The 57,671-nt window shown below is 47.5% G+C and carries 58 protein-coding genes, 1 other RNA gene and 3 pseudogenes (2 of these 62 running past the window's edge); 42 read left to right on the forward strand and 20 right to left on the reverse strand.

Features of this window, described 5'->3' with window-relative positions; translation table 11 throughout:
- The 9 genes from mzrA to G4551_RS20700 all read left to right on the forward strand — a co-directional run.
- Positions 1-28, forward strand: the 3' end of a protein-coding gene (gene mzrA / locus G4551_RS20660; protein ID WP_162838710.1) for an EnvZ/OmpR regulon moderator MzrA. The gene continues 341 nt to the left of window position 1, outside the view; the window shows 28 of its 369 coding nt (coding positions 342-369); its start codon lies beyond the left edge, outside the window; it ends in the stop codon at positions 26-28.
- A 148-nt stretch (positions 29-176) separates the two neighbouring features.
- Positions 177-545: a DUF1090 domain-containing protein gene (locus tag G4551_RS20665; RefSeq protein WP_003024825.1), complete on the forward strand. Its 369-nt coding sequence runs from the start codon at positions 177-179 to the stop codon at positions 543-545.
- 33 nt (positions 546-578) lie between these two features.
- Positions 579-884 (forward strand): ElaB/YgaM/YqjD family protein, encoded by a 306-nt coding sequence (locus G4551_RS20670; RefSeq protein WP_003024832.1) that lies wholly within the window; start codon positions 579-581, stop codon positions 882-884.
- Between the two features lie 2 nt (positions 885-886).
- Positions 887-1,282, forward strand: coding sequence for a phage holin family protein (locus tag G4551_RS20675; protein ID WP_003024834.1), 396 nt, complete (start codon positions 887-889; stop codon positions 1,280-1,282).
- The gene (locus G4551_RS20680) at positions 1,282-1,581 is read left to right on the forward strand and encodes a YqjK-like family protein (RefSeq protein WP_003024845.1); all 300 of its coding nucleotides are present in this window, start codon (positions 1,282-1,284) and stop codon (positions 1,579-1,581) included. Before G4551_RS20675 ends, G4551_RS20680 begins: the two co-directional genes overlap by 1 nt.
- A 173-nt stretch (positions 1,582-1,754) precedes the next feature.
- A complete protein-coding gene (locus tag G4551_RS20685; protein ID WP_003024847.1) occupies positions 1,755-2,147 on the forward strand; it encodes a DoxX family protein in 393 nt (130 codons plus the stop codon).
- 72 nt (positions 2,148-2,219) lie between these two features.
- Positions 2,220-3,206, forward strand: coding sequence for a glutathione S-transferase family protein (locus G4551_RS20690; RefSeq protein WP_003841501.1), 987 nt, complete (start codon positions 2,220-2,222; stop codon positions 3,204-3,206).
- 863 nt (positions 3,207-4,069) lie between these two features.
- Positions 4,070-4,435 (forward strand): DUF805 domain-containing protein, encoded by a 366-nt coding sequence (locus tag G4551_RS20695; RefSeq protein WP_003841502.1) that lies wholly within the window; start codon positions 4,070-4,072, stop codon positions 4,433-4,435.
- Positions 4,436-4,653: 218 nt separating this feature from the next.
- Entirely contained in the window at positions 4,654-5,013 is a 360-nt protein-coding gene (locus G4551_RS20700) for a DUF805 domain-containing protein (protein WP_003841504.1), read from the forward strand.
- A 91-nt stretch (positions 5,014-5,104) separates the two neighbouring features.
- Here G4551_RS20700 and yhaJ read toward each other — a convergent pair whose 3' ends face one another.
- A complete protein-coding gene (gene yhaJ, locus G4551_RS20705) occupies positions 5,105-6,001 on the reverse strand; it encodes a DNA-binding transcriptional regulator YhaJ (protein WP_003024855.1) in 897 nt (298 codons plus the stop codon).
- A gap of 104 nt (positions 6,002-6,105) precedes the next feature.
- On the opposite strand from yhaJ, the gene G4551_RS20710 reads away from it, so the two are divergent.
- Entirely contained in the window at positions 6,106-6,807 is a 702-nt protein-coding gene (locus G4551_RS20710) for a pirin family protein (protein ID WP_003024860.1), read from the forward strand.
- Between the two features lie 26 nt (positions 6,808-6,833).
- On the forward strand, positions 6,834-6,983 hold the full coding sequence (locus G4551_RS20715; RefSeq protein WP_003841507.1) for a hypothetical protein: 150 nt from the start codon (positions 6,834-6,836) through the stop codon (positions 6,981-6,983).
- Positions 6,984-7,037: 54 nt separating this feature from the next.
- On the opposite strand, the gene G4551_RS20720 is transcribed toward G4551_RS20715, so the two are convergent.
- The 11 genes and pseudogenes from G4551_RS20720 to tdcA all read right to left on the reverse strand — a co-directional run bounded on the left by G4551_RS20720 (position 7,038) and on the right by tdcA (position 20,044).
- The gene (locus G4551_RS20720) at positions 7,038-8,348 is read right to left on the reverse strand and encodes an L-cysteine desulfidase family protein (protein ID WP_003841509.1); all 1,311 of its coding nucleotides are present in this window, start codon (positions 8,346-8,348) and stop codon (positions 7,038-7,040) included.
- Between the two features lie 24 nt (positions 8,349-8,372).
- Positions 8,373-9,704, reverse strand: coding sequence for an SLC5/6 family protein (locus tag G4551_RS20725; protein ID WP_003841510.1), 1,332 nt, complete (start codon positions 9,702-9,704; stop codon positions 8,373-8,375).
- A 283-nt stretch (positions 9,705-9,987) separates the two neighbouring features.
- Positions 9,988-11,352 (reverse strand): L-serine ammonia-lyase, encoded by a 1,365-nt coding sequence (tdcG, locus tag G4551_RS20730; protein ID WP_003841514.1) that lies wholly within the window; start codon positions 11,350-11,352, stop codon positions 9,988-9,990.
- An 87-nt stretch (positions 11,353-11,439) separates the two neighbouring features.
- Positions 11,440-11,835, reverse strand: coding sequence for an enamine/imine deaminase (locus tag G4551_RS20735; RefSeq protein ID WP_003024870.1), 396 nt, complete (start codon positions 11,833-11,835; stop codon positions 11,440-11,442).
- A gap of 13 nt (positions 11,836-11,848) precedes the next feature.
- Complete coding sequence (pflB, locus tag G4551_RS20740) at positions 11,849-14,143, reverse strand: formate C-acetyltransferase (protein WP_003024871.1); 2,295 nt, start codon at positions 14,141-14,143, stop codon at positions 11,849-11,851.
- Positions 14,144-14,171: 28 nt separating this feature from the next.
- Positions 14,172-15,380, reverse strand: a complete 1,209-nt coding sequence (gene tdcD / locus G4551_RS20745) for a propionate kinase (protein ID WP_003841518.1) — start codon at positions 15,378-15,380, stop codon at positions 14,172-14,174.
- Between the two features lie 31 nt (positions 15,381-15,411).
- A pseudogene (locus G4551_RS20750) lies at positions 15,412-16,140 on the reverse strand (SLC5/6 family protein); the annotation flags it as partial.
- Positions 16,141-16,149: 9 nt separating this feature from the next.
- Positions 16,150-17,318, reverse strand: a protein-coding gene (locus tag G4551_RS20755) for an IS3 family transposase (protein WP_085951607.1) whose coding sequence is annotated in 2 segments (ribosomal slippage) — positions 16,150-17,069 and positions 17,069-17,318 — 1,170 coding nt in all. Because the reading frame shifts where the segments join, the coding sequence is not laid out codon by codon here.
- A 71-nt stretch (positions 17,319-17,389) separates the two neighbouring features.
- Positions 17,390-17,995, reverse strand: a pseudogene (locus G4551_RS20760) (aromatic amino acid transport family protein); the annotation flags it as partial.
- A gap of 22 nt (positions 17,996-18,017) precedes the next feature.
- A complete protein-coding gene (gene tdcB / locus G4551_RS20765; protein ID WP_003024877.1) occupies positions 18,018-19,007 on the reverse strand; it encodes a bifunctional threonine ammonia-lyase/L-serine ammonia-lyase TdcB in 990 nt (329 codons plus the stop codon).
- A gap of 98 nt (positions 19,008-19,105) precedes the next feature.
- On the reverse strand, positions 19,106-20,044 hold the full coding sequence (gene tdcA, locus G4551_RS20770) for a transcriptional regulator TdcA (protein WP_003024882.1): 939 nt from the start codon (positions 20,042-20,044) through the stop codon (positions 19,106-19,108).
- A gap of 1,150 nt (positions 20,045-21,194) precedes the next feature.
- Between tdcA and G4551_RS20775 the strand changes: the two genes are divergently transcribed.
- The 21 genes and pseudogenes from G4551_RS20775 (at position 21,195) to G4551_RS20875 (ending at position 39,498) form a co-directional block, all read left to right on the forward strand.
- Positions 21,195-21,704: a redoxin family protein gene (locus G4551_RS20775; RefSeq protein WP_003842075.1), complete on the forward strand. Its 510-nt coding sequence runs from the start codon at positions 21,195-21,197 to the stop codon at positions 21,702-21,704.
- 396 nt (positions 21,705-22,100) lie between these two features.
- Positions 22,101-23,012 carry a helix-turn-helix domain-containing protein gene (locus G4551_RS20780; RefSeq protein ID WP_003842073.1) on the forward strand — a complete coding sequence of 304 codons (912 nt, stop codon included), beginning with the start codon at positions 22,101-22,103 and terminating at the stop codon, positions 23,010-23,012.
- A 488-nt stretch (positions 23,013-23,500) separates the two neighbouring features.
- Positions 23,501-24,043, forward strand: a complete 543-nt coding sequence (locus tag G4551_RS20785) for a fimbrial protein (protein WP_003842072.1) — start codon at positions 23,501-23,503, stop codon at positions 24,041-24,043.
- A 76-nt stretch (positions 24,044-24,119) separates the two neighbouring features.
- Positions 24,120-26,483 (forward strand): PefC/AfrB family outer membrane usher protein, encoded by a 2,364-nt coding sequence (gene pefC, locus G4551_RS20790; RefSeq protein ID WP_003842069.1) that lies wholly within the window; start codon positions 24,120-24,122, stop codon positions 26,481-26,483.
- Positions 26,467-27,159 carry a fimbrial chaperone gene (locus tag G4551_RS20795; RefSeq protein WP_003842067.1) on the forward strand — a complete coding sequence of 231 codons (693 nt, stop codon included), beginning with the start codon at positions 26,467-26,469 and terminating at the stop codon, positions 27,157-27,159. The genes pefC and G4551_RS20795 overlap by 17 nt, the downstream gene beginning before the upstream one ends.
- Entirely contained in the window at positions 27,160-28,230 is a 1,071-nt protein-coding gene (locus G4551_RS20800; RefSeq protein WP_134855968.1) for a hypothetical protein, read from the forward strand. It begins immediately after the preceding gene.
- A 14-nt stretch (positions 28,231-28,244) separates the two neighbouring features.
- Positions 28,245-28,778 (forward strand): fimbrial protein, encoded by a 534-nt coding sequence (locus G4551_RS20805; protein ID WP_003842065.1) that lies wholly within the window; start codon positions 28,245-28,247, stop codon positions 28,776-28,778.
- A gap of 9 nt (positions 28,779-28,787) precedes the next feature.
- Positions 28,788-29,267 (forward strand): type 1 fimbrial protein, encoded by a 480-nt coding sequence (locus tag G4551_RS20810; RefSeq protein WP_003842063.1) that lies wholly within the window; start codon positions 28,788-28,790, stop codon positions 29,265-29,267.
- Positions 29,268-29,281: 14 nt separating this feature from the next.
- Positions 29,282-29,803 carry a hypothetical protein gene (locus G4551_RS20815; protein ID WP_003842060.1) on the forward strand — a complete coding sequence of 174 codons (522 nt, stop codon included), beginning with the start codon at positions 29,282-29,284 and terminating at the stop codon, positions 29,801-29,803.
- 8 nt (positions 29,804-29,811) lie between these two features.
- The gene (locus G4551_RS20820; protein ID WP_003842059.1) at positions 29,812-30,306 is read left to right on the forward strand and encodes a spore coat protein U domain-containing protein; all 495 of its coding nucleotides are present in this window, start codon (positions 29,812-29,814) and stop codon (positions 30,304-30,306) included.
- 27 nt (positions 30,307-30,333) lie between these two features.
- Complete coding sequence (locus G4551_RS20825; protein ID WP_003842057.1) at positions 30,334-30,822, forward strand: fimbrial protein; 489 nt, start codon at positions 30,334-30,336, stop codon at positions 30,820-30,822.
- A 326-nt stretch (positions 30,823-31,148) separates the two neighbouring features.
- Positions 31,149-31,370: a hypothetical protein gene (locus tag G4551_RS23910; protein WP_231501078.1), complete on the forward strand. Its 222-nt coding sequence runs from the start codon at positions 31,149-31,151 to the stop codon at positions 31,368-31,370.
- Positions 31,371-31,396: 26 nt separating this feature from the next.
- Positions 31,397-31,717, forward strand: a complete 321-nt coding sequence (locus tag G4551_RS20835) for a hypothetical protein (RefSeq protein ID WP_003842056.1) — start codon at positions 31,397-31,399, stop codon at positions 31,715-31,717.
- A gap of 64 nt (positions 31,718-31,781) precedes the next feature.
- A complete protein-coding gene (locus G4551_RS20840) occupies positions 31,782-32,921 on the forward strand; it encodes a polysaccharide export protein (protein WP_042270726.1) in 1,140 nt (379 codons plus the stop codon).
- Entirely contained in the window at positions 32,909-33,355 is a 447-nt protein-coding gene (locus tag G4551_RS20845) for an arsenate reductase/protein-tyrosine-phosphatase family protein (RefSeq protein ID WP_032939221.1), read from the forward strand. Before G4551_RS20840 ends, G4551_RS20845 begins: the two co-directional genes overlap by 13 nt.
- A gap of 14 nt (positions 33,356-33,369) precedes the next feature.
- Positions 33,370-35,526, forward strand: a complete 2,157-nt coding sequence (locus G4551_RS20850; RefSeq protein WP_404990302.1) for a polysaccharide biosynthesis tyrosine autokinase — start codon at positions 33,370-33,372, stop codon at positions 35,524-35,526.
- A 33-nt stretch (positions 35,527-35,559) separates the two neighbouring features.
- Complete coding sequence (locus tag G4551_RS20855) at positions 35,560-36,240, forward strand: DsbA family protein (RefSeq protein WP_226988866.1); 681 nt, start codon at positions 35,560-35,562, stop codon at positions 36,238-36,240.
- Between the two features lie 477 nt (positions 36,241-36,717).
- Positions 36,718-37,557 carry a helix-turn-helix domain-containing protein gene (locus tag G4551_RS20860; RefSeq protein ID WP_003842047.1) on the forward strand — a complete coding sequence of 280 codons (840 nt, stop codon included), beginning with the start codon at positions 36,718-36,720 and terminating at the stop codon, positions 37,555-37,557.
- Positions 37,558-37,580: 23 nt separating this feature from the next.
- Positions 37,581-37,829, forward strand: coding sequence for a hypothetical protein (locus tag G4551_RS20865; protein ID WP_003842045.1), 249 nt, complete (start codon positions 37,581-37,583; stop codon positions 37,827-37,829).
- A gap of 304 nt (positions 37,830-38,133) precedes the next feature.
- Positions 38,134-38,256, forward strand: a pseudogene (locus tag G4551_RS20870) (IS3 family transposase); the annotation flags it as partial.
- A 73-nt stretch (positions 38,257-38,329) separates the two neighbouring features.
- Positions 38,330-39,498, forward strand: a protein-coding gene (locus tag G4551_RS20875) for an IS3 family transposase (protein ID WP_085951607.1) whose coding sequence is annotated in 2 segments (ribosomal slippage) — positions 38,330-38,579 and positions 38,579-39,498 — 1,170 coding nt in all. Because the reading frame shifts where the segments join, the coding sequence is not laid out codon by codon here.
- 3 nt (positions 39,499-39,501) lie between these two features.
- Here G4551_RS20875 and G4551_RS20880 read toward each other — a convergent pair.
- From G4551_RS20880 to garP, 6 genes are all read right to left on the reverse strand, one after another.
- Entirely contained in the window at positions 39,502-39,882 is a 381-nt protein-coding gene (locus G4551_RS20880) for a hypothetical protein (RefSeq protein ID WP_231501064.1), read from the reverse strand.
- 289 nt (positions 39,883-40,171) lie between these two features.
- Positions 40,172-40,548, reverse strand: an RNA gene (gene rnpB / locus G4551_RS20885) — RNase P RNA component class A.
- 32 nt (positions 40,549-40,580) lie between these two features.
- Positions 40,581-41,726: a glycerate 2-kinase gene (gene garK / locus G4551_RS20890; protein WP_003024885.1), complete on the reverse strand. Its 1,146-nt coding sequence runs from the start codon at positions 41,724-41,726 to the stop codon at positions 40,581-40,583.
- A gap of 65 nt (positions 41,727-41,791) precedes the next feature.
- Positions 41,792-42,682 (reverse strand): 2-hydroxy-3-oxopropionate reductase, encoded by an 891-nt coding sequence (gene garR / locus G4551_RS20895; protein WP_003840019.1) that lies wholly within the window; start codon positions 42,680-42,682, stop codon positions 41,792-41,794.
- A gap of 30 nt (positions 42,683-42,712) precedes the next feature.
- Entirely contained in the window at positions 42,713-43,483 is a 771-nt protein-coding gene (gene garL / locus G4551_RS20900; protein ID WP_003840018.1) for a 2-dehydro-3-deoxyglucarate aldolase, read from the reverse strand.
- Between the two features lie 15 nt (positions 43,484-43,498).
- On the reverse strand, positions 43,499-44,833 hold the full coding sequence (gene garP, locus G4551_RS20905; RefSeq protein ID WP_003024898.1) for a galactarate/glucarate/glycerate transporter GarP: 1,335 nt from the start codon (positions 44,831-44,833) through the stop codon (positions 43,499-43,501).
- A gap of 403 nt (positions 44,834-45,236) precedes the next feature.
- Between garP and garD the strand changes: the two genes are divergently transcribed.
- The 7 genes from garD to G4551_RS20940 all read left to right on the forward strand — a co-directional run bounded on the left by garD (position 45,237) and on the right by G4551_RS20940 (position 53,631).
- Entirely contained in the window at positions 45,237-46,808 is a 1,572-nt protein-coding gene (garD, locus tag G4551_RS20910) for a galactarate dehydratase (RefSeq protein WP_003840016.1), read from the forward strand.
- A gap of 355 nt (positions 46,809-47,163) precedes the next feature.
- Entirely contained in the window at positions 47,164-48,423 is a 1,260-nt protein-coding gene (locus tag G4551_RS20915) for an ABC transporter substrate-binding protein (protein WP_003840014.1), read from the forward strand.
- Between the two features lie 78 nt (positions 48,424-48,501).
- The gene (locus G4551_RS20920; protein WP_003840012.1) at positions 48,502-49,446 is read left to right on the forward strand and encodes a carbohydrate ABC transporter permease; all 945 of its coding nucleotides are present in this window, start codon (positions 48,502-48,504) and stop codon (positions 49,444-49,446) included.
- Between the two features lie 10 nt (positions 49,447-49,456).
- A complete protein-coding gene (locus tag G4551_RS20925; protein ID WP_003024907.1) occupies positions 49,457-50,281 on the forward strand; it encodes a carbohydrate ABC transporter permease in 825 nt (274 codons plus the stop codon).
- Positions 50,282-50,292: 11 nt separating this feature from the next.
- Positions 50,293-51,399, forward strand: a complete 1,107-nt coding sequence (locus G4551_RS20930; protein WP_003840008.1) for an ABC transporter ATP-binding protein — start codon at positions 50,293-50,295, stop codon at positions 51,397-51,399.
- 36 nt (positions 51,400-51,435) lie between these two features.
- Positions 51,436-52,692, forward strand: a complete 1,257-nt coding sequence (locus G4551_RS20935; RefSeq protein ID WP_003840006.1) for a Gfo/Idh/MocA family protein — start codon at positions 51,436-51,438, stop codon at positions 52,690-52,692.
- An 18-nt stretch (positions 52,693-52,710) separates the two neighbouring features.
- Positions 52,711-53,631 (forward strand): ROK family protein, encoded by a 921-nt coding sequence (locus G4551_RS20940; RefSeq protein ID WP_003840003.1) that lies wholly within the window; start codon positions 52,711-52,713, stop codon positions 53,629-53,631.
- Positions 53,632-53,668: 37 nt separating this feature from the next.
- Here G4551_RS20940 and agaR read toward each other — a convergent pair whose 3' ends face one another.
- Together agaR and G4551_RS20950 are read right to left on the reverse strand one after the other, a co-directional pair.
- On the reverse strand, positions 53,669-54,439 hold the full coding sequence (agaR, locus tag G4551_RS20945) for a transcriptional repressor AgaR (protein ID WP_003024920.1): 771 nt from the start codon (positions 54,437-54,439) through the stop codon (positions 53,669-53,671).
- Between the two features lie 324 nt (positions 54,440-54,763).
- Entirely contained in the window at positions 54,764-55,570 is an 807-nt protein-coding gene (locus G4551_RS20950) for a DeoR family transcriptional regulator (protein WP_003024922.1), read from the reverse strand.
- 267 nt (positions 55,571-55,837) lie between these two features.
- Between G4551_RS20950 and kbaZ the strand changes: the two genes are divergently transcribed.
- The 3 genes in view from kbaZ to agaW are tightly spaced (at most 19 nt apart) and all read left to right on the forward strand, a layout consistent with a single transcriptional unit that may run on beyond the window.
- The gene (gene kbaZ / locus G4551_RS20955) at positions 55,838-57,115 is read left to right on the forward strand and encodes a tagatose-bisphosphate aldolase subunit KbaZ (protein WP_003840001.1); all 1,278 of its coding nucleotides are present in this window, start codon (positions 55,838-55,840) and stop codon (positions 57,113-57,115) included.
- 19 nt (positions 57,116-57,134) lie between these two features.
- Positions 57,135-57,608 (forward strand): PTS N-acetylgalactosamine transporter subunit IIB, encoded by a 474-nt coding sequence (gene agaV, locus G4551_RS20960; RefSeq protein WP_003024925.1) that lies wholly within the window; start codon positions 57,135-57,137, stop codon positions 57,606-57,608.
- 10 nt (positions 57,609-57,618) lie between these two features.
- On the forward strand, positions 57,619-57,671 hold the 5' end (the start) of the coding sequence (agaW, locus tag G4551_RS20965) for a PTS N-acetylgalactosamine transporter subunit IIC (protein ID WP_003839998.1). Its footprint extends 727 nt past the window's final position; the window shows 53 of its 780 coding nt (coding positions 1-53); the start codon lies at positions 57,619-57,621; its stop codon lies off the right edge, out of view.

Raw genomic sequence — 57,671 nt, forward strand, 5'->3', positions numbered from 1 at the left:
ACGTGATACTCCACACCGCTTTGGTTAATTTCCAGGAATCTGAATTAGATCACTCACTTTGGTGATTTCACCGTTTAGCGCCTATGATTAATAAACTGGGCTTATGACCCAACGTTTTATTATTCTGGAGCATCGACCCTAAACGACGAGGTCGAATCACAATGGAAGGTTCAAGAATGAAATACCGCATCGCTTTGGCAATTAGCCTTTTCGCTCTAAGTGCCGGCAGCTACGCCAACACCCTCTGTCAGGAAAAAGAACAAGACATTCAGCGGGAGATTAGCTATGCCGAAAAACACAATAATCAGAGCCGCATCAATGGGCTGAACAAAGCGCTGAGCGAAGTCAGGGCAAACTGTACTGACAGCAAACTGCGCGCCAACCATCAGAAAAAAATCGCCGAGCAGAAAAATGAGATTGCCGAGCGTCAACGTGACTTAGCCGAAGCTAAGCAAAAAGGCGATGCGGATAAGGTAGCAAAGCGCGAACACAAGCTTGCTGAAGCTCAGAAAGAGCTAAAAGAACTCGAGACCCGCGATTACTAAGTACGGTAACTAGCCACTCAACTGGAGAAAACTATGTCGAAAGATAATGCTACGGAAAACCTGCGCGCTGAGCTGAAATCTCTTGCGGATACGCTTGAAGAAGTACTTAGCTCTTCTGGCGATAAGTCGAAGGAAGAGATGAGTAAAATTCGCAGCAAAGCCGAACATGCGCTGCGCGAGAGCCGCCATCGTCTGAGTGAAACCAGCGATGTGATTGCCAAACAGACCCGTGAGGCCGCGGCTAAAGCCGATAACTACGTGCGCGAAAACCCATGGACAGGCGTCGGCATTGGCGCTGCAGTCGGTGTGGTGCTTGGTGTACTGCTGTCGCGCCGTTAACAATGGCTGATTCTCAACACGCACAAGGTCCAGGCAAAGGCGTACTGGGTATTGGACAGCGGATCCTGACGATTCTCGTTGAGATCGTAGAGACGCGGCTGCGGCTGGCCGTCGTTGAGCTGGAAGAGGAAAAAGCCAACCTCATCCAGATCCTGCTGATGCTTGGGCTGACTATGCTGTTCGCGGCGTTTGGCCTGATGAGCCTGATGGTACTTATCATCTGGGCCATTGACCCTCAATACCGACTGAACGCCATGATTGCCACCACCGTAGTGCTGTTGCTGTTAGCGCTGATTGGCGGGATATGGACGCTGCGTAAAGCGCGTAAAACAACGCTGCTACGCCATACGCGCAATGAACTCGCGAACGACAGGCGGGCTCTGGAGGATGACGCATAATGAGCAGTAAAGTCGAACGTCAACAACGTAAGGCGCAACTGCTTGGACAGATCCAGCAGCAACGGCTGGATCTGTCTGCTACTCGCCGCGACTGGCTGGAAGCCACCGAGGTCTACGATCGTGGCTGGAAGACGCTGTTGAACCTGCGCGGCTGGGTGTTAGTCGGGAGCAGTATTATGGCAGTTCGCACCATCCGTAACCCAAATCTGCTGGTCCGCTGGGCCAAACGCGGCTTTAGCGTCTGGAGCATCTGGCGTCTGGTGAAATCGACCATCAGACAGCAGCAACTGCGCGGCTAATCCCTTCCCTATCCCCAACCTCAAAATTTTTGAAAAATACTGACAGTTTTCCTTGCTAACAATTCTCATTAGCCACGTTTATTATTCTCTTCATCGACAGCAACGACGCGCTCAGCAGCGTCGTTGCACAAAAAAACACAATAAGCCGCCTGAGTGGTTTCCTGGAGAGTATGATGAAGAAATTAGAAGATGTTGGTGTACTGGTAGCGCGCATTCTGATGCCAATCCTGTTTATTACCGCAGGTTGGGGAAAAATCACCGGATATGCAGGTACCCAACAGTACATGGAAGCCATGGGCGTCCCTGGATTTATGCTGCCGCTGGTAATTCTGCTTGAGTTTGGCGGCGGTCTGGCAATTCTGTTCGGTTTCCTGACCCGTACTACCGCGCTGTTCACCGCAGGCTTCACGCTGCTGACGGCATTCCTCTTCCACAGTAACTTTGCGGAAGGTGTGAACTCTCTGATGTTTATGAAAAACCTGACCATCGCAGGCGGCTTCCTGCTGCTGGCTATCACCGGTCCGGGCGCATTCAGTATTGACCGCGTACTGAATAAAAAGTGGTAAGCAAACTATACTGAACACATCAAAAAGCGAGGAGATATCTCCTCGCTTTTGCTATCTGAGGAGACGAAAATCATGGGACAACTGATTGACGGCATCTGGCATGACACCTGGTACGATACCAAATCAACCGGTGGGAAATTTCAACGTTCTGCATCGGCTTTCCGTAACTGGCTCACCGCAGATGGCACGCCTGGCCAGACCGGTGAAGGTGGCTTTGCTGCCGAAAAAGACCGTTATCATCTGTACGTTTCTCTGGCCTGTCCGTGGGCGCATCGCACACTGATTTTGCGTAAACTTAAAGGGCTGGAACCGTTTATTTCCGTTTCCGTTGTGCATCCGCTAATGCTGGAAAACGGCTGGACCTTTGACGACAACTTCCCAGCGGCAACCGGCGATACCCTGTATCAGCACGAATTTCTTTATCAGCTCTATTTACACGCCGATCCGCACTACAGCGGTCGGGTGACCGTTCCGGTACTGTGGGACAAAAAAAACCACACTATTGTCAGCAACGAATCTGCAGAAATCATCCGCATGTTTAACACTGCGTTTGATGCGCTGGGTGCGAAAGCCGGGGATTACTATCCACCTGCCCTGCATAGCAAAATCGACGAGCTGAACGGCTGGATTTATGACAACGTCAATAACGGCGTGTATAAAGCGGGATTTGCCACCAGCCAGGAAGCCTACGACGATGCCGTGGAAAAAGTCTTTCAATCTCTGGCACGACTGGAGCAGATCCTGGGTCAGCATCGCTTCCTGACCGGTGACCAGCTAACTGAGGCCGATATTCGCCTGTGGACCACGCTGGTGCGCTTTGATCCGGTTTATGTCACCCACTTCAAGTGCGACAAACACCGCATCAGTGATTACCTGAATCTGTACGGTTTTCTGCGCGATATCTACCAGATGCCGGGCATTGCGGAGACCGTCAACTTTGACCATATCCGTCATCACTACTTCCGTAGCCACAAAACAATCAACCCGACCGGTATTATTTCAATCGGCCCGTGGCAGGATCTCAGCGAACCTCATGGGCGTGACGAGCGTTTCGCCTGATTTACACTGGCCTCCGTTTGGGTAATGCTGTTCAGTTAACGCCTCAGTTTCGAAAGGCATCAACATGTGCTGGCGGAGGTAATGAATATGCTATTTCAGGGAAAGGGTTCCGTTCACCTCATGTTCATCGTTTCTCTGAAGCACCGATTCCTGTGAACGTGTAAAGGGCGTTCTCCGCCACGCCCTTTACAATCCCGGCTCCCGGCAGGAAAATTGTTGCTATGCAATACCCTCCGCTTATTCCTCCAGGCTACCGGGTCGGGCGCGAGGAAACGTCCCTGTAAAACGCGCCCTGAACCCGCATCCATGCGGGTTCTCCCGGCCTTACGGAAACACGTCGGCAATTTTCAGCCGGACCAGCCCACACCTGACCATCTGCGTTTTTTTGAATATATCTGAACAGCAAATCAGATTTAACTGGAAGTCAGAGCATTACAGCGATGACCCCGGTCCGGCTGAAAATCGATGAGGCGTTGACGGCTGACCGGGGCTGCCCGCAGGGATGCGGGCAGAGGGGACGGCCTGCATGGACGCAGGCTCGGCTCCGACCCGACAGGCAGACGGAATAAGACGAATACATCGCGCAGCGACGATTTTCCCGCCGGGAGCCTGGGTTGCAAGGGAGGCGGCGGTGAGCCTCCCTTGCCCGTTCACGGGTATAAAGATATCAGAGAAGCAACGCACATGAGGTGAACGGAACCCTGAGCAAGAATCACATGTTCACCATACATGCTTAACTGATCGGCATTGCCCGTTTGGAGGCCAAATAATTAACAACACAAACATTTACCAGCATTCCATTCGCAGCTATTCTTAATTTGATTGCTTTAAAAACAAGTAATTGAACGCAGAACGAGGCAAAAATGGATTGGTATTTAAACGTATTAAAGAATTACTTTGGTTTTGGTGGCCGCGCGCGTCGTAAAGAATACTGGATGTTTGTGCTGGTCAACATCATCTTCACGTTCGTGCTGGGCATTCTGGACAGAATGTTTGGCTGGGAGCGCGCCGGAGGAGAAGGCATATTAACGACGATTTACGGGGTTCTGGTCTTTATCCCGTGGTGGGCGGTACAGTTCCGGCGTTTACATGACACCGACCGTTCAGCCTGGTGGCTGCTGGTGCTATTGATCCCGATCGTCGGCTGGTTGGTCATCATCATTTTCAACTGTCAGGATGGCACGCCGGGTGAAAACCGATTTGGCGAAAACCCGAAGCAACTTTCGTAGATATTCAAAAAGGCAGAAAACTATTCTGCCTTTTTATTCATAACAAGAAAAATATTTATTAGACTGCTACCAACAATAATTAATTTATATATTTTATCCATAAATATAAACATAAAAAATACTACTAGTAAAATATCCTATTTTTAATAATAATCATGATCTTTACAGGTTCATGTGCTACATTTTTTTTGTTTTTTTAAGATGAATAGGGATATTTTATGCAGTGGTATTTACAGGTTTTAAAAAATTATGTGGAATTCTCTGGTCGCGCGCGTCGTAAAGAATACTGGATGTTTATTCTGATTAGCGTGATTATCAGCGCCATTCTGAACGTCATTCAATCCGTAATCGGTATGGAAATTCCGGCACTCTCACTGATCTATAGCCTGGCCGTACTTCTACCAAGCATTGCCGTTGGCGTTCGCCGTCTGCATGATACAGAGCGTTCTGGTCACTGGATGTGGCTCATGTTAATTCCAGTCATCGGCTCCATTATTCTGCTGGTATTTTTCTGCCAAAACGGGACTTCCGGCAGCAACCGCTACGGCAACGATCCGAAGCAAAACGAAATTAATTAATTTATTTCGCGGGGCAATTATTTTATTGCCCCGATTTGCACTGAAATCTGCCCCCGAAATAATTCGAACTGCAATCATTCACAGACGTAGATTATTTACCCGCAAACAGCTTGGGAATTTCTCGCAGACACCAGGATTTCGCCTCGCCCATGCTGTCACGACGCCAGGCCATAATAATATCTATCTCGCTTGTCGATTCCGGACTAACGACCCGCAGTCGACCAGCTGCAATATCCTCTTCCACCAGCGGGTACGGCATTGTCGCTACGCCCAATCCGGCCAGCAGCGCCTGACGTTTATCTTCTATCGTACTCACCGTCAGACGCGGCTGTTTATCCAGCAATTGAACCGTGAGTACCGGACGCTCACGGGCGGTATCCGCCACAGCGATCCCACGGTATTTCACGCGGGTGACTTCCGATAACGGTTCCGGCTCCTGGTGGATAGGATGATCCGGTGCCGCCACATACACGTTCATCAGCGAGTACAGCTTGCGCGAGTTGATTTCGGAAGATGAGCGAAAATGCATATCCGGCGCAATCACGATATCCGCCCGCCCCTGCTCAAGACGCTCCCACGCCCCGGCCAGAACTTCGGTAATGACGGAAAGCTGGGTATTGGCCTTCCCGGCCAGTCGGTCGATCAGCGGGAAAAACGCCGCCGTTGGCACCAGAGCTTCGGTAACGATAGTCAAATGCGTTTCCCATCCGCGAGCCAGCGCTTCGGCATCGGTAGTCAGCTTATCCGCAGCTTCCAGCAGTACGCGCCCACGCTCCAGCAGCATACGCCCGACGTTAGTGAATTTTGTGCGGTGGCCTGAACGGTCAAACAGCACTACGTCCAGCTCTTCCTCCAGCTTCTGCATGGTATAGCTAAGTGCGGAAGGCACGCGCCCCAGTTCGTCCGCTGCGGCGGCAAAGCTGCCGCGCCTGTCTATTGCGTCCATGACGCGTAACGCTTCAAGCGTTAAAGCCCTTTCTTTAGCCATCTCGTTCTCATTCAGGAAATTTGAACATACCAGGCAGAATATCTGGCTAACAATGCAGCGTCTAGCCATTTAACATAAAAGGAAGTAAAGAGAGGTCAAGAACTATGATTACTACCCGTACAGCCAAACAATGCGGGCAAGCAGACTACGGCTGGCTGCAGGCCCGTTATACCTTCTCCTTTGGACACTATTTTGATCCTAAACTGCTGGGTTATGCCTCGCTGCGTGTTCTGAACCAGGAAGTTCTGGCACCGGGGGCCTCTTTCCAGCCGCGGACCTATCCGAAGGTGGATATCGTCAATCTGATCCTTGAAGGGGAAGCAGAGTACCGAGACAGCGAAGGCAACCATATCAAGGCCAAAGCAGGCGAAGTTTTACTGCTCGCGACACAGCCCGGGATTAGCTATAGCGAACACAATATCAGCAAAGACAAACCGTTAACGCGGATGCAGCTCTGGCTGGACGCCTGCCCGCAGCGTGAAAACGCCTGCGTACAGAAAGCCACGCTGGGTACCGGTAAGCATCAGCTGCTGGCCTCGCCGGACGGTGAACAAGGCAGCCTGCATCTGCGCCAACAGGTATGGGTGCACCACGTTGAACTGCAGCAAGGTGAATCGCTGAGTTTTCAGTTACATGGGCCACGCGCTTATTTACAGTCGATTCACGGCAGATTCCATGCGGTGACGTCTGGCGCCGAAAAAGAAGCGCTCACCTGTGGCGATGGGGCATTTATTCGTGACGAAACTAACATAACGTTAGTCGCCGATACCCCGCTGCGCGCTTTGCTGATAGATTTGCCCGTATAGTCAGGGAAAACAATGGAGTACGACTATTGAGTAAGAAATCATCAAAAAAACGCCAGCCGCAGGTTGAGCTGAAAAAACAGGAAACAGTTGCCTTCGGCTATGAAGAAATGCTGACAGAGCTGGAAGCGATTGTGGCCGATGCCGAGCTACGGCTGGAAGACGAAGAAGCCGCCTGAAAAGGCGGCTTAGACTTATGCCGGGTGGCGGCAACGCCTTACCCGACCTGAAGATTAATGCGCCTTACTGGCCATGATCTCAATAATCTGCTTGTCGGTTTCCTGCATCGAACGACACGCCAGCGCACACAGGTTAGCGATAGATTGTTCCACGTTATGCGCCACAATCCCTTCGTTTCCGGTTACGGCAGTATCATCCAGTGCCATCAGTACCGCTTTCCACGCCGCAGATGCGCTGGTTGAGACTTTCATCGCGCAGCTGTTTGAAGCGCCATCGCAAATCATTCCGCTCACGTCGCCAATCATGCTGCTGATCGCCATCGCGATGGTGTTGTAGCGGCCATCCACGATCCATGCCATCCCCGCTGCTGCGCCCATCGCCGCCGTGGTTGCCGCGCATAGCGCAGACAAACGCGGAAGCTGATGATGGATGTAAATAGCGCTCAGGTGAGACAACATCAGCGCCCGCGCCAGTTTCTCCTCATCCGCGCCAAAGTGCTCGGCCACCACCATGACCGGAACAGTCGCGGTAATACCCTGATTGCCGGATCCGGAGTTGCTCATGGCCGGCAGCGTCGCCCCGCCCATTCGCGCATCCGATGCCGCACTGGTACGGATCAAAATAGAGGTGGAGAGATCGTTCGCCAGCAGGCCACGCGCGCACTGCTTCTCAAGCGTGGTTCCGATGTGCAAGCCCCAGTTACCACGCAGCCCTTCCTGAGACAGCGCACCGTTCAGCTTTGCCGCATCAAGAATAAAGCGGATCGACTCAAACGGTACCGCGTTCACGAACGCCAGAATCTCTTCCAGCGAGGTGTGAGATAATACCGCCAGCGGCGACTCCAGCTCCTCTTCCTGAGCATTCTGTTCTGTGGTGAACACTACACCCTTATTGGTCTCGATGTGGACTATGTTGGTATGACCGCCCACAATCGTCACGCACGCCCATCCTTCAGCGCTGTAAACCTTCGCGCGGGAAAAGAGGATATCCTCGCAAGGCTCCTGCAGCATCACCGCGACCTTGCCAGCGCTCAACATCGCTTTCGCATCAGCGATCGCTTGGGGCGACGCATCTTTCAGTACCTCTAAACCGGCACGGGCATTTCCCCCCAGCGCACCCAGCGCCGCCGCGACAGGTAACCCGACCATTCCGGTACCCGGCACGGTAACGCCCATGCCGTTTTTCATCAGGTTCGGTGAGACCCACGCATCAATACGTTCAACCGCGCCGTCCAGCTCAGAGGATGCGACCGCTGCCGCCAGCGCCAGAGAGATAGGTTCCGTACAACCCAGCGCAGGCTTAACCTCTTCCTGTACCGCGCGGATAAAACTATCCCATAATGGATTCAATGTAGTCTCAAACATAACAACAACCTTTGCTCAGATAACTCAGGAAAATGCCAGGAACGGAGAAACGCACAGCAGCAGGCCCGTGATAATAATCAGATACAGGGAAGCGCCTTTGTATTTGTGCAGTGAAGGAACTTTGTAGACCAGCCAGGCCGGGATCAGACAACCCACCATGCCGAAGATAGGACTACAAATAGAGGTGAAGCTCAGCACCGGCGCATTGAGCACAATTGCGCTCCAGGCCAGCAGGATGGCGAAAACCATAATGCCGCGCTGAACCAGGGTTTCGTTGATTTTCTCGGCTGGCATTTTGCGGCGCAGCACGTTCATTACGATCCCCTGAGTCGCTTCACGGAAACCTAAGTAGACGCCGAAGAAAGCGGTCATAACGGCAAAGATGTTCAGAACAACGCTGACGATTTTCACCCAACCAGCACCCGCACCGCTGATAAACTGCGCGGCAATCGCCAGAGCGGAAATATTCTGCTCATAAGCTTTAACCGCTTCGTCATGGCCCATCGCCAACGTGAAGGAAACGGCGTAGAAAAAGACGGTCACGAACAGAATGCCGAACGCGATATTCATCGCTCGCAGGGCTTTATGGCGCGCCACTTCAATGGATTTGTTGCGAGAACGATACGAGATAACCATCGGGCTTAATGTCTGAATAAACAGAATTGAGGTCAGCGTAAATGGCAACGTTATGATCGCGTTTTTGATCAGCAGCGCCATCGGCGGCAGTAAACCTACGTTATACAAATGCCACATCCCAACCATCGATACGCCAAGCGCTGCCACTACCAGCAGTTTGGTCAGCACCATGCCGGTGGAGATTTTAAACAGCAGTTTTTCCCCGCGTGACGAGATGGCCACCAGGATGCAAATCAGCACCAGGCCATAGAACGGGCTGTCGGACAGTAAACCTTCAGTAACGCCAAAAGTATGCAGGTAAGAGGCGCTATCGTTGGTGATGGCGGTGGAGTAGACGAACATCCAGATTACCAGCATCACAAAGTACAACGCACCTAACAGGATGCCCCAGTTTTTACCCAGGTAACCGCTGATCACGCTTGGGTAATCTTTACATTCCGGGGACTCAGCCAGCGTATTGATAAACAGACGCTGGAACAGATACATGGCTGGGTAGCCAATGATAGAGGACAGCAAGAACACCCACAGCCCCATTAACCCGACCTGGACAGGAAGAAAAACAATCCCCGCACCAATCGCCATACCGATACTCATAATGACCCAGCCAGTGTCCATGCTGTCGAATTTAATGGCTTCACGCCATTCACTTTCGGTCATCCCCGCCCGACGCGCCGGAGCAGATGCGTCGAGTATTACGCTGTTATTCGTTGCCGTTTCCATAAAAATCTCGCTCAAAATGTAGGGTAAGGTTTTATTATTTTTCCGTTCCGCATCAATGCGATACGCGGTACGAGTCGTGCAGGCGAGTTCGTTAGAATGGAGAAATCATACGCCGAGGGTCAGAGAAAAACTTCACATAAATACCCCCTCAATTCATAATGTTTAATAAAATTTTTCTATTTTATATTTACAAAATGGGATTAATTTCCCTTTTTGAAGCGGATCACAACAAAAAAAAGGGCGCACTCAAGTGCGCCCAAAGGAGAAATAAACACAAATTTAGTTAAGTGCAAATCACTTTGATAGCCAGACCACCACGTGACGTTTCACGGTATTTGTCGTTCATATCTTTGCCCGTTTCATACATGGTCTCGATCACTTTATCGAGCGAAACGCGTGGCTCAGATGTTCGACGTAGCGCCATACGCGCGGCGTTGACGGCTTTTACCGCGTTGATCGCATTGCGCTCAATACACGGTATTTGCACTTGTCCGGCGACCGGATCGCAGGTCAGCCCCAGGTTATGCTCCATGGCGATTTCCGCCGCAATACACACCTGAGACGGGCTACCGCCAAGCAACTCGGTCAGCCCGGCAGCAGCCATTGAACAAGCAACGCCAATCTCACCCTGACAGCCCACTTCGGCACCCGAAATCGAGGCATTCATCTTATACAGCGCGCCTATCGCCCCCGCGGCCAGTAAGTAGCGGGCAATGGAGTTTGCATTCACCGGGCGGCGGAACTTGTCGTAATAGGCCAGGACAGCAGGGATAATCCCACATGCTCCGTTGGTCGGTGCCGTCACAACCCGGCATCCGGCGGCGTTTTCTTCGCTCACGGCCAGCGCGAACATGTTGATCCAGTCGATCACGTTCATTGGGTCGCTGGACAGGTTATCGCTGGAAACCAGCAACCGACGTAATGCCACGGCGCGGCGCGGGACGTTCAGTGGACCCGGCAGAACGCCTTCGGTGTTCATGCCTCGCTCAATTCCAGCGCGCATAACGTCCCAAATGGCAGCAAAGCCAGCATCGATTTCTTCTTTGCTGCGCATCGCCAGTTCGTTTTGCATCATCAGGCCGGAAACAGACAGCCCGTTGCGCTCGCACAGTTTCAGCAGTTCGCTGGCGGAATGAAAATTGTAGGGTACGTGTGCTTCAACATCATGCGCCTGACCAAATTGCTCCTCTTCAACGATAAAACCACCGCCGACGGAGTAATAGGTTTTGCTTAATAGTGTCTCGGTGCCGTTCCACGCGGTGATACGCATGCCATTTTCATGGCGCGGCAGCGTTTCGGTATGAAAGAGAATATTTTCGTCTGGGGAAAAATCGACAACATGCGTGCCCTCTGCAACCGGTAAACGTCCGGTATGGGCCACTTCCTGAGTAAAACCAGCGATAGAATCTATATTAACATTTTGTGGACTGTTACCGGCCAGTCCCATCATGATGGCGACATCTGTCGCATGACCTTTTCCGGTCAAGGAAAGCGATCCATAAAGATCGACCACAATATGCGTAGCTTTGGGGAGTTCCCCGCTGCTGACCAACAGATCGATAAAGCTTTTACCTGCGTTCATTGGCCCCACGGTATGGGAGCTGGAAGGTCCAATGCCAATCTTGAAAATATCGAATGCGCTAATCATATCCACACCCTCGGATTGCCGTTCAGTGAAGACCAGGTTTCACACTCATTAAGGATCGGGGCGATTCTGAGATCGCCCCGCAAGGGATTACAGCGTGTCGCCACGTACGGCGATGGCTTCAATCTCCAGCTTCACATCCTTGGGTAAGCGGGCGACCTGCACGCAGCTGCGCGTAGGGTAGATTGCCTTATGCTCATCAAAGAACTGCTGGTACACCTGATTGATGGTGGCGAAGTCGTTCAGGTCGGAAACGAAAACGGTGGTCTTGACGATATCGCTCACTTTCAAACCTGCAGACTCGACAATCGCTTTCACGTTTTCCAGGCTTTGACGCGCCTGATCGGATACGTTTTCAGCCACTTCACCGGTCTGTGGACACACCGGGATTTGACCTGACGTCAACACCATGCTGCCCAGATCCACACCCTGTACGTAAGGCCCAATCGCCCCTGGTGCACATTCGGTTGCAATAACTTTTCTCATAGTCCCTCCGGCGTCAGAGCGCCTGGGTGAAAGTACGTGAAATAACATCCTGCTGCTGTTCACGGGTCAGCGCGTTGAAGCGCACCGCATAGCCAGACACGCGGATCGTCAGGTTCGGATAGTTTTCCGGGTGCTCAATGGCATCCATCAACATTTCACGGTTCATAACGTTAACGTTCAGATGCTGCCCACCTTCCACATGCGCTTCATGGTGGAAGTAACCGTCCAGCAGACCGACCAGGTTGGTTTTACGCACTCCATCCTCTTTGCCCAGCGCTGCCGGTACAATGGAGAAGGTGTACGAGATACCGTCTTTGGCATAGGTGAACGGCAGTTTGGCGACCGAGGTTAACGACGCCACCGCACCTTTACGATCGCGGCCGTGCATCGGGTTTGCCCCTGGCGCAAACGGCGTACCCGCGCGACGTCCGTCCGGCGTGTTACCAGTTTTCTGTCCGTACACCACGTTGGAGGTGATGGTCAGAATGGACTGCGTCGGCACCGCGTTACGGTAGGTTGGCAACACTTTAATTTTCTTCATAAAGCGCTCGACCAGATCGCAGGCAATACTGTCTACGCGCTCGTCGTTGTTGCCGTATTGCGGATAGTCTCCTTCGATTTCAAAATCAATCGCCAGACCGTTTTCATCGCGAATCGGTTTCACGCGAGCATATTTGATAGCCGACAGAGAATCCGCCGCCACGGACAGACCCGCCATACCACAGGCCATCGTGCGATAGACATCACGATCGTGCAGCGCCATCAGCGATGCTTCGTAGCTGTACTTGTCGTGCATGTAGTGGATGATGTTCAGCGCGCTGATGTACTGCACGGCCAGCCAGTCCATAAAGTGGTCCAGGCTCTCCATCACCGTGTCGTAGTCCAGCACGTCATCCATCAGCGGTGCCGTTTTCGGCCCGACCTGGATTTTCAGCTTCTCATCCACACCGCCGTTGATTGCGTACAGCAACGTTTTGGCGAGGTTGGCACGCGCCCCGAAGAACTGCATTTGTTTGCCGATAACCATCGGGCTGACGCAGCAGGCAATGGCATAGTCATCGCTGTCAAAGTCGGCACGCATCAAATCGTCGTTTTCGTACTGTAAAGACGAGGTAATGATCGACACCTGGGCGGCGTATTTTTTGAAGGCGATTGGTAGCTGTTCAGACCACAGCACCGTCAGGTTCGGCTCTGGTGCCGGGCCCATGGTGTGCAGCGTATGCAGATAGCGGAACGAGTTCTTCGTCACCAGCGTGCGGCCATCAAGCCCCATACCACCGATAACTTCGGTCGCCCAGATAGGGTCGCCTGAGAACAGGGTGTCGAATTCCGGCGTACGCAGGAAGCGCACCATACGGATCTTCATAATGAAGTGGTCGATCAGCTCCTGCGCCTGCTGCTCGTTTAAAATCCCCGCTTTGAAATCGCGCTCAATGTAGATGTCTAGGAACGATGCGGTACGGCCCAGCGACATCGCGCCGCCGTTCTGCGATTTCACCGCAGCCAGGTAAGCAAAGTACACCCACTGCACCGCTTCTTGCGCATTACGCGCCGGGCGGGAGATATCGCAGCCATACTTCGCAGCCATTTCCTGCATTTGCAGCAGAGCGCGACGGTGCTCAGACAGCTCTTCACGCAGACGAATCGTGGCTTCAAGATTCTGGCCCCACTCCAGGTTCGACTGGAGATCGGCAAACTGCAGTTCACGCTCGCGCACCAGGTAGCGGATACCGTACAGCGCCACGCGGCGATAGTCACCGATGATACGGCCACGGCCATAGCCATCCGGCAGACCGGTCAGTACGCCGGATTTACGGCAGCGCAGCATATCCGGAGAGTAGGCGTCGAATACGCCCTGGTTATGGGTTTTACGCAGTTCAGTAAACTGGTATTCAAAATCAGCATCCATCTCACGACCATAAGCATCAAAAGAGCTTTTGATCATGTTGATGCCGCCAAACGGATGCAGAGCGCGCTTGAGCGGCTTATCCGTTTGCAGACCAACGATTTTTTCCAGTTCTTGTTCAATATAACCCGCATCATGCGCGGTTATCGTGGTAGCAATATTGGTATCGAAATCAACCGGCGCGTGCGTCGAGTTTTCAATACGGATGCCCGCCATAACTTTTTCCCACAATGCAGTGGTCGCAGGCGTTGCTTCGGCGAGGAAAGATTCATCCCCTTCATAAGGCGTATAGTTGTGCTGAATAAAATCACGGACATTAATTTCTTCTTTCCAGTCCGTACCTTTAAAGCCATTCCAGGCTTCGGCATACAGCATATCGCTGGTATCGATATTTACCTTCATGAAAAATAATCTCTCTGCTGAAAATTAATTATGCAAATTCTACTGATGTATTAATTTTGCCTAACGCAATGGCATCACGCGCAATCATTTTCTCTTCGTTTGTGGGAATTACCGCACAAATAACACGCGCATCTTTATTAGAGATAATTCTTTCGCCATGGGAATTTGGCAGGCTATTCATTTCGCTGTCGATATTCACACCTAAAACGGCAAGGTGCTCAATAACCAGACGACGAATTAATACCGAGTTCTCACCTATGCCACCGGTGAAAATAATCCCATCAAGACGATGCAACGATGCGGCATGCCCGGCGATATGACGCGCGATACGATGCACAAACGTTTTAATCGCCAGCTGCGCACGCTCATGTCCCTCGTGCCAGGCTTTTTCTAACGTACGTAAGTCAGAGGACAAACCGGAAATACCCAGTAAACCGGACTCTTTATTCACTACGCGCTCAAGGTCGCTCAGCGTCTGGTTGGTTTCGCTGGCAATCCACGCCATCGCGCCGAAATCGACGTCGCCGCTGCGTGTCCCCATCATCAACCCTTCCAGCGGCGTCATGCCCATTGAGGTATCAACGCTCTGCCCGTTACGCACCGCACAGATTGACGCACCGTTCCCCAGGTGAGCCACAACCAGACCCGAGTCATCACTCTGCAGGTCAAGAAGGTTATGCGCTTGCTGAGAAACATAGCGATGCGACGTGCCGTGGAAGCCGTAACGACGAACGCCCAACTCTTCGAAATATTTCCACGGTAAACCGTACAGATAGGCCTCAGGAGCCATCGTCTGGTGGAAGCTGGTATCAAATACCGCGACCTGCTGTCGGCCAGGGAAAAGGTGCTGAGCAGATTCGATCCCACTCAGGTTCGCATAATTATGTAACGGAGCTAGCGGCGATACCCGGCGGATATTATCAATAACTTCGTCAGTAATAATTGCTGATTCGGTAAAGATATTTCCGCCGTGTGCAATGCGGTGGCCAATTAAGGCCACGCTGTCCATTAAATTACGTTTCTCTAGTTCAACGGCAATTGCTTTTAATGCGTCTTCGTAGCTGTGGTGAGCCAGCTTAGCTGGCTCTCCTCCATTAATTGCTATGAACGCATTTTCAGAGTTAATACCGTCCGCGATTCCCGCCATTAAAACTTCACAGTTAGCTGCATCCAGCACTGAGAATTTAATGGAAGACGAACCACAGTTAATAACCAGTACTACCGGAAACTCATTCATTTCACTACTCCGCTCATCCTGAGCTTAAGGATTAAAACAGTTTGTAGACAATGTTCAGGATGGTCAGCAGACCAATCACGGTAACAAACACGTTATCCAGACGGCCACGGTATTTCGCCAGTGATGGCGCTTTACGGATGGCATACATCGGCAGCAGGCAGAGCAGAGAGGCAATAATCGGCGCGCCCATTGCTTCAATAAGGTCCAGGATGTTCGGGTTGGCGTAAGCCACAACCCAGGTGGAACCCATGATGAAGATCATGCTGATGGTGTTCAGTTTGCCGGCGGAAACTTTGGTCTTATCGCCTTTGTAACCAAACTTCAGCACCAGACCGTTCAGACCTTCCAGCGTACCCAGGTAGTGGCCGAAGAACGATTTGAAGATAGCAACCAGGGCGATAATAGAAGCACCGTATTCCAGAACGGTCGCGAAGGTGGACTTCGTCCCGGACAGTGAAGCGAAGTGGTTCGCCAGATAAGACAGTACTGGAATGTTCTGCGCTTTCGCATCCGCCATGTTTGCCGGAGACAGCGTGAACAGGCAGCTAAAGGCGAAGAACATTACCACCGCAACCATCAGCATACTGGCGCGGGAGATGATTTTAGAACATTTCTGCTCGGTAAATTCGCGACCGAAATCTTTCTCATACTCTTCGCGTTTAGAGACCACGAAGGAAGAAACGATTGGCGAGAAGTTGAAAGAGAACACCATGATGGAAATACCCAGCCATACGGTAACCAGGATGCCGTCATGACCAGTCTGTAGTGGTCAACTAAAACTGGCCACGGCTTTAGAGTTTTTCCAGTATCGGTTTTCCGATTCGTTTGGGGGCAACCCACCGTTATAGTCATGCGGCCTTAGCGAGCTGTAATACCCGACGATATAGTCTGTGATCGCATGAGCAGCATCGCTAAAGTTTATATAACCTGTCACTGGCACCCACTCGTTTTTCAGACTACGGAAGAAGCGTTCCATCGGGCTGTTGTCCCAACAGTTTCCACGTCGGCTCATACTCTGCCTGATCTGGCAACGCCACAGTAACTGCCGGAACTGCCTGCTTGTATAGTGGCTACCCTGGTCACTGTGGAACATCACTCCGACTGGTTTACCGCGAGCTTCCCACGCCATTTCCAGCGCTCTGATGGTCAGCTTGCTATCCGGCGAGAATGACATTGCCCAGCCCACTGGTTTCCTTGCGAACAGATCGAGAACAACTGCAAGGTAAGCCCAACGCTTGCCTGTCCAGATGTACGTCACATCGCCGCACCACACCTGGTTAGGTTCTGTCACTGCGAACTGTCGCTCAAGGCGATTCGGGATAGCGATGTGTTCATGACCAACACGTTTATACCGGTGGGTAGGCTGCTGACAACTCACCAGCCCCAGTTCTTTCATGAGCCTGCCAGCAAGCCAGCGTCCCATTCTGAAGCCTCTCAGGGTTGCCATAATGGCGATACTTCTTGCGCCAGCAGAGCCATGGCTGATGTTATGCAGCTCCCGAACCTGGCTGCGTAACACAGCTCGCCAGCCGTCTGGCTTTTCGGCGCTTTTCTCCCAGTATTTGTAGCTACTGCGATGAACCCCGAACACGTGGCAGAGTGTGACCACAGGATACTGCGCTCTGAGTTTCCCGATTAACGAGAATTGTTCAGGGAGTCTGACATCAAGAGCGCGGTAGCCTTTTTTAATATGTCGTTTTCCATTTCAATGCGTTGTAGCTTTTTCTTCAGCTCACGTATTTCAATCTGTTCCGGGGTTATAGGGGAGGCTTTAGGTATTTTGCCCTGTCGTTCATCCCGCAACTGCTTTACCCATCGCGTCATGGTAGAAAGACCCACATCCATAGCACTGGCCGCAGCTGCAACGGTGTAGTTCTGATCAAGGACCAGTTGAGCGGATTCACGTTTAAACTCTGCGCTGAAATTTCTTTTTTTCATTGAGGCACCTGTAATGTTCTGAGGTGAGCATATCACCTCTGTTCAGGTGGCCAAATTCAGTAAACCACTACAGTCAGAGCGATATTGCTGATATCAACCTGATCGATAACCGCTGAGTTCCAGTAAGGAATCAGTGACAGAGAGATAAGCACCAGGCTGGCAATGAACGGCCATACCAGGTAGCTCATCACTTTAACCATCAGATCTTTACCAAACCAGATGACGAATGCCATCAGCAGCAACAGGAACAGCGCCACAAAGCCACGGTTCAATGCTGGCATTTGCAGTTGGTTTTCCCAGAAGGTCATAAAGGTGTTGGTAATGGTGACGCCATAAATCCACAGCAGCGGACAAATCGCAAAGAAGTAGAGGAACGTGATAACCACGCCGCCCGTTTTACCAAAGTGCTCTTCAACCGTTTCTGTGATGTTACCGGAAGGATTAGAACCGGAAAGACACAGGCGTGCCAGCGCACGGTGGCAATAGAAAGCGATTGGGTATGCTAACACCAGCATGATCAGAATGGGGATCAGTCCGCCAAAACCTGCGCGGATAGGGAAGAACAGCACCCCAGCGCCGATGGCTGTACCAAATAAACCCAGTGTCCAGGTGGTGTCCGATTTGCGCCAGGACGACTGTTTTGTCTGGCTGGATACAATGCTATCAGTAGTACTCATATCCTATCCTCAACGAAGTATATTAAGCGTCAACTAAACCAGTAATTTGAGATACACGAGAAAGGTCGATATTACCGCCAGAAATAATGCTGACTGTTTTTCTGTTCTGGATATAGCTATCTAATTTCCCGCTTAATAATGCTGCGCATGCCAGCGCACCGGCACCTTCAGTTACAACTTTATTTCGCTGAATTAATGCCACCATGCTGTTGCGAATTTCATCTTCGCTGACCAGGACAATGTCATCCACCAACTCACGAACGATTTCATACGTTAAAGTACCCGGGCGGGAGACGTCACAACCATCCGCCAGGGTGCCGGTCGTTCGGTGCGTGGTTATTTCTCCAGCGTGGAAAGAAGCCGCCATGCCGTGAACGTTTTCAGACTGCACACCAATAATTTTAATGGTCGGGTTAATAGATTTAATTGCCACCGCAATACCCGCAATCAGACCACCACCACCAATTGGCACAATCACGTTATCGACATCGTACAGATCTTCCAGAATTTCCAGACCAATAGTGCCCTGACCAGCAATAACTTTCGGGTCATCATATGGTGGAATAAAGATACGGCCTTCCGTTTCCACAATCTCGCTAACCTTAGCGATGGTGTCGTTGAAGTTGTCGCCATGCAGCACAACTTCCGCGGAATAATCGCAGGTTGCCGCTACTTTAGACTTCGGTGCGCCTTTCGGCATCACCACTTTGCCGTCGATACCGAGCATGGCGCAGGAGAGAGAAACCCCTTGCGCATGGTTACCTGCAGAGCAAGCCACCACGCCCTTCATTCTTTCTGCTTCTGTTAAGGAACTGAGCTTGTTAAAAGCGCCACGGATTTTAAATGAACCGGTACGCTGCATGTTTTCAAACTTGAGGAAAATTTCCCCTTTGCAACGTTCACTAAAATAGTTAGAGCGAGGCATTCCCGTTTTATAAATTTTCCCCGCCAGTCTTTTTTTCGCTTCGAGGATATCTTCAATTGCAACTGGGAGATCGTATGTAATGTGCATTAGAACCTCTTACTAGGGTATTAAAGTAAATAGATAGCCGTGACCATTGTCAGATATAGACAGATGGCGTTTATTTTTTGTTAAAACAATTTCAATCTTTAATCAATTTCAATTAATTGCCTTCGTCTCCGACAATTATATGATGAATACTCTTTGGCTAATTCCACCAAAATAGATGCTGCTTTTTTAATTCGATAATTTTTCGACCACACGGCGGCATAACGCGCGACGGGTAAGGTTTCTTGTACCGGGATAGTAATAAACTGGTTTGAGCCAAACGGTGTGGTCATATCGCAGGGAATTACTGTTAAGAAATCAGCATTGAGAACAAGATTATAAATGGTGACGACGGAGTCAGTATTAACAATGTTTTCACTGCTGATGCCATTATTCTGTAACGTGGTAAGAAGTTCGCTGTAGTACCCCATATTCGTTTGTGGCAACACCCACTGTTCGTTTTTCAACGCGCTCAGCGAGGTGATGCCGGTGCATGTTCGGGACTTGCTGGCAACCAGGATAAAGTCTGACTCAAAGAGCGGCTCCACATGCAGATCGTGCAGTTTCATCTCATCGCTCAGCGTACCGATGGCAAAATCCAGACGCCCGTCACGGATTGCCGGTAAGAACGAGGAGAGCTGAGCTTCATACATAGAAACCTGTGCTTTCGGGAATACCTCTTTAAATTTTTTAATCATGCCGGACATGATGGTGAAGGCAATCAGTGAAGGAAAACCAAACGACACATCAACGACCGCATTGCTCGTCATGCTGTTCATCTCATCAACCATGTTTTTCATTTCACGGGTAATTGATTCAGACCATGAGAGCATCACCTGACCTGCCTGAGTCAATGTCACACCAGTATTTTTACGCACAACTAACTCAATACCAAAATAAGCCTCAACATCGTTGATGATTTTACTGACAGCGGGTTGAGTTAAACCTAATTCTTTTGCAGCTGAGCCGATAGAACCGCTTCTAATGACTTCCTGAAAGACCACTAAGTGCTGTGTTTTAGGGAGTGTAATAGTATTCATATCGACCTGCGTTAATTACTTTGTTGACGGCAGGAAGTGTACCAAATTAAGCAAACAAGGATATGTGCTACCCCTCACAAATCCCCTTGACTTACATTTTGTAAGACTATTATAAAAAATGAAACCACTTATAAATCATATGGATATGAAATACATATCTCACTTTACCCTGACTTTAATCAAAAAAAGATGGGGGGATAACGATTTTTTATGGCTATAACATCGCCATTTTATCTGTTATTTCTAAAAACTAGGAAAGGCTATATTTCAATCAATTACAGCGCAATTATCGGGCAGAATGACACTTAAATTTAATGAGTAATTTATCAAATATAATTATATTTCACCGTTTGTGGTGATTAAATAACGCCATGCATCACATTTTTTCGCCATATTTGTTTGTAAAGAAACATTGCGTTTATTAAAATTCAATCTAGACAATACAAATAATCATCATATGCAACATTACATTAACACTAATTTTGTACACTTTATTAGCGCGTAATTTTGTGATGGCGATCGATTGCGTTCGATTATTCTCGATAAAAACGTATCGCGCAGCGTTTTGTGCTAGTCATCACAAAACCAGAAATCTCTTTTAGAGACCTATATACCATTTGTATCCAAATCGTCTCAATTATCATCTTCCGGCAGTAGTTACTCAAAAAAGAAAGCTACCAGGAAATGAGTGCGGAATAGAGTCTCGAGAAAATTTCCATGTCAGTTAACATGCGCACCTGACGACGCTAACGGTGATGGAGGGGTATGGCTAATTGGCGAGTGTTTCTTTACGGCAACAGAGGGTTCCCCCCATCGGATAATCGTTAGTCCCTCGCCCCTTTACTGATACTCGCAAGAAGACAAAGTTTGCTCAAGTCAATGCTTTTTAAAGTCATTTTCTTTACATGGATAAAATACCTCTATAGGGGGATATACATTCTAATTTTTAAGTGTTCTAAAAATTCATTTCACACATTTCCTTTTTAGCTAAGTTTTTGAAATTCGCATCTGCTATTATTTATTTAGGGAGACAACTGAATAATAAAATATTGAATATGATTTAATTTATTCAGCAAATGATTCATCCCTATCAGTTGCTATGCCGATTTTAGCGGTTATCCGCATTTATATTTTATAAGGATTAAGATTAATGAAACTTGTCAAATCAATTAACAATATTCACTTAGGAAAGGATTTCAAATTAAAGTTTGGTGAAAACGATCTGACACTGGATCAAGGTTTCATGTCCGTAGGCGGTAAACTGCCAGCAGCACACGATCTGGTGACTCCAGAACTGGATGTTTTTAAATTACCGAAAGGTGTTAGGAAGATTATTTACACCGTACCATCACTAGATACACCAGTTTGTGAGTCCCAAATAAAACAACTCAGTAAGTCTCTAACTCATGAGGATGTTAGTACTACAAAATATTATGTCATTAGCATCGATACTCCATTTGCTCAAAGTCGATTTATCAAAGAGAACAATATCAGTCCGAAAATCCAATTTGTCTCGGATTATGCAAACCATCGCTTTATGATTGAAACAGGATTGCGGATTATTGAATTAAATCTTTTCGCCCGCTCAGTGATTGAGTGTGATGAAACTGATACAGTTCTGAACGTCACAATCCCTGTCGACATCACCCATATCCCTTAAGTTATTTGCGTACTCCTGGTTGTACAACGCCCGACGACGCATCATAAGACGGTTGAATTCATTTTGAATTTCAGGTTCAACGATATTACCGGGCCTGATCGGGTGTTTTTTTAATCGCATGTATCTTTTTTACTCTGTATGCATGGCTTCCATCACTCATAAAATCCCCTCACACAATTCAGAAGATACCTTTCGTTGATCGTGCTTTTTTATGACACCTGAGATGGCCATAACTCAAATATTGAGGTTTTAGTTAATGCAATACTACAGCACCAACTCTGTATATTAATATCAGCTGTAATTTTTTCACTATCAGACCAACCCTCTCAAATAACCATAGAAAAAATCATTACTTGATAATATGTATATTAACCACATAAAAACAAAGGTGCTGCAATGCAAAATTCGATGAACCAAAGAAAATGTTCAGACATCGTCAATTGTAAACAACAAAGTGTGAGTAATAGTAACTATTATCAATCAACCGAAGGCGTAGTTTTAAATCATCTCTACGTTGCCAATACAACACTCATCAAATTAAGCAAGGGAGAACTCACCATTAACTCCAGCAATAATGATATGCTGAAATGCACTGGAGAAAGCCTTATTCTTATCGAGAAAAACCAAACAATTAACATAAAGTGCAGTGATATCGATAATCATTTAGAATTCAAACTAATCGATATTTCATATGAGTTAATGAGTAAAATGTACTCATTGCTGATCACCGATAACAAACTGGAATATATGTCAGGCGCGCACAAAAGCATAAGCTCGCGCATGCTTTGTTCACCGTTGCGTCCAGGGATGAATGAAGCCTTTGACAATGTTTTTGGCTGCCTGCAAAAATCAGAGCGCAGTGAGTGTGGGCATTGCACACGCTGTGACACCGGAACTGAAGGTTCACCGCTGGATTTTACGTTAATGTTTCTGCTTTCGGCCTTTACCGCTCACGAGGACGGTATTGGCATACTAACTCGTACGGTTAAATCAAGCCTGAGAGAAAAAGTATATAATATGGTAAAAAATGCTCCATCCAAATCATGGAGCCTGGACGATGTTGCAGCCAGGCTGTATATGAGCCGTTCCACACTAAAACGTAAACTCGCGATAGAACAAACATCCTTCAGCGAGATCTATCTCGATGCCAGGATGTGTATGGCTGCAAGGCTACTACGTACAGGCGATTATAATATTACTCAGGTTTCGGTGATGTGTGGATACAACCATACGTCTTATTTTATCACCACATTCAAGAAATACTTCCAGATGACCCCTTATACTTTTATGAGTCTGGTAAACCACTGAAAGTACGCTTCACTATCAATACAATGGCAAACGTTAATCTAGTAGAATTGTCTTCATCAAGACCCTTGACCTTTCCATTCCTAAAGTAACTAAGCACCCTCATCATAGCCAGAACCCCGTTAATAATTATACTTTAGCGGGACGAGGGCATTCGCCACCTTCTCCTTCATTATTGGCTCCAGACCAACTAAACAGGCAATAGATAAATCGACGCACTTTCATGTCGATGCTCATTACCCTATCAACTACAGATTCTCACATTTTCTATTTGTCAACCTGGTAAGCCTTATAAGCTAAGGAGGTTAATATCTTCAGTGCTCATACTATTAAAAAAACATACCAGAATGAAACGCAAAATATTACACATTTGGCCCAATCCTCTGTTGAGCCATTGTCATTCACCATTCAAAAGATAATATGACCACATCCCTTAAGTGCGCTGATTAGCACTTACAGGTAATCACAAAAAGTTAATCCCTGGAGTTAAAATGAAAAAACTATTTATTCTTGGAGCACTGGCTTCGGCGGTAGCATTCTCTTCTGTCGCATCAGCAAACAGCGGTACAATTAATTTTACCGGTACGATTACCTCTGCAACCTGTACGGTAAGTCCGGTTGTGGGAGGTGGTGTAGCAAGCTCAATCGATTTGGGAACACCGGGCACGGATTTAACCGCAGCCAAAACCGTCCAATTTTCACTGACACCAGCAGGCCCTTCTGCCGCCGACTGTCTGGCTAAAACCGCTGCTGACGTGAGCTGGAGCGCACCAAACATGGATGCAGCAGGACTGGGTAACAGCGGCGGTTCGGCAACCGGCGTATCCCTGCAGCTAAAAGCCAAGAATGCCGCTACAGCTGACGAACTGGTGACCGACACCAACCGTACTATTGCATATGCAAGTACTAGTACCCCACCGGCGGCTTTATCAACATTTGATTATGAAGCTAAATTGGTTAAAACGGTTAAAAGCGGTACGGTCAAGGCCGGTAGTTTTGCCACTTCAGCATCCTATACCGTAGCCTATAAATAATCGTATTACCCTCATGCGCCTTTGGGCTGCATAAAATATGCAGCCCGTTTATTTTACAGTTGAAATAATATATAACATGCTTAAAAATAAAATATTATTGCTACTGATTTGCTCTGCATTACAGCCTGTATTTACTGTAATGGCAGATGACGAATTTAACATGAGTTTTATTCGTGGTGGTGCACAGGATGAATTACCAGAAGTCTTTGATAAAAACGTTAACTTTGTTCCTGGCGAATATCTGGTTGACGTTGAGGTTAATGGCGAAAAGGTCGGTAGTGGTTTTATTACCGTTACCGACAGCGAAAAGCAAGCTCTTTGCCTGGCAAACGAATGGTTAAGCGAACAAGGCGTTTTTATCAAGGAGGACTTTTATGCACAGGAATTCGACGCAACCCGAAAGTGTTATGTATTAAGCAATAATAAAACAACAAAAGTTGAGCTGGATAATAGTACACAAACGCTGAAATTACGTATTCCTCAGGCAGCCTTGTTGTCTGGTGAACGTAGTCAACGCCCTTGGGATTATGGCAATTCCGGATTTCAATTAGCATACAACGCGAACACCAGTAAAAGCTCAGGGCAACAGCGTACTAACTATCTGGGTGTGAACGGTAATGCGAACATTGGCAAATGGGTGCTTTCATTTACCGCAAATGCCACCGATGAAAGTGGTTTTAACACCAGTGATCTACGTTTAACTCGTGCGCTGGAATCCATTAAGGCCGATCTAAGCATTGGGCAGGCACAGAGTACCTATAGCCCGTTAATGAATGGTTTTGGTTTTCGCGGGATTCAGTTGACCTCGAATGCGAACATGTCGTCATGGTTAAGCAGAACCTATGCACCTAAATTGCAGGGAATTGCAACCAGTAATGCCAGGGTGACCGTAGAGCAAAATGGGCGCGTATTAGAATCTATTGTTGTCCCCCCGGGGCCGTTTGAAATTAACAATCTGGGCGCAATCAGTAGCGGGGATCTGATTATGACCATTACGGAGGAAAATGGCAGTAAAAGAACAGAACATTTTCCTGTAACCATAATGGGTAACCTCCTGCGCCCCGGTGCCATGGATTATGGTTTGGCCGTGGGTAAAAAAATGGCGGGCAATAATAAAAGTTCCGCCGATGGTACCTTCGGGCTGGGCAGCCTGGATTACGGCTTCAACTATGCAACGTTTAACTCAGCATTGTTGTTGAGTCAGAACTATCAAAACATGGGCATTGGTAGCACCCATTCGCTCGGATGGTTTGGCGCATTATCGACCAGTTTGAACCTGTCAAAAGCCCGGTTTAAACAGAAAGATGAACAGAAAGGGTATAGCGCTTCCGTTAAGTATGCTCGCTCACTAACCGATACGACAGATTTACAGTTAATCGGCTACCGGTTTACGGACCGCGGATATGTCGAGTATGCCAATTATGATTACCTGAGCTACAGCACGGATGAGTTTAAGTCAAAAAATCGCTATGAGGCGATCCTGGCCCACCGTATACCGGAACAAAATATTTATCTCAGTATGAACGGATGGATGCAGCAATATTGGGATAAGCCACAGGAGAGTGGAGTGAATTTTATGCTCAGCAAGTCATTTAGCCGCTTTTCGGCCTCGCTGAGTGGAAGCTACAGTAAGAGAGGGGAGAATAGCGGAGAATATATGACTAGCCTCTCCTTTAACATCCCGTTCAGTGCATTCGATGTGATGCATTATAGTAATACCTCGATGACCTATACCCGTGAAGGCGGAATGAGTTATATGGCGGGTAGCTCTGCAAATCTTAACGATCGACTGAGTTACAACGTTAGTATGAATCGAGACAATAACGGAAATAATATTTCGTTATCCACTGGCTATGCTTCGGATTATGCCCAATTAAACAGCATGTATTCGAAAGGTTCTACCAGCCAAAACCTGAGCTTGCAGATGAGCGGATCAGTACTGGGGGTTTATGGTGGTGGGCTGATGTTATCACAGAATAGTAATGGTACGCTGGCAGTGATTGACATGGATGGAATTAGTGGTGCGGTAATTAATGGCGGCCTTCCGACAGACAGCAACGGGAGAGCGGTGATCTCTCTGGCGAGTTATTCACCGAACTCTATTAATATCGATGTCGATAAGTTGCCAACAGATATTGAAATACAGGGCAATGTGATTAATGTTATACCAACCGAGAAAGCTATTATCTACAGGAAGATAAAGTATCGTCGTGTTCATCACTATATATTACGCGTTTTTAGTAAAAATAAGTACGTCATTCCTATGGGAACAATTGCAAAGGATGATGCAGGCAAGGAAGTGGGTTTTGTCAGTAATGGTGGCGTATTGTTACTTAACGTTGATAGTAAAGTAAAAAATATCACACTCGATCAGTGTGTCATTAATTTAGAAAAATTGAGTCCAACCAAGAGAACAATTCAAGATGTTTACTGTAAATAACAAAATCAAAGCTTTTATTGCTGTTGCCATGCTATCTGTAAGCCTGAGCAGTAATGCCGCGTTTAGCCTTAATGGGACTCGCTATGTTTATGAAGGTGGGAAAAAAAGCCTGTCCGTAATGGTCTCTAATGAAAGCGAGCAAAAATATGCCGGACAGGTATGGATTGATAATGACAACGAAAAAGATAAAGACGTTTACTTCACAACCAGTCCAACATTTTTTAAAGTAGACCCGAAAAGCAGACAGACGATCAGGATTCTGGATATCAACCCTAATCTGCCGCAAGATCGTGAGACGTTAACTTGGCTTAATGTACAGGAGATCCCACCGGCCCCTAAATCAGGTGGAAATGTTCTGGCTATTGCGTTGAACACTCGCGTTAAGTTGATTTATCGCCCACAAACGCTGGTCGATGGGCGTAAAGAAGCAGAAAAGCAGGTCAGGCTGTTAAAGACTGATGGAAAATATTTTCTTGAAAACCCCACTCCCTACTATTTTGCTATTACCGGGATAAAAGTGAATGGTAATGAGGTAAAGCTCACTAAAAATGAAGGGGCACAGCTAGCCAAATTTGCGCCGTTTAGCAAAGTACAGATCAGCAACTCATTAACCGGGAATGTGTCGGTGAACGCGATTGATGATTACGGCGCAAATAATCAATATCAGGTTAAGTAAATGAGAAAAATATATTTTTGGGTTTTCTTGCTATCAATACTAGCAGCACCTTCAGCATATGCAGGGTGTTTTGCGGCGGGCAATGCAGCTTACTATTGGGGATCGCCTTCTAGCAAAATAGAGGTTTCTTACTCGCAAAGCACCCTCACGACAGAGACTGCTGCGGGTACAAGGATAGGAACAATGAAGGTAACCTTTAGCTGCCCATATTATGTCGGACCAAATTCCTGGCAAATTGATCAGTACTTAGGAGGTTCCGCAGGATATATATATGTACCACTTCCAGAATTTAACTTTATCAATAATAATAGATTAGAGCATAACAGTGGATGGATATATTTAGCGCCAGAAGGAATAGCGTCTTCTAAAGCTAAATTCCTAGATAAAAATGGTAACTCTTGGAATTTCCCAAATATTTTCTTAGGATTTTCAGATGCTCTGGGTGGAAACACAAGAAACAATACTGGTCCGACATTTACTTATGGAATATATACCAACAGAAATATTGGAGGTAATGTTGCATCCAATAGTAAAATTATATCAATGATGACTTCAGCTACCGGAAATAAAATAACCTACAGATCAGGCGGGCTTATTCCAGGTAATAAATCCGTAACACCTACAGTAACAAATAATAGTGTTACACTGAATTATACAAATACAGTAACATGCTCTGTCACAAGTAATACAAACAACCTGGATTTAGGGGTGGTTAATATTCATGGTGATTTAAACACACCATTAGCGACTATTATTTTGACGATGAAATGTGGCTTGGGGCCAGGTGGTGGGAATATGACATCAAATTATCCATCATTCATTATTGCTGGGTCTGCCAGAATGAATGCAGTCACACCAAAAAATGCCACTAGTGAGTGGCTGGCAGCATCAAATAGTGTTGGTCTTCGCTTAGGGAATGGATGGGGACTACGATTTAGAACAGGGGATGCTGTAAATATCAATAGCTTAGACAAGATCTCAATACCTGTTTATCCGTATAAATACGGTTCGACTCAAGGAAATAGTGTTGACTGGAATGGCGCTGTGAGCTTTGAAATTGCCTATAACTAAACGGAGATACTGTAATGCGCGTAATACTTGTTTTACTATCTTTACTATGCTTCATCACCATCGAGGCATCCGCTAAAGTAACAAGTACTACGGTTGCTCTCTCGGTTAAATTCCGAGAATTTACATGCAATATAACCTCCAGCAGAGGGAATAATTTAAGCTTTGGTGATGTTAATATTACAACCTTAACACTTACTGAAGGACCAGAAATCGAAGCCGATTTGACGTTAACGTGTCGTCTTGATAGCGCCACGCCAGAGTTAACCGGGAATAACGCAGTCACAGCTTTGCAATCGGCGAATTTGCGTTTCACCTCCCCCGTAAGTACCGGGGGGTCAGGAGGCGCTTTTTTAGATGCCGGGCATAATGTTGCGATCCTTCCCTTTTTCAATAATGCCCGGATGCAGTTTAACTCCGATTATAATTTAAAAGCATTGAGTGGTTCGGGTTATAAATTAAAATTTAAACTTGTTAAAAAAAGTAGCAGTGGAACGATATCTTCAGGTTCGGTATCCGTCGTACTTAACGCTGAGCTGACTTATACATAGAGTGCAAATATGACAAGAGTATTCCTGTTTACACTGCTGCTATGCGGTCATAGCGTCTCGGCCAAGACCAGCACATTAAGCATAACCGTAGGAGCAAGCCTAATTATTCCGACCTGTACATTAACTGCCCCTGCGGTGATTAATTTTGGAGATATTAACAGAAATGATTTTTTAAATGGTAATCCAGATTTACGAATCAGGAATTTTGATATTACCGCATCTTGCCACAATGCTTCACGGGTCGAGTTAATGTTTATTCCACGAAATGGCATAGTAAGCGGTAGAAATGATGCAGCATTAACCAGTAACGCCAGTGTAATGTATACAGTTTCATTGACAGCCCTGGGGGTTAATAATGTTAACTTTAACAGTAATATCGTTTGGCCATCACCAGGGACGACATCTGTCAGGATGCTCTTGGGTGCAAATGGTGCAATAACCAAAGGGGTTTTTAACACCTCAATGACAATTCAGTTAACTTATATCTAATATAAGGATGAAATATGAAAAAAGTAATTCCGGTCGTTTTTCTGCTGGGTATATCTCCTTATTCTTATGCCAAAACGGCGGATACAACTGTCGCAATTAAAGCCAGCGTAACAGGCGCTACCTGTAATATTGTACCAACGCCTACTGAAATTAACTTTAATACCCTGACCGCAGGAGATATCGGCAATAACAGAATTGCCGCCAAAGAGGTAAGTCTTGCCCTGGACTGTGACTGGATTGCTAAAAATGTAAAAGTGACATTTACCCCTACGGAAGGTACCGTTACCGGCAACACCAGCGTAATGCGCTCGGGTAAAACGGGTTTAGGATTCAAGCTCCAATTTGCTAATACTGCGGGAGGTACATTAACTGATACCCCCTTTGGCGTAGAGCAAACCTGGGCAAGTACGACGACAACAGCATCACCTTACAATTTAGGTGGTAAAATTGCGCTTAAACCATTCTATATCAGCGGCGAGGATATCGCAGCCGGTAATGTTGATACCAACCTGGCCATTAGTGTTCAGTATGATTAAGGAAGAATATGAAAAAAATAGGAATGATAATTTCCCTTTTTTCATCCTCTGTATTTGCATCTACGGCAACGGTAAATGTCCCTGTGAAAGGTACCATAACGTCTACCACCTGTACCTTCACAGCAGACTCAGAGGTTAATTTTGGTTCTATTACTGCATTAAATGTTAATAACAATACCGTTCCAGAGAAAGATATTAATATGACGGTAAACTGTGACTGGACGGCAACCAATATTAAACTTACTTTTATTCCAGGTGCAATCGTGACGGGTGATCCGAAAATAATGAAATCCGGATTAGCGGGTGTTGGATTTAAATTACCTACTATGGGTAGCATTAGCAATTTATCATTTAATACTGAACATATCTGGTCTTCCGTGGGGATCCCAAACGGCGGTCAACGCTCGATGCCGGTCAAAATTAAACCGGTAAAAATACCTTCAGAGGATATTGCTGCTGGTAATATTGATACGACTTTAATCATACGCCTGTCTTACGATTAGTGATAACCCTGGCAAGGAATTTAAGCAATGCCATTCAGAGTATATTTCTTTGTTGCATTTTTTTTTGCTTGTCTCGCTAACGCACAGCAAACGGATACAGTTGTTAATATAAATGGTGCAATTACCGAAGCTACCTGTTCCATTAGTATCTCTTCTGAGGTTAATTTTGGCTCTGTTTCTGCACATGATCTACTTGCTGGAAAGGTAGAAAAGTCAATTAAATTCACACGTAACTGTGATTTGGCCGAGGCAAATACTAAGATGAGGTTTGTTCCCGCACAAGGGATCGTATCAGGTCAAACAAATTTCGGGAAATCAATAATGAAATCAGGGCTGAATGGTATTGGTATTGGTGTAATGAAAATGGGGTTGTATGGTGCCCTAAATTTTAATGAGGATTATCCTTATCATGAAAAAACTATTGACCTTAAATTCAAGTTATTACCAATAACGGCTGAACAGATGGCAGCTGGAAATATTGATACGTCTGTTATTTTAAGGCTGAGTTATGATTAAACAGGTGCTGTTACTATGCTCGATAATTATATTGTCATCACTATGCTCATCAACTGCGATCGCTGGTAACAGCACATCCAGTATCGGGGTAAAAATGAAAATCACCCATGCTAATTGTACTGTTAATGGCGGAAAAGGTATTTCTGGAGCATATAACTTGCCGCTAATGAACGAAAGCGGTAACGATCACTGATCGCGTTAGCGCTACTGATGTACCGCTCATTATCGACTGCAGCAAAGGCGTCAAGCCCAGCGCACTCACGATTTCTTTTACTGCCGCGACCCCTGGTTTTCAGAATGCAGCGAAAGGTTTGGTGAATACCACAATGGCAAACATTGCTCTCCTTACCCGCTGGAAACGTAATGGTGCAAGCGTGATTGATTTGTCCACTGCTACAGATATATTGTCAGTTAAAGATGCTGAGATTCAACCCAGCATATATGATAGCTCGTTTAAAGTATATCCAACTGTTATCAATACTGCTTCTGCATCATTAACTCCGGGCCGCTACCAGGCTGATTTGACAATTAACATCACCTATTACTAAACATTGTTCTGTTTACGGGGAACTAAATGCAAATGTCATTTCATAGCAATGATTCAATTGACAGTTATATCCATAAAATGGACAAACTATTAAATAAAGAAATCAACAAGGAATGGCGAGTCATTGAATCAGTGTGTGTTGATGAGGGAGAATATCTTCTTATCCTTGAAAGTAACATGCAAAAAATCATGGCGCGGGTATTATCAACTCACGCACCTAATCCCATGGATATTTTATCACCAACATCGAGGAAACTATATACTATTAACAACATTAGCCAGCAGATGCTCAGATTTATTAGTGCAATAGAGTTAAATTATAATGAATGGTGCACATTAACGCGATGACTAACTATATATTATTAGGCTATGAATTTTAACGAAAGTCTGAAACCGTTCGACTTGAGATAATATGAACAGACAACATTTTATGTGCCCTATTCTTTTTGGCACAATGATACTGCTTTCCGGATGTACGATATTGCCAGGACAAGGGCTCCCTGTTCAGGGGAAAAATGGCACTGGTTTGCCGCACAATCGTGATGCACTGAATGACAGGATCAATATTATTATGCTGACTCCCGGACTTGTCGACACACTGCGTCCGGCTAATATCGTTTCTCGTCCAAACCCTCAATTAGAAAAACAGTTGCTGTCTTATAACTATCGTATCGGTGTGGGTGATGTCTTAATGGTTACCGTCTGGGATCATCCGGAGCTGACTACGCCAGCGGGCCAATATCGTAGTGCCAGTGATACTGGCAACTGGGTCAGTGCTGACGGCACTATTTTTTATCCTTACGTCGGGCGCCTGCATGTGGCAGGTAAAACCTTAAATGAAGTTCGCGACGCCATATCTACCCGCCTGAATGCATTTATAGAGAACCCACAGGTAGATGTCAGTATTGCCGCCTTCCGCTCACAGAAAATATACGTTACAGGCGAAGTGATGCGTTCAGGTGTGCTACCTGTTACCAATATTCCACTTACAGTAATGGATGCAGTCAACGCTGCAGGTGGTCTGACTGCAGACGCCGACTGGCGAAATGTCACTCTCACCCATAATGGACAGAAATCTCACCTTTCTTTATATGCACTATTACAGCGCGGTGATCTGACGCAAAACCGTCTGCTTCATCCTGGTGACATTTTATTTATACCCCGTAATGATGATTTGAAAGTTTTTGTCATGGGTGAGGTCGGCAGACAAGCCACCCTCAAAATGGACAGAAGTGGAATGACGCTGGCAGAAGCGCTGGGAAATGCCGAAGGCATGAAGCAAGAGAGCTCAGATGCAACCGGTATTTTCGTGATTCGGGCGTTAAAAGGAAAGCCCGATGGCAAAATAGCCAACATTTATCAACTGGATGCTCAGGATGCTTCCGCAATGGTACTCAGTACCGAATTCCAGTTGGAACCATACGATATCGTCTACGTAACGACAGCGCCTCTGGCACGCTGGAATCGGGTTATATCACAGTTACTGCCCACCATTGTTGGTGTGCGCGATTTGACTGAAACCACGCGGTATATCAGAACATGGGCCCGATAAATTTCACATCGATATTGGTGCTGTGTACTGGGAACATTTGCCGTTCGGTCATTGCAGAACGCTTACTATGCCAATTTTTGCCACCAACAATTTCTGTCACCTCTGCCGGGATCCATGCCCATCATGGGCATCCGGCGGAAAACATGAGCGCGGCAGTGGCGTTCGAACATGGCGTGTCACTGAGCGGACACATCGCGAGAAATGTCACCCTGGAAATGCTACGTGACTCCGGGCTTATCCTGGCGATGGAACCAAAGCATATTGCGTTTGTTACATCAATGGCGCCAGAAGCCAGAGGCAAAACATTATTATTCAGCTATTGGTCCAGTAAACAAGCAATCCCCGACCCTTATCGAAAAAGTCATGATGTTTATGAGTATGTGTTTCAACAACTGGAACTGGGTGCACAAAGATGGGCCCAGCATCTGGTGTAAAAAAGGACAGTTTAATCTTGAATGAGAATTCGAAATATCCGTGCACTTCCTCGGCGGAAAAAGAATTGGATCTTATCCAGCTACTGCATATTTTATTTTTGCAATGGAAAATAATCCTCTGCATAACCATCGCCTTTACCCTGGCTGCATCACTATACACTTTTTTATCTCCCACGGTGTATCAAGCAGATGCCCTAATTCAGGTTGAGCAAAAGCAAAATCAGGCAATTTTGAACCGCTTGAAGAATATTTTACCAACCGACACATCTGCTGTATCAGCTGAAATTGAGTTGCTTAAATCACGAATGATTCTGGGAAAAACAGTTGATGGCCTTAATCTAAGAATACAATCGGAACAAATTTATTTTCCTGTCACAGGATACCTCTGGGCTAAGCTGAAGGGAGAATCATCAGCAGAAATTACAATACAAGATCTCAGTTTGCCGCAGACTAACGATCAAAACTCGGAGGTTATTCTTACAGTGCAAGAGAAGGGATTATTTCATCTACAAGGAACAAACTTTTCTTTAGAAGGTAAGGTTGGAGAGCGACTGAAGAAAGAGAATATCATCATTGAAGTTAGCAACATACATGCTGTCCCTGGCTCTCGATTCAAGCTCCGTAAAATAAGTAAACTGGAAGCTATTAGCAATTTGCAACTGCAAATTGACGTGTCCCAACAGGGTAAAGAGAGCGGAATGATCGCACTTCGTATCACGGGACATAACCCAAATGAAATCGCACGCATTCTCGATACGGTAATGAACAACTACGTTCAGCAGAATATCAATCGTCAGGCGGCCCGCGACGCCAACAGCCTGGCTTTTTTACAACGCCAGTTGCCGAAAGTGCAGTCTGAACTGGATGATGCTGAAAGCAAACTTAACGTTTACCGACAGCAACAGGATTCTGTTGATCTCAATTTGGAAGCAAAAACGGTACTTGAACAGATGGTGAACGTAGAGAACCAACTCAACGCGTTAACCTTCCGGGAAGCAGAGATCTCGCAACTTTATAAGAAAAGCCACCCAGCCTACCGCGCATTACTCGATAAACGCCAAACGTTGGTGCAGGAAAAGGACAAACTTAACCAGCGTATATCTGCAATGCCATCCACTCAACAAGAAGTTCTGAAGTTGAGCCGTGATGTTGAAACAGGAAGAGAGATCTATTTACAGCTTCTAAGCCGTCAGCAGGAACTCAACATCTCCCGCTCCAGCAACGTGGGGAATGTACGCATTATCGATCCCGCAGTGACCTGGCCTTCACCTGTCAAACCTAAAAAAGCATTGATTATCATGCTTGGGACGATGCTTGGTCTGATCAGTTCATCGGGTCTGGCTATTGCTCGCGTAGCCCTGCGTCGTGGGATCGAATCATCAGAAACATTAGAAAATGCGGGAGTTCATGTGCTGGCAACTGTGCCGGTGTCTAAATCTCTGGAAAAAAAATATCGGCATCAGCAAAGGTCTTCAATCGTTAACTTCTTCCGACGAGATACGTCGCCACGATTTTGTCTGGCATTTGAAGAACCAGCTGATATTTCCATAGAAGCTGTTCGCGGATTGCGTACCACACTGCATTTTATCATGAAGGAGACACCGAACAGAGTGCTGATGATTTCTGGCGCAACAATGGGATGTGGTAAAACATTTATCAGCAGCAGCCTTGCGGCTGTTATTGCTCAGTCCGGCCAGCGCGTACTTTTTATTGATGCCGATATGCGGCGTGGATACACCCATATTTTATTCAACGTTGAGAACAAAAATGGCCTCTCTGATTTTCTAAGTGGAAACACAACATTAACGGAAAGTATTCAATATTGCCTGAAAGGCCAATTCGACATACTTACCCGTGGAACATTACTTTCTAGTCCTGTGGATCTTCTGGCGAACGAGCGATTTAAGCAGCTATTGAAATGGGCAAACAATGAATATGACATGGTGATCGTCGACAGCCCTCCAGTTCTCGCGGTTGCGGATGCAATCATCGCTGGGTACGAGGCAGGAACTTGTCTGGTAGTTACGCGCGCAAATCAGGATAGCTTGCAACAGGTGAACCGATGCCTGCGAAAATTTGAGCAAAATGGAATAAACGTGAAAGGCGTTATTCTTAATGGTATCACACGGGAAGATGCAAATTACTACGCATATGAATACACCACATCTTAGTGCCGTCTCAATAGAAATATGCTGTTCGTTCTAATGCAAAATCTATTATTTTCACACATTTATACTAACGATATGAGAGCAAACATGATACAAAAAATATTATCCTTTGTTGTTCTGGCATTCTGTACCTTTAGCGTTAGCGCTTTTCCTGTAGCGGAAGGTCAACAATATTCACGAATGGGAAGACCAGTTAAAGAAGCACCTATGGTAGTCGAGTTTTTTTCGTTCTATTGTCCACCCTGCATGGCATTTTCTCGTGAATATAAAGTGAGTGAGGCCATAAACCAGGTACTACCTGAAGGGACAAAAGTTGAAAAGTACCATGTTGGCGCAATGGGTAGTCTGGGACAAAATCTGACAACAGCGTGGTCGGTTGCAATGGCATTAGGAGTAACAGATAAGGTTGAGCATCCTCTATTTATTGCCGTACAGGATAAAAAATCTTTGCGCAATGAAGAAGATATTCGCCAGGTATTTATTGACGCAGGAATTTCAGCCACAGAATACGATGCAGCAAAACACAGTTTTGTGGTTAAAGCGCTAACACAAAAACAGATACACGCCGCCCAAAGTTTTGAGGTTCAAGGAACACCATCATTCTATGTTAATGGTAAATACATTTTAAATAACAATGGGACAGGAGAAACGTCTCCAGATAAGTATGGCGCTACCGTTGCTCAAATCGTGAAGGCTTTGCTTTTGGGCAAAGAATAGTGATAACAAAAGATACGACAGATTCGCAATTCTATGTTGTATCTTTTTGCTAACCCTGATCAATCTGCAACAAAACTGTATTAGTCGAAAGAGAAAAATTCATGACCACACCGAAGCTATAATATTATAGCTCTTATAACTAATTCTATAGCTCAAACTTAAATCCCCTTAATTTTGCATGTATTATAATAACCATAAAATCTCGAATTTATATTAATCAATCATCAATTAACAATGAATAAATTAGCAGGCGAGCTCATGGCTGTATTATTTATATCACACTTTACATTGCGTAAAACAGCAAGGAAAAAATCATACTGGACGAAAGTGCGTTAATAATGGTATCTAATACTATGAGCATCAATAATTGGAAAAATCTAATCAATACTCACACCCGTCATTTATTACTAAATAAATTTCATGAAAAAAATTTATTTTTGGCATTATTTAAATTAAAATTTGTTTAGCCAGGAGCCTATGAAAAAGAAATTTCTTGCTGATATCATCCATTGGATCGAGGATAACATCGACGAAAAGATCTGTAGCTCAACACTTGAGAATATTAGTGGATATACTATTAGACACTTATCAAACATATTTATGCAGTATACAAACCTAACTCCAGCAAAATATATTAGACAACGAAAACTTTGTCGCGCTGCTTTTTTACTACGATTAACAAACCTCAAGATAATGGATATCGCATATCAATTGAAATTCGATTCCCAGCAATCCTTCAGCAGAGAGTTCAGTAAATTATTCGGATATTCACCTCGCCAGTATCGAAAATCCAGAGAGTGGGATTTTAAATCTTTACAACTTCCAATTCAGCCAGAAAATGTACCTGAAATAAAATTCGAGTATTGCATTTTAGAATCAAAAAAATATCATGGATACCGCTTTAGCTTTGAGCAGAAAATGTATTTCATTAGAGAAAATGAAACCATCATCAGATATCAAAAGATCATTGATATCATGAGGAAATATCATTCAGATTTATTTATAAGCAGCACTTTTTCTCCTCACGCTCAGAAAGATCGCCATTTGATCGTTAACTCATTCTTAGGTTTTCACGCTAAAAATGATCTTTTGATATCAACAGATGAGGAATTCACATCTGAAGATGGTAAGTATATAAAATTTTCATTTAATGGCAGCCTCAATGAATATATATATTTCCCAAGGAGCGTTTATTATTATTTACTTCCTAAACTTAGATTGAAAAGACGAGAGGGATCAGACATTGAGATTTTAAAATATATAGATACAGCATGTCCAGGTACAATATCTTGTGATTATTTTATCCCTGTAGTATAGCTAAAAACAGAAGAGGTTATTTAATGCTTAAACAATACATTATGGATATTGTCAGAAGCTATGGTTTTATAGAATGTGCTGATATATTATTCTTTTTGAAATATCTGAATAATGAAAAAGTTGAGCAAGCATCTTTATCATGGATTTCAGCGAAACTCAATGAGTGTCTGGTTAATCATGATGATGGTAAAGATTATTTTATAGCATTACGGAAACTAAGAAACGATATAATAAAATTTGACACATCACACTTAATTAAGTATGAAAAATAAAGTTAGAAAAGGGAAATTATTTATTGTCATACCAAATTACTATTATACAAAATAAAAAACTACCGAAGCGGGGTTTTATAAAGAGTGAAGCTGACCGATAAGGCGGCTTCGTTCAACCATACGTCAGGCATCTGCGGCGCTGGAGTTGTCTTGTGTCGCAGACTGTATCGCAGTTTGTATCACAACGATAGCCCTGAAATTTACTTACTATCGCTCGTATCGAAAGTCTTGGTGTAAGGACTGAATCGCCACGGGTTTAACAGACACCTCAGAGTCATTTAAGATGGCTTAAAGAGAGGTGCCCATGAGCGGTAAGCGTTATCCCGAAGAGTTTAAAACTGAAGCAGTCAAACAGGTTGTTGATCGCGGTTATTCTGTTGCCAGCGTTGCAACACGTCTCGATATCACCACCCACAGCCTTTACGCCTTGTAGTGGTTTACTGAATTTGGCCACCTGAACAGAGGTGATATGCTCACCTCAGAACATTACAGGTGCCTCAATGAAAAAAAGAAATTTCAGCGCAGAGTTTAAACGTGAATCCGCTCAACTGGTCCTTGATCAGAACTACACCGTTGCAGCTGCGGCCAGTGCTATGGATGTGGGTCTTTCTACCATGACGCGATGGGTAAAGCAGTTGCGGGATGAACGACAGGGCAAAATACCTAAAGCCTCCCCTATAACCCCGGAACAGATTGAAATACGTGAGCTGAAGAAAAAGCTACAACGCATTGAAATGGAAAACGACATATTAAAAAAGGCTACCGCGCTCTTGATGTCAGACTCCCTGAACAATTCTCGTTAATCGGGAAACTCAGAGCGCAGTATCCTGTGGTCACACTCTGCCACGTGTTCGGGGTTCATCGCAGTAGCTACAAATACTGGGAGAAAAGCGCCGAAAAGCCAGACGGCTGGCGAGCTGTGTTACGCAGCCAGGTTCGGGAGCTGCATAACATCAGCCATGGCTCTGCTGGCGCAAGAAGTATCGCCATTATGGCAACCCTGAGAGGCTTCAGAATGGGACGCTGGCTTGCTGGCAGGCTCATGAAAGAACTGGGGCTGGTGAGTTGTCAGCAGCCTACCCACCGGTATAAACGTGTTGGTCATGAACACATCGCTATCCCGAATCGCCTTGAGCGACAGTTCGCAGTGACAGAACCTAACCAGGTGTGGTGCGGCGATGTGACGTACATCTGGACAGGCAAGCGTTGGGCTTACCTTGCAGTTGTTCTCGATCTGTTCGCAAGGAAACCAGTGGGCTGGGCAATGTCATTCTCGCCGGATAGCAAGCTGACCATCAGAGCGCTGGAAATGGCGTGGGAAGCTCGCGGTAAACCAGTCGGAGTGATGTTCCACAGTGACCAGGGTAGCCACTATACAAGCAGGCAGTTCCGGCAGTTACTGTGGCGTTGCCAGATCAGGCAGAGTATGAGCCGACGTGGAAACTGTTGGGACAACAGCCCGATGGAACGCTTCTTCCGTAGTCTGAAAAACGAGTGGGTGCCAGTGACAGGTTATATAAACTTTAGCGATGCTGCTCATGCGATCACAGACTATATCGTCGGGTATTACAGCTCGCTAAGGCCGCATGACTATAACGGTGGGTTGCCCCCAAACGAATCGGAAAACCGATACTGGAAAAACTCTAAAGCCGTGGCCAGTTTTAGTTGACCACTACAGTCGCATAGAGTTAACGATCTGGCGATAATCAGAATGCCGTTGCTCCATAAAGGCTATATGTGCATCGCAGTAATGTCTCAAGAGAAGGTCGTACTCTGAGGCCAAATAATCGATTTCATCCTCCATGCCCGTAAGATCAAACTGGCTACCAAGTTGCTCTATGACTGAATCTGTCGACAGCGGTTCAACATCTTGTTTAAAGGTTCCATCAAGTAGTAATCCAAAATCACACGCATTACGTTTTTCACGAGCCAATGAACCGGATTCTCGCAGGGTACTACGTACAGTTGTGGGAATTTTTTTTGCTGCGGCGTAAAAACCTGCCTGAATTTTAAGCAAATAACGATCAATATCGTCTTGTTCTAACTTTTTCATTTTCTGCACTATGTCCAATAGTTGGGCTGGATCCATCTTGGACGATTTTACAAAAGAAATGAACATCGAGAGACGGGAAGATATAAATCTTGCTCTACTGGCTGAATCGCAGCCCAGCGACACACGAAAGAAACCGCCTGAAGGCAGTCTAAAATGAAGGCTGTAACGGTTGCCACGCTTTAGGATATTCGGGATGGAACAGCCGTTGGTGTGCCTCGTCTGTATCACAGTCTGTGTCACATTTTCACCTATTAAGGCCTGAGACACACCAACGTATTGTTTTTGAATGAGTTGAAGCTGACCGATAAGCCGGGTTCTGTCGTGGACAGTCATTCATCTAGGCCAGCAATCGCTCACTGGCTCAAGCAGCCTACCCGGGTTCAGTACGGGCCGTACCTTGTGAACCCCTATTTGGCCTTGCTCCGGGTGGAGTTTACCGTGCCACGGACTGTTACCAGCCGCGCGGTGCGCTCTTACCGCACCCTTTCACCCTTACCTGATCCCACTTACGTGGGCCATCGGCGGTTTGCTCTCTGTTGCACTGGTCGTGGGTTTCCCCCCCAGGCGTTACCTGGCACCCTGCCCTATGGAGCCCGGACTTTCCTCCCCTCCGCCCGTCTCCCCCGAAGAGGACGACGACGAAGCGGCGACTGTCTGGTCAGCTTCGGCGCGCAGTATAGAGGGTTTGCGGGGTAATGTCACCCCGCACTGCGCATTCCTATCGCTAACGTGGCGGCGATGTTTCTTGAGGCGCGATAAATATTATCAAATGCCCCACGGAAGGCCTCTTCCAGCGTGCTGATGCTGGTCAATACGCTAAACACCGCATCGATACCATATTGATGCACCACTTCCACATCGCGCGTCAGGCTGCCGCCAATACCAATTACCGGTTTGTGGTATTTCTTCGCGACATTCGCCACGCCAACCGGCACTTTGCCGTGAATACTCTGGCTGTCGATGCGTCCTTCGCCGGTCACCACCAGCGTACAGTCGTGAATATGCTCTTCCAGATTGAGGGCCTGAGTCACAATCTCTATCCCACTGCGCAGCTCCGCGCCTAAAAATGCCATTAACGCGGCGCCCATACCACCGGCAGCCCCCGCCCCGGGAACATCCTTCACGTCTACCCGCAGCGATTTTTTAATGATGTCGGCGTAGTGAGACAAATTTCGGTCCAGTTCGAGAATGCGTTCTTCCGTCGCCCCTTTCTGCGGGCCGAAGATGCGCGAAGCGCCAGTATCACCTGTGAGCGGATTGGTCACATCGCAGGCCACGCGAATGGAGCAGGTTTTTAATCGCGGATCCAAACCGGAAATGTCGATGCTGTTGAGGCTCATCAGACTGCCGCCCCCGTAGCCAATCTCTGTCCCGTTAGCGTCGCAAAGTTTCGCGCCCAGAGCCTGCACCATACCCGCGCCGCCGTCGTTGGTTGCACTACCGCCAATGCCGATAATAATGCTCTGCGCCCCGCTATCCAGCGCCTGCAAAATCAATTCCCCGGTACCACGTGACGTGGTGACTAACGGGTTACGCTTATCAGGAGGTACTAACGCCAGACCACTGGCTGCCGCCATTTCGATAAACGCAGTTTTACCATCTCCGGACATGCCCCAGCAGGCATTCACTTTTTCGCCCAGCGGCCCCGTTACCCACGCGGAATATTCACTCCCTTGCGTGGCGGCAATCATGGCTTCGACCGTTCCTTCGCCGCCGTCGGCCACCGGAACTGAAACATATTGCGCATCGGGAAATATTTCCCGAAATCCTTTTTCTATTGCCTGAGCGACCTCAGTGGCAGATAGACTTTCTTTATAAGAGTCTGGGGCAATTACGATTTTCATAGTTATGTAGCCTGACTGTGCCGCGCAAGGCAAGAAATACAGGGCGCACATCCGCGCCCTTCTTGTTAGCGTGTGACTTCCACTTTCGCCAGTTTTTCGTAGTAGCATGCGAGCGCGCTGTGATCGGCGGTGCCCAGCCCATCTGCGCGAAGCGCCTGCATCATCTCCATGACTGCAGCAGTCAGCGGCAACTGCGCGCCGACCCCATGAGAAGTGTCCAGCGCATTCGCCAAATCTTTGATATGCAGGTCAATACGGAAACCTGGCTTAAAGTTGCGGTCCATGACCATCGGCGCTTTCGCGTCCAGCACGGTGCTTCCGGCCAGTCCGCCACGGATCGCCTGATACACCAGATCCGGGTTCACACCCGCCTTGGTCGCCAGCGTCAGCGCTTCAGACATCGCCGCAATGTTCAGCGCTACAATCACCTGGTTCGCCAGCTTAGTGACGTTACCCGCGCCAATGTCGCCGGTATGTACCACTGAGCCAGCCATCGCTTTCAGCAGATCGTAATACTTGTCGAAAATCGCTTTATCGCCGCCGACCATTACCGACAACGTACCATCAATCGCTTTTGGCTCGCCGCCGCTGACCGGCGCATCCAGCATATCCACGCCTTTCGCTTTCAGCGCGTCGCTAATTTCACGGCTGGCCAACGGTGCAATGGAGCTCATGTCGATAAGCACTGTGCCCGGTTTCGCCCCTTCAATAATACCGCCTTCACCCAGCGCCACTTCCTTAACATGCGGCGAGTTCGGCAGCATGGTGATGATCACGTCGCACTGCTCAGCAATATCTTTCGCCGTGGCGGCGGTTTCTGCACCAGCGGCAATGACTTCCGCAATGGATTCCGGGTTACGGTCAGCAACCACCAACGAGTAACCTGCCTTGAGGAGGTTTTTACTCATTGGTTTACCCATAATACCGAGGCCAATAAAACCAACTTTCATTGTCATGTCTTTATCTCTCTCTACTGTCGATGGTGGTTATTTCTTAAAAGAATCAGCCAGTTTCTGCGTGGCTGAACGGAACACGCCAAGGTCGCTGCCAACAGCAACAAAGGTCGCGCCCCATTCCAGATAACGACGCGCATCCGCCTCTACCGGCGCCAGAATTCCGCTTGGTTTGCCATGTGCTTTCGCGCGGGCAAAAATGTGCTGGATAGCTTTCTGCACATCAGGATGTGACGCATTGCCGAGATGGCCTAGCGCCGCAGCCAGATCGCTTGGGCCGACGAAGACACCGTCTACACCTTCGGTCGCCGCGATGGCGTCAACGTTATCAACGCCCTGCTGACTTTCGATCTGCACGATGATGGTGATGTTCTTATTCGATTGCGCAAAGTAGTCCGGTACGGTGCCAAACATATTGGCGCGATGGGAGACGGACACGCCGCGAATACCTTCCGGCGGATAGCGGGTCGACGCCACGGCGTTCACCGCCTCTTCTTGTGTCTCAACGAACGGGATCAGGAAGTTGTAAAACCCAATATCCAGCAGGCGCTTGATAATCACCGGCTCGTTGGTCGGCACGCGTACGACCGGCGCGCTGGCGCTGCCTTTCAGCGCCATCAATTGCGGGATAAACGTCGAGATATCGTTCGGCGCGTGTTCGCCATCCAGTACCAGCCAGTCAAAACCCGCCAGGCCTAAAACTTCGGTACTGATTGGGCTGGCCAATGCAGACCAGCAGCCAATCTGAATCTGTTGCGCCGCGAGGGCCGCTTTAAACTTATTCGGGAAAATCGTGTTATTCATCGCCTATACCTTTGTTTATTTCTGCAATTCCATACGTTTAATGTCACCGACAATAAACAGGTAGCAAACCATTGCCATCAGCGCCGAACACCCTACAAACATCAGCGCAGCATTAAATGAGTGCAGCTCGCTCACCAGATAACCAATCACCAGCGGGGTGACGATAGAGGCTACGTTGCCAAATACGTTAAATACCCCACCGCACAGACCAACGATTTCTTTCGGCGCGGTATCGGAAATCACCGGCCAACCCAGCGCGCCGAAGCCTTTGCCGAAGAACGCCAGCGCCATCAGCGCAACCACCAGAGTGGTGTTATCGGTGTAGTTACACAGAATAATGGTCGACGCGAGCAACATTCCGAGCACAATCGGCAGCTTACGTGCCAGGGTGATGCTGAAGCCACGTTTAATCAGATAATCAGAGAACACACCGCCGAGCACGCCACCGGCAAATCCGCACAGCGCAGGAATCGACGCCACCAGACCGACTTTCAGGATCGACATGCCTTTTTCCTGTACCAGGTAAATCGGGAACCAGGTAAGGAAAAACCAGGTGATAGTGTTGATAAAATACTGTCCGAAGAACACGCCAAGCATCATGCGGTTTGTCAGCAACTGCTTGATATAATGCAGTTTAGGACCACCTGATTTCACATCGCCGGGCTTTTTATGGTCCATATCCACGACCGCGCCGTTTTCAGAGATAAACTTCAGCTCTTCCTGCGACATACGCGGGTGATCGGTTGGGTTATGAATAAACTTTACCCACAGGCCGGTGAGCACAAAACCGATAACGCCCATCACGGTAAAGACGTGCTCCCAGCCCCAGGCAAAGGTCAGCCAGCCCAGCAGCGGCGAAAACAGCGCCAGGGAGAAATATTGTGCGGAGTTAAAAATCGCAGATGCCGTACCGCGCTCTTTCGTCGGGAACCAGGCGGCCACAATACGGGCGTTCGCCGGGAAGGACGGCGCTTCCGAGAAGCCCAGCATGAAACGCATGATGAACATTGAAATACCCGCCCAGGCCAGCGGGAACATATCGACAAAACCCTGCAGAAAGGTGAACAGCGACCAGAAGAACAGACTGTAAGTGTAGACTTTCTTCGAACCGAACTTATCCAGCAGCCAGCCGCCAGGGATTTGCATCAACAGGTAAGCCCAACCGAAGGCGGAGAAAATGTAACCCATTGAAATGGCACTGAGCTGCAACTCTTTCGCCACTTCCGTGCCGGCAATAGATAGCGTGGCACGGTCCGCATAGTTAACGGCGGTAACAATAAATATTATTAGCAATATTAAGTAACGGGTGTGCGTACCTTTCTTTTTCTCGACAACTGTATCCAGTATCATTCTAATTACCTCGGGTACATAAAAGTTTTTATTATTATTTGGCAGATATCCCTGGTGATAAATTACCGATAATAAAAACGTATAATAATTTATCAGACGCAATGAAACCGTGATTTAGTATAATCAGCAGTGCAACGTTAATCATTGTGCAAGCGCTCATTAAATATGCGTTATGAAAATAATGTTTTGGGCATATGCACACATACATGGGCGCTAATCCACACATTTACGTATTGCTACCCCTGCTGGTGCGGTCTTGCTGAGTTTAAGTGATCATTGTCACATTCTTCACGATAAACTCCTGACATTCTTATTTCACGATACCGAATCTTTATTACTGAAAATGAGATTCAAAATATAAATATCCACACTATTATCACCACTTGTTGGAGAATACTGGACAATGGCCGACATCGAAATTAGACAAGAATCGCCAACGGCGTTTTATATTAAAGTTCACGAAACAGATAATGTGGCGATAATTGTCAATGACAATGGCCTGAAAGCCGGAACGCGTTTTCCGGACGGACTGGAACTCATTGAACATATTCCCCAGGGTCATAAAGTGGCGCTCGTGGATATTCCTGTTCATGGCGAAATCGTGCGTTATGGCGAAGTGATAGGCTATGCCGTTCGCGACATCCCACGCGGCAGCTGGATTGATGAATCAATGGTTGAGCTGCCCAAGGCTCCGCCGCTGGAGACGCTGCCGCTGGCAACTAAAGTGCCTGAGCCGCTGCCGCCTCTCGAGGGTTATACCTTCGAAGGTTACCGCAATGTTGACGGTAGCGTTGGCACCAAGAATCTGCTCGGCATCTCCACCAGCGTGCACTGCGTGGCGGGCGTGGTGGACTATGTAGTGAAAATCATTGAACGCGACCTGCTGCCCAAATACCCGAATGTTGACGGTGTGGTGGGGCTCAATCATCTGTACGGTTGCGGCGTGGCGATTAACGCTCCAGCCGCCATCGTGCCCATTCGAACTATTCATAATATTGCGCTGAACCCTAACTTTGGCGGTGAGGTAATGGTCATTGGCCTCGGCTGTGAAAAACTGCAGCCAGAGCGCCTGCTGGAAGGTACGCACGATGTAAAAAGCATTCCGGTCGACAGCGCCAGCATCGTCAGCCTGCAGGATGAAAAACACGTCGGCTTTCAATCAATGGTTGCCGATATTTTGCAGGTGGCCGAACACCATCTGGCAAAGCTCAATCAGCGCCAGCGTGAAACCTGCCCGGCATCAGAACTGGTGGTCGGCATGCAGTGCGGCGGCAGCGATGCGTTTTCCGGCGTGACGGCCAATCCAGCGGTAGGTTATGCCTCCGACCTGTTAGTACGCTGTGGCGCGACAGTGATGTTCTCCGAAGTCACCGAAGTACGCGATGCCATCCACCTTCTGACCCCGCGCGCGATTAACGAAGAGGTTGGTAAACGCCTGCTCGAGGAGATGGCCTGGTACGACAACTACCTGGATATGGGCAAGACTGACCGGAGCGCCAACCCATCACCGGGCAACAAGAAAGGCGGTCTGGCAAACGTGGTGGAAAAAGCACTGGGTTCTATTGCGAAGTCGGGCAAGAGCGCGATTGTCGAAGTCTTGTCGCCGGGACAGCGTCCAACCAAACGTGGCCTGATTTACGCTGCCACCCCCGCCAGCGATTTTGTCTGCGGTACGCAACAGGTTGCTTCCGGGATCACAGTACAAGTCTTTACCACCGGTCGCGGTACGCCGTATGGCCTGATGGCCGTGCCGGTGATTAAAATGGCGACACGCACGGAGTTGGCCAATCGTTGGTTTGACCTGATGGACATCAACGCCGGTACCATCGCTACCGGAGAAGAAACCATTGAAGACGTGGGTCTGAAACTGTTCGAGTTTATTCTCGACGTCGCCAGCGGACGTAAGAAAACCTTCTCAGATCAGTGGGGACTGCATAACCAACTGGCGGTGTTTAACCCGGCGCCAGTGACCTGATTATCGAAACGAAAGCCAACGAAAAAACGGGGATTTGTCCCCGTTTTTAATGTCGATGCTTTAACAAATAAAGTGATAACGTTCGCATTTTAAGAGGTTTTTTTAAACATCTGTTTTTTTCGATTCAAACCTGCCAAATGAACCTAACGATATGAAATTAAAAGAAATAATACCACCATTGTTTTACGTTATATTTTCGTTTTGATAAAAGAGAAACCTACCGAAAGACGACCTTGTTTTAATGCGATAATCCCCTCTTTTTTACTGCTTTGACTTTCTCCGGTGTAAAACAGATTATTCATAGGCTGCTGTAATTTACCTCATAAGCATTCTGACCTGAATAAAGAGGGAAGTTATGTATACCCTGAATAAAAATAATGTCGCATTGGCTTGTCTTATTTCCTGTTTACTGGCAACTCCTGTCTTCGCGAGTGCTGAAGGCCAGTCGGACGCAAAGCCTGTTAAATTACGCTACACGTTATGGGACCGCAATCAACTCCCTGGCGAACAACAGCTCGTTAATGAATTTGAAAAAGACAACCCCGGAATTAAGGTCGAAATTGAACTAACTCCTTATGACCAGTATTTTATCAAACTCAGTTCAGCAGTCGGTGGAAATGTAGCACCGGATGTATTCTGGATGAACATGCCTAATTTCCAGCAATATGTGAAAAATGGCATGCTGGAACCACTGAGTAATTATCTGAAAGATAAATCAGCGCCGAAACTGGATGATTTTGTTAAAAGCTCAGTCGATGCCTACCAATACCAGTCGCAACAATATGCCATCCCAAGGGATATTGATGCAATTGCCGTCTGGTACAATAAAAAAATGTTCGATCAGGCTGGTGTGAGCTATCCCGATAACAACTGGACATGGGACGATTTAAAACAAAAATCAGAGCAGTTGCGTAAAGGGCTGGATAAACAGTCTTATCCACTGGCAATGGAATTCAGCAGCGGACAGGATAGTTACTTTAACCTGCTATTACAGGCCGGGGATAAGATTGTACTACCTGAGGGCAAAACGGATGTTGCCAATGACAAAGCTATCGCCGTCTATCGCGATGTTCAAGGCATGCTGAACGCGGGACTAATCCAACCGCCAGGCGAGATGGAAGCCTCAGACGTCTTCCAGTCAAACCGGGTAGCCATGGTCTACGCAGGCTCATGGTGGGCATTACCCTTCTCTCAAAATGAGCTGATTAAGGATCACATCGGCGTAGTGCCAATGCCAAAAATGGCAGAGCAGGCAGGTGTATCCCATAGTCTGGCATTTGCTATGTCAGCCAAAAGTCAGCATAAAGATGCGGCGTGGAAGTTCATTGAATTCATGAGCTCTGAGCATGCGCAGCAGACTCTGGCGACGGGAAAAGTCGTGATCCCGGCTAACCAAAAAGTGGCCAAAGAGTGGGCTGAAGGCTTTAAGGATATTGATGTTTCAGCCTATATCGATTCGTTGGCTTTCTCACATAAATATCCAACCGCAGGCTCCAATACCGCTAAGTGGAATAGCATCCTGAATGATGGCTTGAAAAAAGTGTGGACGGGTACTGACCCAGAGAAAGTCATGCCTGGTGTTGCTAAACGCGTTGAACGAGAAATGCAGAAATAATCCTGAGGGAGCCATGCTCCCTCTCGCTTTCGCCCGCGCAATATATTTTGGTTGCACAGTGAGCATCCCGGAGTCTGTATGAGCTATTCAGATGAAGCTGCATCCCCACAATTACCGGCCAGAGAGGCGCAAAAAAAATCCCTGACCAAGCTGGAAAAAGAAGAACGCTTCTGGGGATGGATAATGATTATGCCGTTACTGGCGGGGTTAATTGTTTTTTACTTTACTCCATTCTTCCAGAACGTTTTTTATAGTTTCACCGACCTGGGCGAGTTTCAGATCTGGACGACGATCAGCTTAGATAACTATATTAATTTATTCAGCGATGATGAGTTTCGTTCAGCAATATATAACACCTTGGCCTATGTTTTTATTTGCGTACCGATAATCACCGTTTTGTCATTACTGCTCGCAATTGGCCTGAATCAGGCGATTCGCGGTCAGTGGTTGTTTCGCACGCTATTATTTCTGCCCGCTGTCACTATGCCTGCGGCCATTGCTATGGTCTGGCAGTGGTTGATGAACCGAAACTTCGGCTTAATTAATCAGATCCTGGCCTTTTTCGATCTTCCGGCCATCGGTTGGTTATCCGATCCCGATGTCGTCCGCCTGAGCGCCTCGTTGGTTATCATCTGGTCGGCTATTGCGCTGAAGATGATCATTCTGCTCGCTGGATTACAGGGGATCCCCAAACAAATTTATGAAGCGATGTCACTGGATGGCATCAGCAAATTGCGTGGGTTCTGGTCTATTACCTTACCGCTAATGATCCCCACGCTGTTTTTCGTACTGGTGATCTCTTTTATCGAAACGCTGCAAATTTTCGATGTGGTTTATCTGCTGTTTGGCAGTTCATCCATGGTGGACGATCAGACGATGACTATCGCCTATCTCTTCTATAAATACGCCTTTATCTACCATGAAAAAGGGTATGCCTCAGCGATCGCCGTGGTGATTTTCGTTATCACGATGGTCCTGACGCTGCTGCAAATATGGATTGGTAAACGACTTAAAGCACAGTGAGGCAACCACGATGTTCATGACTAAACGTGAAAAATGGCTAATTTACGGCTTGATGATCCTCGCGACGCTGGTAACTGTGGTTCCCTTCATCTGGATGATCATCACCTCTTTTAAAACCCAGGCAGAAAGCATCGCCTTTCCGCCGATCCTGCTACCTGCCAACCCAGGGTTTCAGGCTTACGGTAAAATCTTGCATGAAATGCCTTTTGGCAGCTTTTACTTTAACTCGATCGTCTCCACGTTGGTCATCGTCATTTTGCAGACGCTGATTGCGGCAATGGCAGCGTACGGTTTCTCCCGACTGCGTTTTAAAGGGCGAGATGTCCTGTTTATGCTGTGTATTTCAATTCTGATGGTGCCCGGTCAGATCTTTTTAATCCCACAGTTTTTAACCGTTGAAAAAATCGGTTTGCTGAACTCAATTCCTGGGCTGGTGCTACCGGGTTTATTCAGCATATATAGCGCCTTTTTATTGCGTCAGTTTTTTCTGTCAGTACCTAAAGAACTGGAAGAGGCAGCCATTATGGATGGGTATAACCATCTGACTATTTTCTTCAAAATTATGCTGCCATTAATTAAACCAGGGCTGATTGCCTGCGTCATTATTAACGGATTGTGGAGCTGGAATAACTTAATGTGGCCGCTGATCGTCAACACCTCCATGGATAAAATGACATTACCGGTGGGGTTAGCCTCACTTTCCGGACGCTCAGGCGTGGAATATCCGATGTTAATGGCGGGCGCATTGCTGGCGATTATCCCGATGTTGTTACTTTATATCTTCTTCCAGCGCTATTTTATTCGCGGCATCGCTGGTGCCGGAATTAAAGGATAAGGGGCAGTGTTATGTCAGGTATTCAATTACAGGCAGTAAGCAAAGTCTATCCCAATGGCTTTCAGGCGATCCATGGCGTTGATCTTGAAATCCACGATGGCGAATTCATGGTGTTTGTCGGGCCATCAGGCTGCGCCAAATCAACGCTGCTGCGCATGATTGCAGGTCTGGAAGATATCACTCATGGTCATATCGCAATCGGAGAGAAGTGCGTCAACGACCTGCTACCAAAGGAGCGAGGCGTTGCCATGGTCTTCCAGAATTATGCCCTCTATCCCCACATGACGATTTATAAAAATATGGCATTCAGTCTGTTAGGGAAAATGAGCAAAGAAGAGATTGATATCCGCGTACGGGAAGCTGCACACAAGCTGGAAATAGAGACATTACTCGATAAAAAGCCCGGCCAACTTTCGGGCGGTCAATGTCAGCGCGTTGCCGTTGGCAGGGCCATCGTGCGTAAGCCAGACGTTTTTTTGTTTGATGAGCCGCTTTCCAACCTGGATGCAAAGCTGCGTGTTTCAATGCGCGTGCGGCTGACAGAACTGCATCGACAACTGCGTCAAGAAGGCGTGAGCGCAACCATGGTGTACGTCACGCACGATCAGATTGAAGCAATGACGATGGGAGACAGGATTTGCGTCCTTAATGGCGGTCGTATTATGCAGGTGGATACCCCAGGAAATATCTACCATCACCCCAGGAATAAATTTGTTGCTGGTTTTATTGGTAATCCGGCAATGAATATTATGCTGCTTGATATTGAACCCGGCACTCGTGGTCTGCGCCTGGCTGAAAATTTAATCCTGCCATTAAATACACGCTTGAGTAACCTACTGGAGCAATACCCGCACTCCAGCGTCTGGTTCGGCATCCGGTCAGAGGCCATTCAGTTAGCCTCGCAGCATGACGTCTCTGCGTTCGATGCGCACATTACCAACGTAGAAAGGATGGGCAACGAAGACCTTCTGCATTTTGATATTGGTGAGCAACATATGATCTTACGTATTAACTCTTCACCCGACTGGGCCCCTCTTCCCGGCGAATCTATCAAAGTGAAATTTAATCTGGAAGCCGCCTTTTTGTTTGATAAAAAACATGAAGAAAATTTGGCCTGACCGTTATTCAGGCTAAGTGAAAAATGAGAGGTTTATATGTGTGCGAATAAAGTGACCGTATTAGTGGTAGGGGCTGGTGCGCGCGGAGAAATATATGCTCGCTATGCGCTTGAACATCCAGACAGAATGCAGGTAGTAGGCGTTGCTGAGCCCAGAGAGGCGTATCGCCAGCAGTTTGTCGCACAGCATAAGATTGCTCCAAATAACGTATTTTGCGACTGGCAAGAGGCTGCGGCCCAACCCAAAATGGCCGACGTAGTACTTATTTGCACGCAGGATAATATGCACAAAGATCCTGCCGTGGCGTTTGCCAATCTCGGCTATCACATTCTGCTGGAAAAACCGCTCGCCCCTACGCCAGAAGATTGCCGGATCATTATTGATGCGGTTAAACGCAACAACGTATTACTGGCCGTCGCGCACGTCCTGCGGTACACCCGCTATACGCAAAAGCTGAAATCACTGCTTGATGATGGCGTAATTGGCGATATTGTCAGCATGCAGCATCTCGAACCCGTAGGTTACTGGCATCAGGCGCACTCGTTTGTACGTGGTAACTGGCGCAATGAAGCAGAATCGTCATTTATGTTATTACAGAAATCCTGTCATGATTTGGACTGGATCCGCTACATCATGGGCGACAACTGCAAGGACGTAGGATCATTTGGCAGCCTGAGCCACTTTGTGAAAGAGAATCAGCCTGCTGGCGCCGCCGACCGCTGCCTTGATTGTCAGGTTGAAGCAACCTGCCCCTGGTCTGCCTGCAAAATTTATCTGGGTGAAAACCACAAATGCACTCCCCACTTCCGTCGGGTGCTGACTGCAGATCCCAGCGAAGAAAATGTCCGCCAGGCGCTGCGCGATGGGCCTTATGGTCGCTGCGTTTATCGTTGTGATAATGATGTGGTGGATCATCAGGTTGTTAACTTACGTTTTGCCCACCAGCAGACAGTGACCTTTACCATGACCGCGTTTACCAAAATGGAAGATCGAAAAACGCGCCTGTTTGGCACCAGAGGTTATCTGGAAGGTGATGGCGAGCAGATCCGGGTGTTTGATTTCCTGACAGACAAAGAAACTGTGCATCAGATCGAGGAGATCGCCGCTGGAACACAAACCCAGATGGGGGGACATGGTGGTGGCGATTACTACCTGATGGATCGCTTTATCCATGCAGTGATGGCCAACGATCAAAATATGATCCTTTCTGGCCCGGATGAGTCACTGGAAAGTCACTTAATGGTCTTTGCCGCAGAACGCGCTCGCAAGGAAAACAGTCTGGTTACGCTGTGAAGCCGGAGGAGATGAGGCATGTTTTACGGTGTTGATATTGGTGGAACCAAAACTGAAATTGTCGCTTTTGATAAGGAAATGCAGGTTTGCTGGCGCAAGCGCGTCGCCACGCCAGTCCAGGATTATGAACTCTTTCTTTCGACCTTTACTTCACTTATTGATACCGCCGACTGGGCGACTGGAACGCAAGGAAAAATTGGCATCGGCATGCCCGGTCTTATGGACAGACATACCGGAAAATTACTGTCATCTAACGTGCCTTGCCTTACTGGACGCCAGGTGATGAACGATCTGGCCCACCGCCTCAATCGTTCGGTTGAACTGGACAATGATTGCTGCTGTTTTGCACTCTCGGAAGCCCATACCCAGCAGGCTCGCCAGTTCTCCAGAATTTTTGGTGCCATTATTGGCACCGGCATGGGTGGAGGGTTAGTCATTGACGGTCAGCTGTATCGGGGTCGCAACCGAATGGCCAGTGAGTTTGGCCATTTACCGCTTCCGGCAACGTTTATGCGTCGTTATCATTTACCGGAACTGAAGTGCGGTTGTGGCTTACAAGGGTGTCTGGAACGCTATCAATCCGGCCCCGGTTTACTGTGGCTCCACAAACACTTCAGCGGAGAACAACTCAAAATGGAGACCCTGCTGGAGCATTATCGTCATGGCAATGCCAGCGCCGTTACTACCATAGAAGCATGGATTGATATGTTGGGTTGTACGCTGGCGCAATTGCAGTTGATTCTGGATGTCGATGCTTTTGTTCTCGGCGGTGGGGTTTCCAACATCGAAGAAATTTATACGTTGCTGCCGCAGGCCATGTCACGTTATTTGTTCCCGGGATTAGAACCTGCCCGCGTATTCCCGGCCATCCATGGCGCATCCAGCGGGGTTCGCGGTGCCGCATTGCTGCTGGTTGAACAGGGTACGCAGACCCACTAAAAAACTGCTGGCGGGGGAAACTCGCCAGCAGTTTCAGTTATTCATCCGCAATCACCACATCCACCCCAAGCTGGATTAACGTCCGGTGGTAATTTTCTGGGATCCCGCTGTCGGTAATCACCCGGTCAATCCCGCTGATTTCGCTAATCATACAGAAACTTTTGCGGCCAAACTTGCTGGAGTCAGCGACTACCGTGACCTCCTGCGCAACTTCACACATTACCTGATTCAGATGTGCTTCTCCCGGATGTGGCGTGGTAATTCCCGCTTCCAGGCAGAATCCGTCAACGCCTAAGAAAAGCTTATCAAACCGGTATTGCCTAAGCTGGTGTTCTGCTGAAGGGCCATACAATGAATAGACGCTTTGCCTGACATTCCCTCCCAGAATCATGACGTCTACGCGCTCAAAATTCGCCAGTTCCCATGCAATGTTGAGCGCATTGGTCATCACCACCAGATCGCGGCGATTTTTTAACATGGGAGGAATGAGCGTGGTGGTCGAACCGGAATCGAGGATTAACGTGTCACCATCTTTCACAAAGCTGGCCGCTTTTTCGGCAATACGCGTTTTCACATCGCGATTCAGTCGGTCCTTATCCTGCAAAGGCCGGTCAAGGGCAAAGTGCTGATTGAGAACCGCCCCGCCGTAGGAGCGCATGACACATCCCTTCTGTTCCAGATAACGTAAGTCGTTGCGGATCGTAACCGATGACACACCAAAATGGACGCTCAGTGGCTCGACACGAACGCTACCCTGATCGCATAGCAGATCAATTATTTGCTCGCGACGTCTTAAGTTATCCAGCATTTCTATTGCTCCATCAAATATTCATGTTGTTTTGTTTTAGCGCTTTAGCACTTTCGTTTTCTTTTGAATATATTACATCAGAAGCAATAAGGTGAATTTGTGCGCACTGGCCCAGCGTTGAATTTAACAAAAATTGACTATTTTCTTTCGTTTTAGCAAATCGAAACGAAGAAAACCGAAAAAATGAAAAGGTCAAAAGCGAGTAAGATGCGAGAAAGAGACGGGAAGCATGCAAAAAAACGAAAGCGAGCTACTAAAAAAGCTCGCTTATGGTTTGTTTTTGTTTAATTGAATGGGATCACATTTTTGAATTTTAGAGCGGGACTACTCAACAATGATCACTTCAACACCGCTGCGGCGTAGTTCCTGCAAGCTCTCCTCTGGGATGCCTTCATCAACAATGATGGTGTGGATCCTCTGGGTATCAATAATCTTATGCAGGCTGGAGCGGTTAAACTTCGTCGAGTCGGTAACGACAATGATACGTTCAGCCACTTCACACATCCGGCGGTTGAGACGCGCCTCATCTTCGTTGTGCGTGCTAACACCACGCTCTAAATCGATAGCATCAACGCCAAGAAACAGCATGTCGAAGTGATAATTTTGTAGCGACTGCTCAGCCTGATCGCCATAAAACGATTGTGACTGACGACGCAAATGACCGCCGGTCATCAGCAGCTCAACCCCTTCGGCTTCCAGTAGCGCATTGGCGACATTCATGCCGTTGGTCATAGCAATGACATTGGTATGCTGGCGCATTAGGCGGGCAATTTCATAGGTCGTGGTGCCGGAGTCAAGAATCACGCGGTGTCCCGGTTGAATTAACTCTGCGGCGGCTCTGGCAATACTGCGTTTTACTGCCGTATTAAGTGAACTCTTATCTTCTACAGAAGGCTCCACAACAGGCGCATTGCTCTCGCATATTAGCGCTCCGCCATAGGCACGTACAGCAATCCCCTGCTTTTCCAGAAAGGCGAGGTCGTTGCGAATAGTGACCGTGGAGACGCCAAAAAATAAGGAAAGATCGTTAACCTGAACGCTTCCCTGCTGCCGTAACCGCTGGATGATCTGCTCACGTCTTTCGCTGGTGCCAATAACGCGCTTGTCTGCAGAGGACTCGGTGTTACTCATAAGAAATCCTTTAGTTAAACCTTTCGTTTTATTTCGTTTTGTCTATTAACGCCTTTCTTTTGCGCGAATGCAAGCCCCGCAAGCAGGGAAGAGCCGGACGAACTTACGCTGAAACCTTTCATTGTGTTTCTTTTGTGAAACAGATCGGAAAACTATTATCTTTCGTTTTATTTTTATAACACCATGATGCAGTATTAAATGAAACAAAACGAAAGATTGATGTCGCAGTAATCTGACCTGGAGAGGAAAGTGAAACATCTAACTAAAATGGTCGAGCAGCATAAACGGGGGAAGGCAAACGGGATTTATGCCGTTTGTTCCGCGCATCCAATCGTATTGGAAGCCGCAATACGCTACGCCCATGCATACCATACACCGCTGTTGATCGAAGCAACCTCTAATCAGGTTGACCAGTTTGGCGGCTATACGGGTATGACACCAGCCGATTTTCGCAGTTTTGTCTGCCGTTTAGCCGACTCGCTTGATTTTTCTCAGGATATGCTGATTCTCGGCGGAGACCATCTCGGGCCAAACCGTTGGCAAAATCTGCCTGCGGAACAGGCAATGGCCAATGCAGACGATCTGATCAAGAGCTATGTCGCCGCAGGCTTTAAAAAAATCCACCTCGATTGCAGCATGTCTTGTGCTAACGACCCGGTTCCACTGACGGATGAAATTGTCGCTGAGCGCGCCGCACGTCTGGCAAAAGTCGCCGAAGAAACCTGTATGGCACATTTTGGCGAGTCTGACCTGGTCTATGTGATTGGCACAGAAGTGCCGGTTCCAGGTGGCGCTCACGAAACGTTAACCGACCTGGCGGTAACAACGCCCGATGCCGCACGCGCAACGCTTCAGGCTCACTATCACGCCTTTGAAAAGCACGGTCTGGAAGGTATCTGGCCGCGTATTATCGCCCTGGTGGTGCAACCTGGCGTTGAATTCGACCACACACACATCATTGATTATCAACCACAGAAAGCTGTGGCACTCAGCAAAATGGTGGAAGACTACGACACACTCGTGTTTGAAGCGCATTCTACCGATTACCAAACGCCACAGTCCTTGCGCCAACTGGTGATAGATCACTTCGCTATCCTGAAAGTGGGACCTGCGCTGACCTTCGCTCTGCGCGAAGCGCTGTTTTCATTAGCCGCCATTGAAGAAGAATTACTGCCTGCAAAAGCTTGTTCAGGCCTACGACATGTGCTGGAAAGCGTGATGCTTGATCGCCCAGAGTACTGGCAGAGCCACTATCACGGTGATGGCAACGCACGCCGTCTGGCTCGCGGATACAGCTACTCCGATCGGGTTCGTTACTACTGGCCGGACAGCCAGATTGATGAAGCATTCGAACGTCTGGTACGTAACCTGGCGGATGACCCCATTCCACTGCCGCTGATTAGCCAGTATTTACCCTTGCAGTACGTAAAAGTGCGCGAGGGAGATCTCAGCGCCACGCCGCGAGAACTCATCATTAACCATATTCAGGACATACTGCAGCAATATCACTGCGCCTGCCTGGGTGCTCCAGCTCGTAACGCATAACAAAAAAGAGAAAAATACCATGCCAAACATTGTATTAAGTCGCATTGATGAACGTCTGATTCACGGTCAGGTTGGTGTGCAATGGGTCGGGTTTGCGGGGGCAAACCTGGTGCTGGTCGCTAATGATGAGGTGGCTGAAGATCCAGTGCAGCAAAACCTGATGGAAATGGTACTGGCAGAAGGGATCGCCGTACGCTTCTGGTCACTACAAAAAGTGATCGACAATATTCACCGTGCCGCCGATCGCCAGAAAATTCTGCTGGTCTGCAAATCGCCTGCGGATTTCTTCCGTCTGGTCGAAGGCGGTGTTCCTGTTAACCGTATCAACGTTGGCAATATGCACTACGCCAACGGCAAACAACAAATCGCCAAAACGGTTTCTGTAGACGCTGCCGATATTACGGCGTTCAACGGGCTCAAAGCCGCTGGAGTGGAATGCTTCGTTCAGGGCGTTCCAACAGAACCCGCCCAGGACCTCTATAAACTTCTCTGAGGGATTCACAATGGAAATCAGTCTGTTGCAGGCTTTTGCGTTGGGTATTCTCGCCTTTATTGC

Origin of the sequence: Citrobacter freundii ATCC 8090 = MTCC 1658 = NBRC 12681 (assembly GCF_011064845.1) — a bacterium.
GTDB lineage: Bacteria > Pseudomonadota > Gammaproteobacteria > Enterobacterales > Enterobacteriaceae > Citrobacter > Citrobacter freundii.

Excerpts from the sequence above, each read along its gene's own strand:
- G4551_RS20665 (WP_003024825.1), top strand. The coding sequence starts at position 177 with ATGAAATACCGCATCGCTTTGGCAATTAGCCTTTTCGCTCTAAGTGCC.
- G4551_RS20670 (WP_003024832.1), top strand. The coding sequence starts at position 579 with ATGTCGAAAGATAATGCTACGGAAAACCTGCGCGCTGAGCTGAAATCT.
- G4551_RS20675 (WP_003024834.1), top strand. The coding sequence starts at position 887 with ATGGCTGATTCTCAACACGCACAAGGTCCAGGCAAAGGCGTACTGGGT.
- G4551_RS20680 (WP_003024845.1), top strand. The coding sequence starts at position 1,282 with ATGAGCAGTAAAGTCGAACGTCAACAACGTAAGGCGCAACTGCTTGGA.
- G4551_RS20685 (WP_003024847.1), top strand. The coding sequence starts at position 1,755 with ATGAAGAAATTAGAAGATGTTGGTGTACTGGTAGCGCGCATTCTGATG.
- G4551_RS20690 (WP_003841501.1), top strand. The coding sequence starts at position 2,220 with ATGGGACAACTGATTGACGGCATCTGGCATGACACCTGGTACGATACC.
- G4551_RS20695 (WP_003841502.1), top strand. The coding sequence starts at position 4,070 with ATGGATTGGTATTTAAACGTATTAAAGAATTACTTTGGTTTTGGTGGC.
- G4551_RS20700 (WP_003841504.1), top strand. The coding sequence starts at position 4,654 with ATGCAGTGGTATTTACAGGTTTTAAAAAATTATGTGGAATTCTCTGGT.
- yhaJ (WP_003024855.1), bottom strand. The coding sequence starts at position 6,001 with ATGGCTAAAGAAAGGGCTTTAACGCTTGAAGCGTTACGCGTCATGGAC.
- G4551_RS20710 (WP_003024860.1), top strand. The coding sequence starts at position 6,106 with ATGATTACTACCCGTACAGCCAAACAATGCGGGCAAGCAGACTACGGC.
- G4551_RS20720 (WP_003841509.1), bottom strand. The coding sequence starts at position 8,348 with ATGTTTGAGACTACATTGAATCCATTATGGGATAGTTTTATCCGCGCG.
- G4551_RS20725 (WP_003841510.1), bottom strand. The coding sequence starts at position 9,704 with ATGGAAACGGCAACGAATAACAGCGTAATACTCGACGCATCTGCTCCG.
- tdcG (WP_003841514.1), bottom strand. The coding sequence starts at position 11,352 with ATGATTAGCGCATTCGATATTTTCAAGATTGGCATTGGACCTTCCAGC.
- G4551_RS20735 (WP_003024870.1), bottom strand. The coding sequence starts at position 11,835 with ATGAGAAAAGTTATTGCAACCGAATGTGCACCAGGGGCGATTGGGCCT.
- pflB (WP_003024871.1), bottom strand. The coding sequence starts at position 14,143 with ATGAAGGTAAATATCGATACCAGCGATATGCTGTATGCCGAAGCCTGG.
- tdcD (WP_003841518.1), bottom strand. The coding sequence starts at position 15,380 with ATGAATGAGTTTCCGGTAGTACTGGTTATTAACTGTGGTTCGTCTTCC.
- tdcB (WP_003024877.1), bottom strand. The coding sequence starts at position 19,007 with ATGCACATTACATACGATCTCCCAGTTGCAATTGAAGATATCCTCGAA.
- tdcA (WP_003024882.1), bottom strand. The coding sequence starts at position 20,044 with ATGAATACTATTACACTCCCTAAAACACAGCACTTAGTGGTCTTTCAG.
- G4551_RS20775 (WP_003842075.1), top strand. The coding sequence starts at position 21,195 with ATGAAACTTGTCAAATCAATTAACAATATTCACTTAGGAAAGGATTTC.
- G4551_RS20780 (WP_003842073.1), top strand. The coding sequence starts at position 22,101 with ATGCAAAATTCGATGAACCAAAGAAAATGTTCAGACATCGTCAATTGT.
- G4551_RS20785 (WP_003842072.1), top strand. The coding sequence starts at position 23,501 with ATGAAAAAACTATTTATTCTTGGAGCACTGGCTTCGGCGGTAGCATTC.
- pefC (WP_003842069.1), top strand. The coding sequence starts at position 24,120 with ATGCTTAAAAATAAAATATTATTGCTACTGATTTGCTCTGCATTACAG.
- G4551_RS20795 (WP_003842067.1), top strand. The coding sequence starts at position 26,467 with ATGTTTACTGTAAATAACAAAATCAAAGCTTTTATTGCTGTTGCCATG.
- G4551_RS20800 (WP_134855968.1), top strand. The coding sequence starts at position 27,160 with ATGAGAAAAATATATTTTTGGGTTTTCTTGCTATCAATACTAGCAGCA.
- G4551_RS20805 (WP_003842065.1), top strand. The coding sequence starts at position 28,245 with ATGCGCGTAATACTTGTTTTACTATCTTTACTATGCTTCATCACCATC.
- G4551_RS20810 (WP_003842063.1), top strand. The coding sequence starts at position 28,788 with ATGACAAGAGTATTCCTGTTTACACTGCTGCTATGCGGTCATAGCGTC.
- G4551_RS20815 (WP_003842060.1), top strand. The coding sequence starts at position 29,282 with ATGAAAAAAGTAATTCCGGTCGTTTTTCTGCTGGGTATATCTCCTTAT.
- G4551_RS20820 (WP_003842059.1), top strand. The coding sequence starts at position 29,812 with ATGAAAAAAATAGGAATGATAATTTCCCTTTTTTCATCCTCTGTATTT.
- G4551_RS20825 (WP_003842057.1), top strand. The coding sequence starts at position 30,334 with ATGCCATTCAGAGTATATTTCTTTGTTGCATTTTTTTTTGCTTGTCTC.
- G4551_RS23910 (WP_231501078.1), top strand. The coding sequence starts at position 31,149 with ATGGCAAACATTGCTCTCCTTACCCGCTGGAAACGTAATGGTGCAAGC.
- G4551_RS20835 (WP_003842056.1), top strand. The coding sequence starts at position 31,397 with ATGCAAATGTCATTTCATAGCAATGATTCAATTGACAGTTATATCCAT.
- G4551_RS20840 (WP_042270726.1), top strand. The coding sequence starts at position 31,782 with ATGAACAGACAACATTTTATGTGCCCTATTCTTTTTGGCACAATGATA.
- G4551_RS20845 (WP_032939221.1), top strand. The coding sequence starts at position 32,909 with ATGGGCCCGATAAATTTCACATCGATATTGGTGCTGTGTACTGGGAAC.
- G4551_RS20855 (WP_226988866.1), top strand. The coding sequence starts at position 35,560 with ATGCAAAATCTATTATTTTCACACATTTATACTAACGATATGAGAGCA.
- G4551_RS20860 (WP_003842047.1), top strand. The coding sequence starts at position 36,718 with ATGAAAAAGAAATTTCTTGCTGATATCATCCATTGGATCGAGGATAAC.
- G4551_RS20865 (WP_003842045.1), top strand. The coding sequence starts at position 37,581 with ATGCTTAAACAATACATTATGGATATTGTCAGAAGCTATGGTTTTATA.
- G4551_RS20880 (WP_231501064.1), bottom strand. The coding sequence starts at position 39,882 with ATGAAAAAGTTAGAACAAGACGATATTGATCGTTATTTGCTTAAAATT.
- garK (WP_003024885.1), bottom strand. The coding sequence starts at position 41,726 with ATGAAAATCGTAATTGCCCCAGACTCTTATAAAGAAAGTCTATCTGCC.
- garR (WP_003840019.1), bottom strand. The coding sequence starts at position 42,682 with ATGACAATGAAAGTTGGTTTTATTGGCCTCGGTATTATGGGTAAACCA.
- garL (WP_003840018.1), bottom strand. The coding sequence starts at position 43,483 with ATGAATAACACGATTTTCCCGAATAAGTTTAAAGCGGCCCTCGCGGCG.
- garP (WP_003024898.1), bottom strand. The coding sequence starts at position 44,833 with ATGATACTGGATACAGTTGTCGAGAAAAAGAAAGGTACGCACACCCGT.
- garD (WP_003840016.1), top strand. The coding sequence starts at position 45,237 with ATGGCCGACATCGAAATTAGACAAGAATCGCCAACGGCGTTTTATATT.
- G4551_RS20915 (WP_003840014.1), top strand. The coding sequence starts at position 47,164 with ATGTATACCCTGAATAAAAATAATGTCGCATTGGCTTGTCTTATTTCC.
- G4551_RS20920 (WP_003840012.1), top strand. The coding sequence starts at position 48,502 with ATGAGCTATTCAGATGAAGCTGCATCCCCACAATTACCGGCCAGAGAG.
- G4551_RS20925 (WP_003024907.1), top strand. The coding sequence starts at position 49,457 with ATGTTCATGACTAAACGTGAAAAATGGCTAATTTACGGCTTGATGATC.
- G4551_RS20930 (WP_003840008.1), top strand. The coding sequence starts at position 50,293 with ATGTCAGGTATTCAATTACAGGCAGTAAGCAAAGTCTATCCCAATGGC.
- G4551_RS20935 (WP_003840006.1), top strand. The coding sequence starts at position 51,436 with ATGTGTGCGAATAAAGTGACCGTATTAGTGGTAGGGGCTGGTGCGCGC.
- G4551_RS20940 (WP_003840003.1), top strand. The coding sequence starts at position 52,711 with ATGTTTTACGGTGTTGATATTGGTGGAACCAAAACTGAAATTGTCGCT.
- agaR (WP_003024920.1), bottom strand. The coding sequence starts at position 54,439 with ATGCTGGATAACTTAAGACGTCGCGAGCAAATAATTGATCTGCTATGC.
- G4551_RS20950 (WP_003024922.1), bottom strand. The coding sequence starts at position 55,570 with ATGAGTAACACCGAGTCCTCTGCAGACAAGCGCGTTATTGGCACCAGC.
- kbaZ (WP_003840001.1), top strand. The coding sequence starts at position 55,838 with ATGGTCGAGCAGCATAAACGGGGGAAGGCAAACGGGATTTATGCCGTT.
- agaV (WP_003024925.1), top strand. The coding sequence starts at position 57,135 with ATGCCAAACATTGTATTAAGTCGCATTGATGAACGTCTGATTCACGGT.